The sequence below is a fragment of the Stappia sp. MMSF_3263 genome (assembly GCF_030733745.1).
GTDB lineage: Bacteria > Pseudomonadota > Alphaproteobacteria > Rhizobiales > Stappiaceae > Stappia.
Genome location: NZ_JASHIK010000011.1, coordinates 1 through 57671, shown reverse-complemented (window position 1 = coordinate 57671; position 57671 = coordinate 1). Strand labels below are relative to the sequence as shown.

48 protein-coding genes (1 of these 48 running past the window's edge) are annotated in these 57671 nt (G+C 66.4%); 14 read left to right on the top strand and 34 right to left on the bottom strand.

Features of this window, described 5'->3' with window-relative positions; genetic code table 11:
• The 5 genes from RBB46_RS13380 to RBB46_RS13360 form a co-directional block, all read right to left on the bottom strand.
• On the bottom strand, window positions 1-186 hold the 5' end (the start) of the coding sequence (locus RBB46_RS13380) for a carbohydrate kinase family protein (RefSeq protein WP_306029498.1). It extends 762 nt beyond the left edge of the window; 186 of the gene's 948 nt are visible here — the first part of the coding sequence; its start codon is at window positions 184-186; the stop codon falls past the left edge of the window.
• Window positions 183-1238: an ABC transporter ATP-binding protein gene (locus RBB46_RS13375; protein WP_306029497.1), complete on the bottom strand. Its 1056-nt coding sequence runs from the start codon at window positions 1236-1238 to the stop codon at window positions 183-185. The genes RBB46_RS13380 and RBB46_RS13375 overlap by 4 nt, the downstream gene beginning before the upstream one ends.
• Before the next feature lie 4 nt (window positions 1239-1242).
• Window positions 1243-2085 carry a carbohydrate ABC transporter permease gene (locus RBB46_RS13370; protein ID WP_306029496.1) on the bottom strand — a complete coding sequence of 281 codons (843 nt, stop codon included), beginning with the start codon at window positions 2083-2085 and terminating at the stop codon, window positions 1243-1245.
• Window positions 2086-2088: 3 nt separating this feature from the next.
• Entirely contained in the window at window positions 2089-3030 is a 942-nt protein-coding gene (locus RBB46_RS13365) for a carbohydrate ABC transporter permease (RefSeq protein ID WP_306029495.1), read from the bottom strand.
• Between the two features lie 201 nt (window positions 3031-3231).
• Window positions 3232-4722: an extracellular solute-binding protein gene (locus tag RBB46_RS13360; protein WP_336623164.1), complete on the bottom strand. Its 1491-nt coding sequence runs from the start codon at window positions 4720-4722 to the stop codon at window positions 3232-3234.
• 373 nt (window positions 4723-5095) lie between these two features.
• Between RBB46_RS13360 and RBB46_RS13355 the strand changes: the two genes are divergently transcribed.
• The 11 genes from RBB46_RS13355 to RBB46_RS13305 all read left to right on the top strand — a co-directional run bounded on the left by RBB46_RS13355 (window position 5096) and on the right by RBB46_RS13305 (window position 16670).
• Window positions 5096-6439, top strand: coding sequence for an NAD(P)H-dependent oxidoreductase (locus RBB46_RS13355; RefSeq protein WP_306029493.1), 1344 nt, complete (start codon window positions 5096-5098; stop codon window positions 6437-6439).
• Window positions 6432-7442 carry a thiamine pyrophosphate-dependent dehydrogenase E1 component subunit alpha gene (locus RBB46_RS13350; protein ID WP_306029492.1) on the top strand — a complete coding sequence of 337 codons (1011 nt, stop codon included), beginning with the start codon at window positions 6432-6434 and terminating at the stop codon, window positions 7440-7442. The genes RBB46_RS13355 and RBB46_RS13350 overlap by 8 nt, the downstream gene beginning before the upstream one ends.
• A gap of 2 nt (window positions 7443-7444) precedes the next feature.
• The gene (locus RBB46_RS13345) at window positions 7445-8467 is read left to right on the top strand and encodes an alpha-ketoacid dehydrogenase subunit beta (protein WP_306029605.1); all 1023 of its coding nucleotides are present in this window, start codon (window positions 7445-7447) and stop codon (window positions 8465-8467) included.
• 1 nt (window position 8468) lies between these two features.
• Window positions 8469-9857 (top strand): acetoin dehydrogenase dihydrolipoyllysine-residue acetyltransferase subunit, encoded by a 1389-nt coding sequence (locus RBB46_RS13340; protein ID WP_306029491.1) that lies wholly within the window; start codon window positions 8469-8471, stop codon window positions 9855-9857.
• Window positions 9858-9912: 55 nt separating this feature from the next.
• Window positions 9913-10908, top strand: coding sequence for a sugar-binding transcriptional regulator (locus RBB46_RS13335; protein WP_336623163.1), 996 nt, complete (start codon window positions 9913-9915; stop codon window positions 10906-10908).
• 138 nt (window positions 10909-11046) lie between these two features.
• Window positions 11047-12123 carry a LacI family DNA-binding transcriptional regulator gene (locus RBB46_RS13330; protein WP_306029490.1) on the top strand — a complete coding sequence of 359 codons (1077 nt, stop codon included), beginning with the start codon at window positions 11047-11049 and terminating at the stop codon, window positions 12121-12123.
• Window positions 12124-12157: 34 nt separating this feature from the next.
• Window positions 12158-13153 (top strand): ABC transporter substrate-binding protein, encoded by a 996-nt coding sequence (locus RBB46_RS13325; RefSeq protein ID WP_306029489.1) that lies wholly within the window; start codon window positions 12158-12160, stop codon window positions 13151-13153.
• A gap of 77 nt (window positions 13154-13230) precedes the next feature.
• On the top strand, window positions 13231-14034 hold the full coding sequence (locus tag RBB46_RS13320; protein ID WP_306029488.1) for an ABC transporter permease: 804 nt from the start codon (window positions 13231-13233) through the stop codon (window positions 14032-14034).
• A gap of 4 nt (window positions 14035-14038) precedes the next feature.
• Window positions 14039-14830: an ABC transporter permease gene (locus tag RBB46_RS13315; RefSeq protein ID WP_306029487.1), complete on the top strand. Its 792-nt coding sequence runs from the start codon at window positions 14039-14041 to the stop codon at window positions 14828-14830.
• The gene (locus RBB46_RS13310) at window positions 14827-15864 is read left to right on the top strand and encodes an ABC transporter ATP-binding protein (protein WP_306029486.1); all 1038 of its coding nucleotides are present in this window, start codon (window positions 14827-14829) and stop codon (window positions 15862-15864) included. The genes RBB46_RS13315 and RBB46_RS13310 overlap by 4 nt, the downstream gene beginning before the upstream one ends.
• Window positions 15861-16670: a phosphodiesterase gene (locus tag RBB46_RS13305; RefSeq protein ID WP_306029485.1), complete on the top strand. Its 810-nt coding sequence runs from the start codon at window positions 15861-15863 to the stop codon at window positions 16668-16670. Before RBB46_RS13310 ends, RBB46_RS13305 begins: the two co-directional genes overlap by 4 nt.
• 69 nt (window positions 16671-16739) lie before the next feature.
• Here RBB46_RS13305 and RBB46_RS13300 read toward each other — a convergent pair whose 3' ends face one another.
• The 5 genes from RBB46_RS13300 to RBB46_RS13280 all read right to left on the bottom strand — a co-directional run bounded on the left by RBB46_RS13300 (window position 16740) and on the right by RBB46_RS13280 (window position 23460).
• A complete protein-coding gene (locus tag RBB46_RS13300; protein WP_306029484.1) occupies window positions 16740-17663 on the bottom strand; it encodes a 3-keto-5-aminohexanoate cleavage protein in 924 nt (307 codons plus the stop codon).
• A gap of 11 nt (window positions 17664-17674) precedes the next feature.
• Window positions 17675-18610, bottom strand: a complete 936-nt coding sequence (locus RBB46_RS13295; RefSeq protein ID WP_306029483.1) for a 3-hydroxyacyl-CoA dehydrogenase — start codon at window positions 18608-18610, stop codon at window positions 17675-17677.
• Between the two features lie 136 nt (window positions 18611-18746).
• A complete protein-coding gene (locus RBB46_RS13290; RefSeq protein WP_306029482.1) occupies window positions 18747-21260 on the bottom strand; it encodes an ATP-binding cassette domain-containing protein in 2514 nt (837 codons plus the stop codon).
• A 5-nt stretch (window positions 21261-21265) separates the two neighbouring features.
• Window positions 21266-22135, bottom strand: coding sequence for a branched-chain amino acid ABC transporter permease (locus RBB46_RS13285; RefSeq protein WP_306029481.1), 870 nt, complete (start codon window positions 22133-22135; stop codon window positions 21266-21268).
• Between the two features lie 77 nt (window positions 22136-22212).
• Window positions 22213-23460 carry an ABC transporter substrate-binding protein gene (locus RBB46_RS13280; protein ID WP_306029480.1) on the bottom strand — a complete coding sequence of 416 codons (1248 nt, stop codon included), beginning with the start codon at window positions 23458-23460 and terminating at the stop codon, window positions 22213-22215.
• A 128-nt stretch (window positions 23461-23588) separates the two neighbouring features.
• Here RBB46_RS13280 and RBB46_RS13275 point away from each other — a divergent pair, with 128 nt between their 5' ends.
• Together RBB46_RS13275 and RBB46_RS13270 are read left to right on the top strand one after the other, a co-directional pair.
• Window positions 23589-24284: a GntR family transcriptional regulator gene (locus RBB46_RS13275; protein ID WP_306029479.1), complete on the top strand. Its 696-nt coding sequence runs from the start codon at window positions 23589-23591 to the stop codon at window positions 24282-24284.
• Between the two features lie 18 nt (window positions 24285-24302).
• Window positions 24303-25079 (top strand): SDR family oxidoreductase, encoded by a 777-nt coding sequence (locus tag RBB46_RS13270; protein WP_306029478.1) that lies wholly within the window; start codon window positions 24303-24305, stop codon window positions 25077-25079.
• Window positions 25080-25100: 21 nt separating this feature from the next.
• Here the strand turns inward: RBB46_RS13270 and RBB46_RS13265 are convergent, their stop codons facing one another.
• From RBB46_RS13265 to RBB46_RS13165, 21 genes are all read right to left on the bottom strand, one after another.
• The gene (locus RBB46_RS13265; RefSeq protein WP_306029477.1) at window positions 25101-26993 is read right to left on the bottom strand and encodes a bifunctional sugar phosphate isomerase/epimerase/4-hydroxyphenylpyruvate dioxygenase family protein; all 1893 of its coding nucleotides are present in this window, start codon (window positions 26991-26993) and stop codon (window positions 25101-25103) included.
• Entirely contained in the window at window positions 26990-28069 is a 1080-nt protein-coding gene (locus RBB46_RS13260) for a Gfo/Idh/MocA family protein (RefSeq protein WP_306029476.1), read from the bottom strand. Before RBB46_RS13260 ends, RBB46_RS13265 begins: the two co-directional genes overlap by 4 nt.
• Before the next feature lie 41 nt (window positions 28070-28110).
• Window positions 28111-29637: a tripartite tricarboxylate transporter permease gene (locus RBB46_RS13255; protein WP_306029475.1), complete on the bottom strand. Its 1527-nt coding sequence runs from the start codon at window positions 29635-29637 to the stop codon at window positions 28111-28113.
• 1 nt (window position 29638) lies between these two features.
• Window positions 29639-30121 carry a tripartite tricarboxylate transporter TctB family protein gene (locus tag RBB46_RS13250; RefSeq protein WP_306029474.1) on the bottom strand — a complete coding sequence of 161 codons (483 nt, stop codon included), beginning with the start codon at window positions 30119-30121 and terminating at the stop codon, window positions 29639-29641.
• Between the two features lie 63 nt (window positions 30122-30184).
• Complete coding sequence (locus tag RBB46_RS13245) at window positions 30185-31177, bottom strand: tripartite tricarboxylate transporter substrate binding protein (RefSeq protein ID WP_306029473.1); 993 nt, start codon at window positions 31175-31177, stop codon at window positions 30185-30187.
• A gap of 160 nt (window positions 31178-31337) precedes the next feature.
• Entirely contained in the window at window positions 31338-32264 is a 927-nt protein-coding gene (locus tag RBB46_RS13240) for a LysR family transcriptional regulator (RefSeq protein WP_306029603.1), read from the bottom strand.
• A 58-nt stretch (window positions 32265-32322) separates the two neighbouring features.
• The gene (locus RBB46_RS13235; RefSeq protein WP_306029472.1) at window positions 32323-32799 is read right to left on the bottom strand and encodes an L-2-amino-thiazoline-4-carboxylic acid hydrolase; all 477 of its coding nucleotides are present in this window, start codon (window positions 32797-32799) and stop codon (window positions 32323-32325) included.
• A gap of 45 nt (window positions 32800-32844) precedes the next feature.
• A complete protein-coding gene (locus RBB46_RS13230; protein WP_306029471.1) occupies window positions 32845-33558 on the bottom strand; it encodes an ABC transporter ATP-binding protein in 714 nt (237 codons plus the stop codon).
• Window positions 33555-34310 (bottom strand): ABC transporter ATP-binding protein, encoded by a 756-nt coding sequence (locus tag RBB46_RS13225; RefSeq protein WP_306029470.1) that lies wholly within the window; start codon window positions 34308-34310, stop codon window positions 33555-33557. The genes RBB46_RS13230 and RBB46_RS13225 overlap by 4 nt, the downstream gene beginning before the upstream one ends.
• Complete coding sequence (locus RBB46_RS13220) at window positions 34307-35317, bottom strand: branched-chain amino acid ABC transporter permease (RefSeq protein WP_306029469.1); 1011 nt, start codon at window positions 35315-35317, stop codon at window positions 34307-34309. The genes RBB46_RS13225 and RBB46_RS13220 overlap by 4 nt, the downstream gene beginning before the upstream one ends.
• Complete coding sequence (locus RBB46_RS13215; RefSeq protein WP_306029468.1) at window positions 35310-36224, bottom strand: branched-chain amino acid ABC transporter permease; 915 nt, start codon at window positions 36222-36224, stop codon at window positions 35310-35312. Before RBB46_RS13215 ends, RBB46_RS13220 begins: the two co-directional genes overlap by 8 nt.
• Before the next feature lie 172 nt (window positions 36225-36396).
• Window positions 36397-37521 carry an ABC transporter substrate-binding protein gene (locus tag RBB46_RS13210; RefSeq protein ID WP_306029467.1) on the bottom strand — a complete coding sequence of 375 codons (1125 nt, stop codon included), beginning with the start codon at window positions 37519-37521 and terminating at the stop codon, window positions 36397-36399.
• A 71-nt stretch (window positions 37522-37592) separates the two neighbouring features.
• Window positions 37593-38102, bottom strand: coding sequence for an L-2-amino-thiazoline-4-carboxylic acid hydrolase (locus RBB46_RS13205; RefSeq protein WP_306029466.1), 510 nt, complete (start codon window positions 38100-38102; stop codon window positions 37593-37595).
• 50 nt (window positions 38103-38152) lie between these two features.
• Window positions 38153-39451: an FAD-binding oxidoreductase gene (locus RBB46_RS13200; RefSeq protein WP_306029465.1), complete on the bottom strand. Its 1299-nt coding sequence runs from the start codon at window positions 39449-39451 to the stop codon at window positions 38153-38155.
• A 15-nt stretch (window positions 39452-39466) separates the two neighbouring features.
• The gene (locus tag RBB46_RS13195; RefSeq protein WP_306029464.1) at window positions 39467-41305 is read right to left on the bottom strand and encodes an aminotransferase class V-fold PLP-dependent enzyme; all 1839 of its coding nucleotides are present in this window, start codon (window positions 41303-41305) and stop codon (window positions 39467-39469) included.
• The gene (locus RBB46_RS13190; protein ID WP_306029602.1) at window positions 41226-41696 is read right to left on the bottom strand and encodes an Lrp/AsnC family transcriptional regulator; all 471 of its coding nucleotides are present in this window, start codon (window positions 41694-41696) and stop codon (window positions 41226-41228) included. Before RBB46_RS13190 ends, RBB46_RS13195 begins: the two co-directional genes overlap by 80 nt.
• Before the next feature lie 274 nt (window positions 41697-41970).
• Window positions 41971-42747, bottom strand: coding sequence for a FadR/GntR family transcriptional regulator (locus tag RBB46_RS13185; protein WP_306029463.1), 777 nt, complete (start codon window positions 42745-42747; stop codon window positions 41971-41973).
• Complete coding sequence (locus RBB46_RS13180; RefSeq protein ID WP_306029462.1) at window positions 42734-43732, bottom strand: ABC transporter ATP-binding protein; 999 nt, start codon at window positions 43730-43732, stop codon at window positions 42734-42736. The genes RBB46_RS13185 and RBB46_RS13180 overlap by 14 nt, the downstream gene beginning before the upstream one ends.
• A complete protein-coding gene (locus tag RBB46_RS13175; protein WP_306029461.1) occupies window positions 43725-45671 on the bottom strand; it encodes a dipeptide/oligopeptide/nickel ABC transporter permease/ATP-binding protein in 1947 nt (648 codons plus the stop codon). The genes RBB46_RS13180 and RBB46_RS13175 overlap by 8 nt, the downstream gene beginning before the upstream one ends.
• Window positions 45671-46615 carry an ABC transporter permease gene (locus tag RBB46_RS13170; RefSeq protein WP_306029460.1) on the bottom strand — a complete coding sequence of 315 codons (945 nt, stop codon included), beginning with the start codon at window positions 46613-46615 and terminating at the stop codon, window positions 45671-45673. Before RBB46_RS13170 ends, RBB46_RS13175 begins: the two co-directional genes overlap by 1 nt.
• 108 nt (window positions 46616-46723) lie before the next feature.
• The gene (locus RBB46_RS13165) at window positions 46724-48280 is read right to left on the bottom strand and encodes an ABC transporter substrate-binding protein (RefSeq protein ID WP_306029459.1); all 1557 of its coding nucleotides are present in this window, start codon (window positions 48278-48280) and stop codon (window positions 46724-46726) included.
• Between the two features lie 137 nt (window positions 48281-48417).
• Between RBB46_RS13165 and RBB46_RS13160 the strand changes: the two genes are divergently transcribed.
• Window positions 48418-49665: a Zn-dependent hydrolase gene (locus tag RBB46_RS13160; protein ID WP_306029458.1), complete on the top strand. Its 1248-nt coding sequence runs from the start codon at window positions 48418-48420 to the stop codon at window positions 49663-49665.
• 9 nt (window positions 49666-49674) lie between these two features.
• Here RBB46_RS13160 and RBB46_RS13155 read toward each other — a convergent pair whose 3' ends face one another.
• The 3 genes from RBB46_RS13155 to RBB46_RS13145 form a co-directional block, all read right to left on the bottom strand.
• A complete protein-coding gene (locus tag RBB46_RS13155) occupies window positions 49675-50193 on the bottom strand; it encodes a nucleoside-diphosphate kinase (protein ID WP_306029457.1) in 519 nt (172 codons plus the stop codon).
• 148 nt (window positions 50194-50341) lie between these two features.
• Window positions 50342-50779 carry a nucleoside diphosphate kinase regulator gene (rnk, locus tag RBB46_RS13150; protein ID WP_306029456.1) on the bottom strand — a complete coding sequence of 146 codons (438 nt, stop codon included), beginning with the start codon at window positions 50777-50779 and terminating at the stop codon, window positions 50342-50344.
• Window positions 50780-51065: 286 nt separating this feature from the next.
• A partial coding sequence (locus RBB46_RS13145) for an autotransporter outer membrane beta-barrel domain-containing protein (protein ID WP_306029455.1) occupies window positions 51066-57671 on the bottom strand: 6606 nt, incomplete at its 5' end.

The window sequence follows — 57671 nt, the reverse complement described above, 5'->3', positions numbered from 1 at the left end:
GCCGACCGCCTGGACCTTCAGCCCGTGCTTGGCGGCGACGATCGCGGCACTGCCCGCGGCGCCCGAAACGGCGATCGTGAATTCCTCGACGAAGGACGTGTTTCCGCCGGGCGGGATCTCGTTCACGGGCCGACACAGACAGTCGAACGTGTAGAAGCCCATCGAGGTGTAATCGAATGTGGTCATGCCTGCCGAATGCGTTGTCCGGTTTCACCATCGAAGAAATAGAGCCGATCGCGATCGAATGCGACCGTCTCGGTGACATCGAGTTCCGAGCGGTAGTCGCGATCCGCCTTCACCTCGATATTGACGCCATCCGTGCGGATCGTCAGGTAGGTCATGTCGCCGGTCGGCTCGACGCCAAACACCTGCCCCGACAGATGGGCGCCGTCCGCGCTCACGTGGCAATCCTCCGGCCGCACCCCGAGCACGATGTCCCGCACGCCCTCGATGCCGATACCGGCGATGTCGATTCCCGGTGCCGTGAACCGGCCGCCATCGAGACGCCCGCGAACGAGGTTCATCGGCGGCGAGCCGATGAAGCCGGCAACGAAGGTGTTGGCCGGATCGGAATAGATCTCGTCGGGCGTGCCGATCTGCTGGACGCGCCCCCCTTCCATGATCACGATCCGGTCGGCGAGCGTCATCGCCTCGATCTGGTCATGCGTCACGTAGATCGTGGTGATCTTCAACTGGCGCTGCAGATGCTTGATCTGCACCCGCATCGCCTGCCGCAGCTTGGCATCGAGATTGGACAGGGGTTCGTCCATCAGGAAGACCTGCGGCTGGCGCACGATCGCCCGGGCAAGGGCCGCGCGCTGCCGCTGCCCGCCGGAAAGTGCCCCGGGTTTGCGGTCGAGATAGTCGCCGAGCTCCACCATCTCCGCCGCCTGCCGGACGCGCGCGTCGTGCTCGGCCTTGGGCACGCCGCGCATGCGCAGCGGGAAGCGGATGTTCTCGTAGATCGACATGTTCGGGTAGAGCGCATAGCCCTGGAACACCATGGCAACGTCCCGGTCGCGCGCGTCGACCTCGTTCATCGCCTCGCCGTCCATGCGGATCTCCCCGTCGGAGGGATCTTCCAGCCCGGCGATCATGCGCATTGTCGTGGTCTTGCCGCAGCCGGAAGGGCCCAGGAACACGACGAGTTCCTCGTCGGCGATGTCGAGGTCGACATCGCGCACGCCCCACACGGAGCCCCATTTCTTCTGAATGCCAGTCAGTTCGATACGTGCCATGTCTCTATCCCTTGACCGCGCCCATCGTCAGGCCGCGCGAGAGGTGTTTCTGGATCGCCACGACGACCAGGAAGACCGGAATGAAGGCGAGGAAGGCGACCAGGGCGATCGCGTTGTAGATGACGCCGTCCGATCCGCCGGTGAAGTTCGCCAGCGCCACCGACATGGTGTAGGCGCGCGAGGTCGAGGCGATCAGCAGGGTGAACAGGAACTCGTTGATCGCGAAGATCGCGCCGATGACCCCCGCGGTGATGATGCCGGGCAGGATCGCGGGGATGATGATCTCCCACAGAATGCGCATGTCCGAGGCACCATCCGTGCGCGCGGCGTCTTCCAGCTCCTTCGGAATGTCGAGCATGTAGGAGCGGATGATCCAGGTGACGACGCTCAGGTTGATTGCCGCATAGATCAGCATCAATGCCCAGACCGTGTCGAGCAGACCCATGTTGCGGAACAGGAAGAAGATCGGGATCGCCACGATCGCCGGCGCCATCATCCGTGTCGACAGGATGTAGAAGCCGATATCCTCGCGTCCGCGATAGGTGTAGCGGGCCAGCGAATAGGCCGCCGGGATGGCCAGCACCAGATCGATCAACACCGATCCGATGACGGCCAGCACCGAGTTGCGCAAGTAGGCCGCCATCGGCCAGTCCGACCAGATCATGTGCCAGGCATCGAGCGAGAATGTCGGCCAGTAGATCGGTTGCGGGGTGACGATCTCGGTGCGCGGGCGCAGACCGATCGACAGGAACCACAGGACGGGCGCCAGGCAGAACAGCGCCCATGCCGTGAGGATCAGGTAACGGACGAGCAGGCTTTCGCCCCTGGAACCGCGTTGCGAGGCCATGGGTCAGGTCCTCCCGGAGCGAAAGGCGCGCTTCACCACGAGCTGCGCGACGACGATGGTGATCACCAGCATGATGACCGAGGCGGCGGAGGCATATCCGAAGTTGAAGCTCTTGAAGCCGAGGCGGTAGATGAAATAGCTGATCGTCTCGGTTGCCCCGCCCGGTCCACCCTTGGTGATGATGAAGACATTGGCGAACATGGTGGTGATGTCGATGCCGCGCAGGACGAGAGCGACCGCGATCACCGGCCGCATCAGGGGCAGCGAGATATTCCAGAATATCTGCCACCAGCTTGCCCCGTCGAGGCGCGCGGCCTCCTCCACTTCCTCGTCCTGGCCCTGCAGCGCGGCGACGAAGATGATGAAGAGGAACGGCGTCCACTGCCAGACATCGGCAAGGATCAGCGTAGCCCGCGACAGCCAGATCGAGGACGGTATCGCAAGATTCTCGGAGATCAGCCCGACCCGCATCAGGAGGTCGGAAATGATCCGGCCATCGAGAAAGGCCAGCTTGTAGATGAAGGCGACGGCCGAAGGCATGAACAGCATCGGCACGAGAAAGGCGATGCGCCAGCCCTGCACCCAGGGATCGCGATAGGCGAAATAGGCCAGCATCAGCGCGAAGAAGCATTCCAGCGCCAGCGCCAGAACCCCGATGACCAGCGTGTTCCACAGCGCCGCCCAGAACTCCCGGTCGGCGAACAGGTCCGCATAATTCTCGAACCCGATCGGGGTCCAGGAGTTGAAGCGCACCAGGAAGAAGCTCTGGTACACCGCATAGGCGCCCGGATAGAGGGTGATCATCAGCAGGTAGAGAACCGCCGGAGCCACGAGAAGATAGGGAAAGAGTGTCCGCATGCGCTTGCTGCGGCGCTTTCTTGCGACTGCCACGCGAACCGGGGTGGCAAGAGCCACCCCGGAAGCCGGCAGGGTCGAATCGCTCATGGCGGGAACCTGCATTGCTATAAGTTTGACGGAGCGATCCAGTGTGGTGGATCTGAAATTCGCGACCCTTGCTGCAGCAAGCACGGACGCGAATTCAGATCTGAAGATCACACTGGAAACATTGACTTGCCAGTCATCCTCTTGAGTGTCGGGGTTCGTTCCAGGCCTGTCATGACGTGAAACGAACCCCGATTCGGGTGACTAGAACGGAAGTGCCTTGCCCTCGCCGACATAGAGCCCCGGCGCGACCGCTGCATAGTCGACCGGCGGACGGCTGCCATAGAAACCGTTGCGATCCATGATCTTGCGCACAGCGGCGGCGGCGTTGTCGAGTGCCTCCTTGCCCGCGACCTGGCCGACAAAGGCACGGTTCAGCTCGTTGCCGATCGCCTGCTCCATCTCGAACATGCCCGGCAGACGCGGCGCGCACCAGGCGTAGTCGAGAGACTTGCTCCACACCTCGGCCGGCTGGCTGACCTTCTGCAGGTCCGGGTTGGTCAGGACGGACCGGTAGCCCGGCGCAACGCCGTTCGCGTTGGCCTCGTTCATCGCCATGATCGACGAGGTCGTCAGGAAGGCGAGCATCAGGAAGGCGCCTTCCGGGTTCTGGCTCGATGCCGCGACGCAGGAGGTCGACCCGGCGATGTTGGGCGGCGCGAACCGGCCGCCGGCAATGCGCGGCTCGTAGATGGTGACGAAATCGCCGACGATCTGCGACTGGTCAGGGCGCATCGCCTGGGTGCCGCTGTCCTGCCAGCTGATGTTGGTGGCGACCTGCCCGCCGAGCCAGGCGGCCCGGTTCTCGCCCCAGCCGGCTGCGGCAAAGCCCTCGATGGCATTCTTCGACAGTTCGAGGATCACCTCCAGGCCCTTCTGCCCGGCATCGCCGTTGAAGACCGGCTCCCAGTTCTCGTCGAACAGCATCATGCCGGCCTGAGCGGCGACATGTTCCCAGGTATAGGTCGACCAGAAGCCGCGCGCGCCCAGCAGGCCAACGCCGGAAACGCCCGGCTCCACCTTGTTGAGCTCGCCCGACAGGCGGATCAGTTCGTCATAGGTGGGCACCGAGTTCCAGGTGTCGATCGGCCCGCCGAGGACCTTTTCCACATAGCCCTTACGCAGATGCACCATCTGCACGTCGCAATCGAACGGAATGCCGTACATCTCGCCGTTGAAATAGCCGTAGTTCAGGCGATAGGTGTCATAGAAATCGTCGAGCGGCAGCTTCCACTTGTCGGCATATTCCTGGAGCGGGGCAAGGAAGCCGGGCGCCGCGAAATCGCCGAGCCAGGGCGAGAAGAACTGCAGCGCATCGAAGCTCGCATTTCCGGAAATGAACTCGGCCAGCGCCTTGTCGTAGAAGCTGTCGTCGGGGATGGGCACCAGTTCAACCTTGATGCCGGACAACAGCTCGAAGGGAACAAGCCCCTCGGCGGCGGATTCCTGATCGGCAGCGCCAATCGCGAAACGGACCGTCGTGCCGGCCAGTTCCTTGCGTACCGCCTCCCAGTCGACGGTCCGGATCCAGTCGATCGCCGGATCCCAGAGCGGCGCATCGCCCATCTTGTAGAGCTCGCGATAGTCCGCGCGCACGTATTTGGGCACGGAAATGTCGGCGAGGACCTTTGCGGGATCGGGCAGATCGGACTGCGCGAAGGCCGGCAGGGCAACACCGCCCAGCGACATTCCCATCGCCCCGGCGGCGGCACCGGACTTCAAAAGCGACCGGCGTGAGATCAGTGTCTGTTGCATCACTTGTCTTTCCTCCCATTGGAATTCCCGCGGCCGATCCTGAATCATGTCCGGTTGGCCGACTGTCGACGATGCTCCTCCTCGTGGCAAGATCAGCCACACCCATATGAACATATGAGATTACGACAACACTAATGTTCATTCCTATTCCCCTGTCAAGACTGCACAGAGCCGGGAAACGAGATTTCTGGAGATACAAAATTGCTGCAACGCACCAATATTCGCATGATTGAATCCCTATCTGAACATATATGTTGACCATTGAACGAAAGTTCTGTTTAAACGGGCCATCACAGTTTCGAGGGCATGCGTTATGACAAGCAATGTTGCGCCGACCGGTCTGGCGCGGGATCTCAGGCAGCGCCAGGACGCGGGAAAGCCGGTCCGTATCGGCCTGATCGGCTGCGGCGAGATGGGCACCGACATCGTCACGCGCGCCGCGCTCATGGACGGCATCGACGTGGCCGCCATCGCCGACCTGACCCCGCAAGCCGCACACAGGGCGGTCGAGATCGCCCATGGCGAGGCGGGACACTCGGCCGACTGCAAGTCGACCGACGACCTCAACGCACTGATAGAGCGCGGCCGCACGGCCATTGCCTCCGATGCGGCGCAGATCTTCGAAAGCGGGCTGATCGACGTTGTCATCGATGCGACCGGCGTCCCCTCCGTCGGCGCGGAACTGGGCCTTGCCGCCATGGAGCGCGGCAAGCATCTGGTGATGATGAATGTCGAGGCCGACGTCACCATCGGCGCCTTCCTGAAGGCGGAGGCAGAGCGCCTTGGCGTCGTCTATTCCCTCGGCGCGGGCGACGAGCCCTCCTCCTGCATGGAGCTGATCGAGTTCGTCTCCGCGATGGGCCACACGATCGTGTCCGCCGGCAAGGGCAAGAACAACCCGCTCAACATCGACGCCACCCCGGACGCCTATACCGCCGAGGCGAAGGCCCGCAACATGAACGCGCGCATGCTGGTCGAGTTCGTCGACGGGTCCAAGACGATGGTGGAGATGGCCGCCATCGCCAACGCCACCGGCCTTGTCCCGGACAAACCGGGCATGCACGGCCCCGCTGCCGGACCGAAGGACCTGTCGAAGGTCCTGATCCCGCAGGCCGATGGCGGCTTCCTCTCCGGTCCCGGCCGTGTCGACTACTCCGTCGGCGAGGGTCTCGCCCCCGGCGTCTTCGTCGTTGCCGAGATGCGTCATCCCCGCGTCTGGGAGCGCATGAGCGACCTGAAGATGGGCGAAGGCCCCTACTTCACCTTCATCCGCCCCTACCACCTGACCTCGCTCGAGGTTCCGCTGACCTGCGCCCGCGCCGTTCTCTACGGCAAGGCCGACATGGTTCCGCTCGACCGGCCGACGGCCGAGGTGGCGGCCGTCGCCAAGAAGGACCTCGTCCCCGGCGAGATCCTCGACCAGATCGGCGAGTACTGTTACCGGGCCTGGATCATGGAGGCCGGCGAGGCGCGGACTGCCGGCGCGATCCCTTGCGGCCTGCTGACCGGTGCAAGGGTCACCGCACCGATCCGCAAGGGCGAGCTCATCACCTACGCCAATGCCGAGGTTCCGGCGAACTCCCGCATCGCCGCCCTGCGCGCGCGCCAGGACGAGATGCTGTTCGGGAAAGCCGCCCGGGAGTTCGTCAATGCCTGACCTGCTGCCGGAGAACACCCCCTTCGCCATCGCCCGCTACACGCCTGACGAGTTGAAGGCGGCCTTGCGCAAGATGTATCTGATCCGCAAGTTCGAGGAAGGCGCCGAGGAGAGCTACACGCGCGGCCTCATTCACGGCACCATGCACCTGTCGATCGGCCAGGAGGCAAGTGCCGTCGGCGCCTGCATGGCGCTGGGAGACGCCGACAAGATCACCTCCACCCATCGCGGACACGGGCACTGCGTCGCCAAGGGCGCCGACGTGTCGCGGATGTTCGCCGAGTTCTTCGGCAAGGAAAGCGGCTATTGCCGCGGCCGCGGCGGATCGATGCACATCGCCGACGTGGAAAAGGGCAACCTGGGCGCCAACGGCATTGTCGGCGGCGGCCTGCCGATCGCCGTCGGCGCGGCCCTGTCCGCCAAGCGCCTGGGCACCGGCGCGGTCACCGTCTGCTTCTTCGGCGACGGCGCCAACAACGAGGGTGCATTCCACGAGGCGCTGAACATGGCCGCCATCTGGAAACTGCCCGTCGTCTTCGTCTGCGAGAACAACAAGTACGGCATGTCGACCTCGACGGAGCGCTCGACCGCGGTCAGGCGCATCGCCACCCGCGCCGACGCCTATGCGATGCCCGGCGTGACCGTCGACGGCAACGACTTCTCCGCCGTCAGCGAGGCGATGGACGCGGCCGTCGCCCGTGCCCGGGCCGGCGAGGGTCCGTCGCTGGTGGAATCCATGACCTATCGCTGGCGCGGCCATTCCAAGTCGGACCGCAACCGCTATCGCAGCAAGGAAGAGATCGCCGACTGGATGGCGCGCGACCCGATTACCCGCATGGCGGACATGCTGGTCGAGCACGGCATCGCAACGCGCGAGGAGATCGCCGGGCTCGAGGCCGGCGCAGATCGCGAGATCGCCGAGGCGATCGAGTTCGCCAAGACCGGCGAGAACCCGAAGGTCGCCGAGGTCACGCGCGACGTCTACACGGAAGCAGTGCAATGAACATGGATGCGGGAACCCTTGCCCGGCCCGAGCAGGAAACGCGCGAGCTTTCCTATGCCGAAGCCATTCGCGAGGCGATGGACATCGCGCTGGCCGCCGACGAGCGCGTCGTGCTGATGGGCGAGGACATCGGCGTCTATGGCGGCGCGTTCCAGGTCACCGGCGACCTCGTCCACAAATACGGAACCGACCGGGTCATCGACACGCCGATCTCCGAACTGGGCGGTGCGGGCGTCGCCGTCGGCGCGGCGATGACGGGGCTGCGCCCGATCTTCGAGTTCCAGTTTTCCGACTTCGCCACGCTGGCCATGGAGCAGATCGTCAACCAGGCCGCCAAGGTGCGTTACATGCTCGGCGGCGCCGTTTCCGTGCCGGTGGTGATGCGCATGCCGGCGGGCTCGGGAACGGGAGCCGCCGCCCAGCACAGCCAGAGCCTGGAAGCATGGTTCGCCCATGTCCCGGGATTGAAGGTGGTGCAGCCCTCGACGCCGGAAGACGCCAAGGGACTGCTGCTGGCAGCACTTGAGGACCCCGACCCGGTGCTCATCTTCGAGCACAAGCTCCTCTACAAGATGAAGGGCGAGGTGCCGGCGGGGCATTACCTGACCCCGATCGGCAAGGCCGCGATCCGCCGCAAGGGCACCGACCTGACCATCGTCGCGACCTCCATCATGGTGCACAAGGCGCTGGAAGCAGCGCAAACGCTGGCCGGTGAAGGCATTGAGGCCGAGGTCGTGGACCTGCGGACGATCCGCCCCATCGACCGGGAAACGGTGCTCGGCAGCGTGCGCAAGACATCGCGGCTGCTCTGCGTCTACGAAGGCGTCAAGACGCTCGGCATCGGCGCGGAGATCAGCGCCATGGTCGCCGAGAGCGATGCCTTCGACTATCTCGACGCGCCCATCGTCCGCCTTGGCGGGGCCGAATGCCCGATCCCCTACAACCCCGATCTCGAGCGGGCTGCCGTACCCCAGGTGCCCGACATTCTTCAGGCCGCCCGCGCGCTTGCCGGGGAGCGCGTCTGAGATGCCCGTCGAAGTCATCATGCCGAAGGTCGACATGGACATGGCGAGCGGCCGCATCGCCGTGTGGCATGTCGAGGCCGGCGCCCGGGTGGAGAAATCCGAGGCCCTGTTCGACATCGAGACCGACAAGGCGGCGATGGAAGTTGAAAGCCCCGCCTCCGGAACGCTCCACCATGTGATCGCCGAGGCCGGCTCGGAAGTCGCGATCGGCCAACCCGTCGCCTGGATCTATGCCGATGGCGAGGCCGTCGGTCCGCGCCCCGACGGTACGGCGGGCGGTACCAATGACGACCACGGCCCCCAGGCCTCGGCCAGCGACGACGGAATGTCCGGCAAAGCGCGCCCTCCCGCCCCTTCCTCCCCGGAAGAGCCCGCCAAGCGGACTCCGGAGCCGGCGCCTTCGGGTGTCGGCTCCGCTCTCCCTGCGGCGCTGTCCCACGCGGTCCCTCCCCGGGGAACGCTGCCCCGCGCAACGCCCAAGGCACGCAGGCTCGCGCGGGACAACGGCCTGGAGATAGCGGCGATCGACGGCAACGGTCCGCGCGGCCGCATCCAGGCCGGGGACGTCGCGCGCCATCTGGAGGCGCTGTCCCGGCCTGAAACCGCGTCCGCCGCCCCTCTTCACTGGAGCCCGGAAGCCGGGCCGCTTTCGGTCTTGCGCTCCGGCAAGGGCGACAAGACCCCCATCGTCCTGTTGCACGGCTTTGCCAGCGACGGCGCCAGCTGGGCCCCGCTTCTGGCGAGCCTGCCGACAGGGCACCCGGTCTACCGGATCGAACTCCCCTCCCATGGCCGTTCGCCCCGGCGCCGGATCGCGTCTTTCGCCGAACTGGTGCGCGACATGCGGCAGGCCTTCGACGGGCTTGGCCTTCAGCAGGCGCATCTCGTCGGCCATTCCCTCGGCGGGGCTGTCGCGGCCGCGCTGGCCGACACCCGCGCGCGCCGGATCGCCTCGCTGACGCTTTTCAACCCGGCGGGTCTGGGACCGGAAATCAACGGCCCGGCGCTTGCCGGCATTGCGCGTGCGACACGTGCCGAAAGCCTTGCCCCCTGGCTCAAGCTGCTGCCGGCCGACGAGGAGACGATCACCTCGAACTATGTCCGCTCGGTCATGCTCGCCCGTGCCGATCCCGCCCTGCGCGCGGCCCAGGCCGATCTCGCCGGCCATCTCTTCCCCGACGGGGTGCAGGCGTTCTCCATCGCCGCGGCACTCGATCGGATCGAGCTTCCGACCCGCATCATCTGGGGCAAGCGCGACCGCATCATTCCCTGGTCCCACGCGCTGCGCGCGCCCGGGCGGATATCGCTGAACCTGTTCGAGAATGCAGGGCACCTGCCTCACATCGAGCTTGCCGGGCAGATTGGTATTTTGTTTGCCGACATGAAATGATAGCAGGATTGGCGCGCCGGACCGGCGGGCCGTTCCATCCTTGCGGGAGTTGTGCGTGGCGGAAGTGCTGGGGAAGCGGGACACGCCTGTCGTCGACAGCCCGTTGCAATCGCCGGGCGATCCGAATCTGCAGCTGCGGATCCGCGCTGCCTGGATCTACTACATTGAGGGCCGCACGCAGAACGAGGTCGCCCAGACGCTCGGCGTCAATCGCGTCGCCGTCACGAGGCTGCTGTCGGAGGCGAGGCGACGCGGCGAGGTGGTCATCCGGATCAAGTCCAGCCTCGGCCCGATCGTCGAGTTGCAGCGCAAGCTGGAAAAGGCGTTCGGCTTCGACCGCGCCATTGTCGCCCCCTTCTCCGACCCGGCGGGCGATCCCACGCGCGTGATCGCGGCGACCGCGGGCGAACACGTCTCCTCGATCATGGCCAACAACATGACGGTCGGCGTCGGCTGGGGCCGCACCCTGCACGCGACGCTGTCCCATATCGAGGGCAAGCCGCTCGACAATGTCCGCATCGTCTCCCTGCTTGGCGGCATCGCCCAGGCGAAGCGCTTCAACCCGGCCGAATTCGCCTGGCAGTTCGCCGAACTTTTCGATGCGGAAGGCTTTCTCGTGCCCGCGCCGGCGCTGGTCGACAGCCCGCAGACGCGCCACGCGCTGCTGGAACATTGCGGCCTCGACCAGATCCTGCAAATGGCGGAGGCGAGCGATGTCGCTCTCCTGTCCTGTGGTGGCATCGCCAGCCTGACGACGTCCTACCGGCTGGGGCACCTGTCGGAGGCGGAGCGGCTGTCGCTGGCCGCGGCCGGCGCCGTCGGCGACGTGCTCTACAATTTCATCGACAAGGACGGCCGTCTCGTTGACCACGAGGTCAACCGCCGCACCCTGGCGCTGCCCCTCGACAGGCTGGCCCGCATCCGCAAGAAGGTGCTGATCTCCGGCGGTCCCGAGAAGCACGTGATCATGCGCGCCTGCATCAAGGCGCTGCAGCCCTCCACCCTGATCACCGACGAGCAGACGGCGCTGGCGCTGATCGACGGCCGGTAGGCCTCTCGCTCCTCCTCGCATTTTTATCGATGTGACGGCATCTTTCACACGGGCTTCATTAAACCGACATGCAATGCTAGTATCAAAATTGGAAACGTTTCCAAAGCGGCTCCGATTTTCCAGTCTGGGAGGACTGTCTTGCTTCGTCGACCGACCATCAAGGACGTTGCTCAGCGTGCCGGCTGCGGCATCGCGACCGTCAGCCGGGTCCTGAACGGCCAGGGTTCGTCGAGCGAGCAGACACGCAGCAAGGTGCTGGCTGCCGCCGAAGCGCTCGGCTTCGAGTTCAACGATCTCGGCCGGTCGCTGCAGAGCAACAGCACCAGGACCATCGGCTGCATCGTTCCATCTCTGGCCAATCCGGTCTTCGCCGAGGTTGTCCAGGCCGCCCAGGCCGAGGCCAACCGGGCGGGCTACCAGCTCATCCTCGCCTGCTCCGACTATGACGGGGGCCTGGAAACCAAGGCGATCCGCACGCTTCTGGCAAAACAGGTGGACGGGCTGATCGTCACGGTCGGGGATGCCCGCACAAGCGAGGGGCTGGAGCTGATCCGCGCCAAGCGAACCCCGTGCTGCCTAGTCTACAACACCCCGCCCGACAACGGCCCCGGCGACGGCTTCGCGGCCTGGACCGTCGACAATCGCGGGGCGGCCGATGCGGTTGCCGAGGGCTTCGCGCGGCAGGGCCATTCCTGCACCGGTTTCCTTGCGCTGGAGTTCGGGCGCTCCGACCGCTCGCGCGAGCGCTATGAAGGTTTCGTTGCCGCTTGCGCCCGGCTCGGCATGGCCCATCCGGTGCTCCTTGAGATCGAGGAGCAGGAAGGCCGGCTGCTTCAGCTGCTTGGCGCGATGCTTGCCGAGCACCGTGGCATCACCGGAATATTCGCCTCCAACGACTATCTCGCACTGGCGGCGATGAAGGCGGCGCGGGACCTTGGCATGCAGGTTCCCGCGGATCTTTCGATCGTCGGTTTCGACGGGATCTCGACGGGCCTGATGGTCGAGCCCAACCTGTCGACGGTGGTCACCGACCCCAAGGCCATGGGCCGCGGCGCCGCCCAGACCGTTCTGGCCCGGTTGGCAGGTCTTGAACCGCCCGGTCGGCCCGACCCGGCGCACACTTTCAGTTTCCGGCAAGGCGGCAGTCTCGGGCCTCCGTCCGCCGGGAAGAGTGACGGCGGAGAAGCTGCAACTTCTCCACCGTCGAACCAGTAACCCGAGAACGCATTTTCCCTCAGGAGTCACCGTCATGAAACATACACTTCTGGCTGTAGCCGTGACAATGGCAGCCGTTCTTCCGGCAAAGGCCGAGGACGCCATCTGCTACAATTGCCCGCCGCAATGGGCCGACTGGGCATCGATGCTGAAGGCGATCGACGAGAAGATCGACGTGCAGATGCCGCATGACAACAAGAACTCGGGCCAGACGCTCAGCCAGCTTCTGGCGGAGCGGGCAAGTCCTGTCGCCGATGTCGCCTATTACGGCGTCACCACCGGCATCAAGGCCGGCAACGAAGGCGTCGCCACGGCCTACAAGCCGAAGGGCTTCGACGACATTCCCGCCGGCCTCAAGGATCCGGAAGGCAAGTGGTTCGCCATCCACTACGGCACGCTCGGCTTCTTCGTGAATGTCGACGCGCTTGGCGGCGCCCCGGTGCCGCAATGCTTCGCCGATCTGACCAAACCGGAATATCGCGGCCTCGTCGGCTATCTCGACCCGTCCTCGGCCTTTGTCGGCTATGCCGGCGCCGTCGCGGCCAACCTTGCCTTCGGCGGCGACCTGTCGAATTTCGACCCGGCGATCGAGTTCTTCAACAAGCTGGCCGAGAACGACCCGATCGTCCCCAAGCAGACCTCCTTCGCCCGCGTCGTGTCCGGCGAGATCCCGATCCTGTTCGACTACGACTTCAACGCCTATCGCGGCAAATACGAGGAGGACGGCAATTTCGAGTTCGTCCTGCCCTGCGAGGGCTCGATCCGCGTGCCCTATGTGATGAGCCTCGTGGCCGGAGCCCCGCACGAGGAGACCGGCAAGAAGGTCCTTGACTTCATCCTTTCCGACGAAGGCCAGGCAATCTGGACCAACGCCTATCTGCAGCCGGCCCGACCGGTCGAGCTGCCGGCTGAAGTCGCCGCCAAATTCCTTCCCGCGAAGGACTACGAGCGCGCCGTCGCCGTCGACTACGCGGAGATGGAAAAGGCGCAGGCCCGCTTCGGCGAACGCTACCTGAACGAAGTCAAGTAAGCCGACGCCTGCCCCACGCCGGCCGTGCCACGCGGCGCGACCGGCGTGGGGGACGTCCGGCAACACGACGGTCCATCATGACAAATCGCATCTTCGTTGCCCTGTGCCTGCTGCCGCTGGCCGTCTTCTCGATGGCCTTCCTCGCCCTGCCCATCGTCCGCCTGGTCCAGGCTTCGGGGGAAAGCGCCGAGGGCTGGGGCATCTACCTCCAGATCCTGCAGACGCCGCGCTACTTGCAAACGCTGCTGCAAACCGTGCTGGTCTCCTTCGCCGTCGCCCTGACGGCGCTGGCGATCTCGACCACGGCCGGGCTGTTCCTTGCCAGGAACCGCTTCCCCGGTCGCGGCGCGCTGCTGTCGATCCTGACGCTGCCGCTGGCCTTTCCCGGTGTGGTGATCGGCTTCCTGATCATCCTGCTCGGCGGCCGCCAGGGTCTGTTCAACACCCTGTTGCCCGGCCATGTCGTCTTCGCCTATTCGCTGACGGGACTGTTCCTGGGGTATCTCTACTTTTCCATCCCCCGGGTGCTGCTCACCGTCATGGCGGCGACGGAAAAGCTTGATCCGTCGCTGGAGGAGGCCGCGCGCACGCTCGGCGCCTCGCCCTGGCGCATCGTTGTCGACGTCATCCTGCCGGGCCTTGCCCCCTCGCTCGTCGCCGCCGGCGCCATTGCCTTCGCCACCGCCATGGGAGCCTTCGGCACCGCCTTCACGCTGGCGACCGACATCGATGTGCTGCCGATGGTCATCTACACCGAGTTCACCCTGTCGGCGAACATCGCCATGGCCTCGGCGCTCTCCGTGGTCCTCGGCCTCGCGACCTGGATCCTGCTTCTCGTCGCGCGCAGCTTCGCCGGCACAACCGTCGCAGCGGGAGGTTGATCCGATGCACATGACCATGCCGCGCGTACTGCAACTCGCCGTGACGCTGCTGACCGCCGCCTTCCTCATCGTGCCGGCCATCCAGTCGGTGCTCGCCGGACTGACCGTCAACTATTTTCGCGGCATCTCCTCCGGCCTGACCCTGAAATGGCTCGGGCAGGTATGGGAGCTCTATGCCGGCAGCATCGCGCTGTCCATGTGGCTGGCCGTCACCTGCCTCGCGGTGACGCTGGTGATCGGCGTGCCGGCTGCCTATGCGCTGGCCAAGTCCCCCGGCCGGATGTCACGCGTCCTGGAGGAGTTCATCTCCCTGCCCCTTGCCGTTCCGGGCCTTGCCCTCGCGCTGGCACTGCTGCAGCTCTACGGCTCGATGCAGGGGTTCCGTACGTCCTGGTTGTTCATCCTGGTCGGCCACGTGCTCTACACGCTGCCCTTCATGGTCCGTTCGGTACTCGCCGTCCTCATGGCGATGGATCTCAGGTCGCTGGAGGAGAGCGCCGCGACCCTCGGCGCCTCGTCCTGGACCCGGTTCCGCACCGTCGTCGTGCCCAACGCCATGCCGGGCATTCTCGCCGGTGCATTGACCGTGGTGACGCTGTCGATCGGCGAGTTCAACCTGACCTGGATGCTGCACACCCCCTATCTGAAGACCCTGCCTGTCGGCCTCGCCGACAGCTACGCCTCGATGCGCCTCGAGATCGCCTCCGCCTACACGCTCGTCTTCTTCGTGATGATCGTGCCGCTGCTGATGGCGATGCAATGGGCCACCGACAGAGCGCAAAGGATCACCCGATGACGCTGACAATCACCAATGCCAGCAAGACCTACCCGGACGGCACCCGCGCCCTCCGCCCCACAAGCCTGACGGTCGGGCCGGGAGAAATCCTGTCGCTGCTCGGCCCCTCCGGCTGCGGCAAGACCACCTTGCTGCGGATCATCGCCGGACTGGAGCGTCCCGACCCGGGCAGCGAGGTCCGCTTCGGCGACGAGGACGTCACCCGCCTGGCGGTGGAGCGGCGCAATGTCGGCATGGTGTTCCAGTCCTATGCGCTGTTCCCCAACATGTCGGTGTGCGCCAATATCGGCTACGGGCTGAAGGTCCGCAAAGTGCCGGCGGCGGAGCTGACGCGGCGGGTCGACGAGGTGCTTGCCCTGTGCCGGCTCGAGGACCACGCCGAGCGCCCGGTCACCGCCCTGTCCGGCGGCCAGCGCCAGCGCGTCGCCCTTGCCCGGGCCGTTGCCCCGCGGCCGCGCATCCTGCTGCTCGACGAGCCGCTCTCCGCACTCGATGCGGCGCTGCGCGACAGCCTGCGCGACGAGTTGGCTGCCATGCTGCGCCAGTTCGACATCACCGCCGTCTTCGTCACCCACGACCAGAGCGAGGCATTGGCGATCGCCGACCGGATCGCGGTCATGTCGGACGGCGTGATGCAACAGATCGGCAAGCCGGAGGAGCTCTACCGCTCCCCGGCCTCGGCCTTCGTCGCGCGCTTCATCGGCAACGCGATGCCGCTGCCCGGCCGGATGGAACCGGGACGGCTCGTCCTCAAGGGCGGCGTCCTTCCCGTGCCGGAAGCGGCCGGCCGCTCCGACGTCTATGTCCGCGCCGAGGACATTCATCTGGATGAGGACGGGCCGCTGCAGGGAACGCTTGAAACCGTCTCCTTCTCCGGCGGCCACTATCGTCTCGGCATCCGCGATGTCGTCGAGGATACGCTGTTCGCCACTCATCCCGGGCGACAGGCGCCCGCACCCGGCGACAGGGTGCGGCTGCGCATCTCTCCCGACGACCTCGTCTTCCTCCCCCAATCAGGTCACATGCCCGAATGACGAAGATCCTGCAGATTTCAGACACCCATATCGTTCCCGCCGGAACCCTTGCCTACGACAAGGTCGATACGGCCGCGGCTCTTTCCGACACCGTCGCCACGATCAACCGGCTTTTGCCGCAGATCGGGCCGGTCGGTCTGGTCATCGTCACCGGCGACCTGACCGAGCATGGCACGGACGAGGAATATGCAAGGTTCCAGGATATTCTCGGCGATCTGGCGGTCCCCTATTGCGCCGTTCCGGGAAACCACGACCGGCGCGAACCGATGCGCCGGGCCTTCGCCGCAGCGGACTGGATGCCCGTTTCAGGTCCCCTCGACTGGATGACCGAGTTTCCCGACATGGCGGTGATCTGTGTGGACACTCTGGTCGAGGGGGCCGCACATGGAGCGCTGGCGCAGGCCTCGACCCGCTTTCTGCGCGAGAGCCTTGCCCGCCTCGGCGGCAAGCCGGTGCTGCTCGGCCTGCACCACCCGCCCTACGCCTCCGGTATCGCGGCGATGGATGCGCAGAACCTCATCGACCCCGCGCCGCTGCGCAAGGCGCTTGCCGGTTATCCCGGCGAGGTGCGGATCGTCTGCGGCCACCTGCACCGCTCGATCACGGGCCTGTTTGACGGCCGCATCTGCCAGGTCTGCCCGGGCACATCGCACGCGGTGACCCTCGACCAGAGGAGGGAGGCCGGCAACAGCCTGACAGTGGAACCTGGCGGCATGCTCCTTCACGAGATCCGCGAAGGCGCGCTCCTGTCGCACTGGATCCCGGTCGGCCGGTTCGACGGGCCGCATCCCTTCCTCGGCGTCTAGGATCGCGCTCTTCGTTGCGCAAGACGGGGCAGCCGAAGACGGCCGCCCCGGATCGGTGAATGGCAGGGCCTAGAACGCGACCTGGCCGCCGCCCTTGAGATGCAGGATCTCGCGCGCCTCGTCGGGCGTTGCCACCTCAAGGCCGAGGCCGTGGACGATCTGCTTGGCCTTCTCCACCTGCTCGGCATTCGACTTCGCGAACTTGCCCGGACCGGACCACAGCGAATCCTCGAGGCCGACGCGGATATTGCCGCCCATCGCCGCCGCCGTCGCCGCGATCGGAAGCTGGTTGCGCCCGGCACCCAGCACCGACCACACATACTGGTCGCCGAACAGACGGTCGGCGGTGCGCTTCATGTGCATGACATCCTCGGGATGCGCGCCGATGCCGCCGAGCAGGCCGAAGACGGTCTGCACCAGCAGCGGCGTCTTCACCTTTCCCTTATCGAGGAAGTGGGCAAGGTTGTAGAGGTGCGAAGTGTCGTAGCATTCGAACTCGAAGCGGGTACCGGCCTCGCTCAAGGTGTCCAGCACGAACGCGATATCCTGGAAGCTGTTGCGGAAGACGATATCGCGGTTGCCCAGATGCTCCTTCTCCCAGTCGTGCTTGAAGTCCTTGAAGCGGTCGAGCATGCCGAACAGGCCGAAATTCATCGAGCCCATGTTCAGCGAGGCAACCTCCGGCCGGTACTTGCGGGCCGGCTCCACCCGCTCGGCCACCTTCATGTAGGGCGCCCCGCCCGTGGTCAGGTTCAGGACCGCGTTGGTGCCCTGCTTGATGGTCGGCAGGAAAGTCGCGAACCCTTCCGGGCTCTGGTCCGGCTTGCCGGTCTCGGGGTCGCGCGCATGCAGATGGATGATCGCCGCGCCTGCCTCCGCCGCGCCCAGCGCCGCGTCAATGATCTCCTGCGGCGTCACCGGCAGCGCCGGCGACATGGACGGGGTGTGGATGGCGCCGGTCACCGCGCAGGTGATGATGACTTTCTTCTTCATTCTCGAACTCCTCAACCGGCCTTTGGGGCCTCGGCAAGATGCGCCGCGAGCGCGGCGAGACGGGTGTTGCGCCAGGCGGCTCGGGCGGCGAGACGCTCCGGCTCGGCCGCATGCGGCCAGCTCTCGAGCAGCCGCGCGACCTGCGCCTCCTCATAGACTTCAGGTCCGGCCGGGCTGGCGGCAAGGCGCTTGTAGAAGCCCGTGTAGCGGGCGCAGTAATCGGGAATGCCGCCCGGCGCGTTCAGCTCGATCGTCGCCAGCGGCCCGATGAAGGACCAGCGCCGGGCAAGGCCGTCCGTCAGCGTCAGGTCGAGATCCTCGGCGCTGACGACGCCCTCCTCGACCAGGCGGAAGGCCTCGGCCAGCAGCGCGCCCTGCAACCTGTTGAGGACGAAGCCTTCCATCTCCTTGTGGGCCGTGATGGGCGACTGGCCGACCGCGCGATAGATCTCGACCGCCCGTTCCACGACAGCCGGATCCGTCCACGGCGCCCCGCAGACCTCGACAAGGGGAATGAGATGCGGCGGATTGACCGGATGGCCGACGAGGCAGCGTCCCCGGCCGGCGAGGCCCTCGGTGAACAGCGAGGCAACGATGGCCGAGGTGGAGGAGGCAAGGATCGCCTCCGGCGGCGCGAGCGCGTCGAGGTCGCGGAAGAGCGCGGTCTTGACCTCGACCTTCTCCGGTCCGTTCTCCTGGACGAAGGCCGTCCCGGCCAGGCAGTCGCCCAGCGTTTCGGCCACCGTGATCCTGGCGACAATGGCCTTGCCGTCCGCGACCAGCTCGGCGCGCTCCAGCACCGCGACATCCGCGGAAACGGCAGCCGCGAACCCGGCGCGGGTAGCCGCGTCCGGATCAAAGACGGACACCTCCCAGCCGGCCCGGGCGAAGACCACGGCCCAGGCCCGGCCGATCAGCCCGGCGCCGACGATCGATGCTTTTGTCATTCGTCAAACTCCCGCATCACCATGGCCCGGCCGCGAATCGGGCGGAGCCGCATGTCATCGAGTCTAATAGGCCAAAGAAGCATGCGGGCGGAAAACCCGTCCCCGTCCCCGTCCCCGTCCCCGTTCTCGTCCACGCCTACAGCCACAGCACCTTTCGCCGCAGGTCGAAATCGTCCCTGAGAGCCGCAGACGGCCCCTGATGTATGACGCGCCCCCGCTCAAGGGCGACCGTGCGGTCCGAAAGCGCCAGCGCCAGATCGAGATTGTGGTCGACGATAATGATCGAGACCTCCTTGCGCAGCCGGTCGAAACTTTCGAAAAGCTGCTCGACCACGGCCGGGGCAAGGCCCTCGAACGGCTCGTCGAGCAGCAGCAGCTTCGTGTCGCCCGACAGGGCCCGGGCAACCGCGACCATCTGCTGCTCGCCGCCGGACAGCATATCGGCCGGCGTCTCCAGCCGCTCGCGGATACGGGGGAAGAACTCGAAGATCTTCTCCTCCTCCCAGTGGCTGCCCGCGCCCGTGCGCCGCTTCAGCCGTCCCAGTTCCAGGTTGTGCCGCACCGACATGCCGGCAAAGAGTCCCCGGCCCTGCGGCACGTAGCCGATCCCGGCGCGCGCCTTCTCCGAGGCGGACCAAGGGGCGATGTCGGTGCCGCCCAGCGTGATCGAACCGGAGGAAACCGGCGCGATGCCGATCAGGGACTTCAGCATGGTCGACTTGCCCGCGCCGTTGCGGCCGAGCAGCGCCATGATCTCGTGATTGTGCAGCTCGAAGCTCACATCCCCCAGGATATGGCTCTTGCCGTAATGGGTGTTGAGCCCCTCCACCTTGAGCAGCATCTCCGCCGACACGGCGCTTTCCCTCGGCCGCGCGGCGATGGCGGCGTTGCCCGCCCCGATATAGACCTCCTGCACCACCGGCGAGGTGCTGGCGCTTTGCGCATCCCCGTCGAGCAGCACCCGGCCCTCGTTCATCACCGTCACCGCATCTGCGAGCTGGAACACCCGGTCGATGTCGTGTTCGACGAGAAGGACGGGCATCTCGCGCGAGATCGTCTTGATCAGGTCGCCGACGCGGACGCGCTCGGCCGCCGCGAGACCGGCCAGCGGTTCGTCGAGCAGCAGGATCCGGGGTTTGGCGGCGAGCGCCAGCCCGAGATCGAGAAGCCGCTGGCCGCCATAGGACAGCGAACCGGCCTGCGCCTTTTCCATGCCGCGAAGACCGAGCCAGTCGATCAGTTCGCGCGCCTCGGCCAGGATCTGCGGATGATCGCCCGTCGGCCGCCATGCGTTGAAGCTCCCCGGGTTGCGCGCCTGGACGGCGAGGCGGATGTTCTCCTCCACGCTGAGATCGGGGAAGAGGTTGGTGATCTGGAAGGATCGCCCGATGCCCAGCTCCGCTGCCGCCTCCGGGCTGCCGCTCGCCACCGGCCGGCCCATCACGGAAACGCGGCCCGTGTCCGGCGCGATCATGCCCGACATCAGGTTGAACGCCGTGGTCTTGCCCGCCCCGTTCGGTCCGATCAAAGCATGCAGCGAACGGTCCGCGACCTTCAGGTTCACCCCGTCCACCGCCTGCAATGCGCCGAACGCCTTGGAGATGCCGTGCGCCTCCAGCGCGGGACCTTCCACCAGCGTGCCGGGGCGCAAATGAACTGGCAGGGGCCGCTCCTCGATCTTGCGGCCGGCCATCGCCGCCTCGACCTCGGGCGCGGGACGGATCATCCGCCAGACCCTTTGCCACACGCCCGTCAGCCCGTCCGGCGAGAACACCACGAAGCCGACGAAGAGTAGGCCGAACCAGAACAGCCAGTTCGGCGTGTAGATCGACAGGAACTCGCGGAACAGCACGTAGAACAGCGCGCCGATCATCGGCCCGACAAAGCTGCGCATGCCGCCGATCACGACCATGGCCAGAAGTTCGCCGGAGAAGATCACGCTGATCGGCTCGGCCGAGGTCATCCGGTTCTTGTAGAGCAGCAGGATGCCGGCAAGCCCGGTGATGCTCGCCGATGTGACGAACGCCGCCAGCTTGTAGCGATTGGTGCGGTAGCCGAGAAAACGGGCCCGCTGCTCGTTCTCGCGGATCGCAACCAGCACGGACCCGAGCGGGGAATGATAGAGCCGCCAGAGCAGGTAGACGATGGCGAAACCGATGCAGGCGACAAGCAGGTAGTAGTTCTCCGGCGCCTCGAAATCCATGCCGGCGAAGGCCGGCCGGGTGATGCCGCCCAGCCCGTTCTCCCCGCCCGTGACCTCCGTCCAGCGGAAGGCGATGACATAGAGCATCGCCGACAGCGCCAGTGTCAGGAGCGAGAAATAGACGCCGCGCCGGCGCAGGATCAGGAAGCCGAACACGGTCGCGACGACGGCCGTTGCCCCCACGCCGATCAGTGCCGGCCCCCAGAAGCTTTCGGGGAACAGCGACCGCTGGGCGATACCTGCGGCATACGCGGCGAAGCCGAACCAGGCGCCATGGCCGAAGGAGACGAGGCCGGTATGTCCGGTGAGGACGTTCAGCGCCATGCAGGCGATGGCGAAGATCACCACTTCGGCCGCCGATGTCATCGTCAGGCCGATCGACAAAAGCAGGAACGGCATGACGACGAGGCCGGCCGCGGCGGCGACAAGAGGCATGTATCTCTGCATGGGGGTCACTCGAAGCGGGTGATGCGCTCGCCGAACAGTCCGCGCGGACGCAGGAGCAGGATCGCGAGCATCAGGAAGTAGATCGCGGCGGTGGAGAAGGCGGAAAAGCCCAGTCCGACCATCGCGCCCTTGACGAGGCCGACCAGCAGCGCGGCAAGCACCACGCCCCAGAACGAGCCCAGGCCGCCGATCACCACCACGACGAAGGCCGGGGTCAGGATCTCCGCGCCCATCGCCGGATGGATCGTGTAGATCGGCGCGAGCAGCACGCCGGCAAGGCCGGCAAGCCCGATGCCGATGCCGGCAACGGCCGCCATGTAGGGGCGCAGCGAGATGCCGAGCGCCCCGACCATGTCGGGATCCTGCACGCCGGCGCGCACCACCCGGCCGAAGGCGGATTTTTCAAGCAGCAGCCAGAGCCCGCCGACGCAGGCGGCGGCGATCACGATCAGGAACACCCGGTAGCGCGAATAGATGAAGTCGCCGATGAAGACCTGTCCCCGCAGGAAATCCGGGATCGAGTAGGACAGCGGCGCCGCTCCGAAGATCATGCGCAGCGCCTGCTCGGCGACCATGGCAAGGCCGAATGTCAGAAGCAGCGAATAGAGCGGATCGAGCCGGTAGTAGCGGGTGAAGAGGAACCGCTCCACCAGCATGCCCAGCATCGCGACGAGCACCGGCGAGACGACCAGCGCACCGCCGAAGCCGAGCCTTGGCGCAAGCACCAGCGTCAGATAGGCACCGATTGCATAGAACGCGCCATGCGCCAGGTTGATGATGCCGCCGAGCGAGAAGATCAGCGACAGGCCGAGCGCGATCAGAAGATAGTAGACGCCGTCGAGAAGGCCGTTCAGCAGCTGCATGACAAAGAGCATGGGAAAGCGCGCTCCGGTAGGAAACCCGTTGCGCCGGCCGCCCGGGGGCAGACGGCCGGCGCGGGGGGGGAGGAAGATCAGCCCGGGAAGGTGCAGGCGTTCTCGTCGCCGGTGGCGGCGATCAGCTCCAGGCTCTCGTCCTTGCCAGGCACCGCCTCGGACGAGGTGAAGATGTCCCACTGGTTCTTGACCTGATCGGCCGGCAGCGCGGTGATGCCGTACATCTCGTTCATGAACTGGTGGTCGCTTGCCCGGAAATAGCCTTCCCGCGTCTTCAGCACATCGAAGGTCGCGCCGCTTTCCAGATGCCTGACGATGTCGGCACTGTCGGTGGAGCCGGTCTCCTGCATCGACTGGGCGATGATCTTGATGGCGTTGTAGTCGCCCCAGGCCTGGTTCTCCGGCGGCTTGCCGTGTCGCTCGGTGAAGGCGCTGACGAACTGGCGGCTGCTGTCCGTGTCGACCAGATGGTGCCAGACCGACGGCCACGAACCGACGAAGTTGCCCTTGCCGGCGGCCCAGGCAAGCGCCATGTCGAACCCGAACCCGCCGAGCGGGAAGTCGAGACCGAACTCGGCATACTGCTTGAAGAAGTTGGTGGTCTGCTGTCCGGCGAGATTGAGGATGACAAGGTCGGGCTTTGCAGCGCGGATCTCCAGCAGATAGGCCGAAAAGTCGGTCGCATCCGTCGGCACCAGGGCGGAGCCGGCGAAACTGCCGCCATTGGATTCCATGAAGCGCTTGGCGACCTTCAGCAGATCGTGACCGAAGGCGTAGTCGGCGGTCATCGAGTACCACGACTTGCCGTTGACGAGCCCTTCGCGGACGTAATACTGGCCGATCGATTTCACATACATCGAGTTTTGCGCCTCGATGTGGAACATGAACTTCTGACAGTCCGAGCCGCGCAGGGCATCGGAGTTGCAACCGGTATTCATGAACAAGGTGCCGGTGCGCTGCGCGACCTGGCCGATGGCGAGCCCCGAGGCGGACGAGATTTCACCGACAATGCACGCGACCTTGTCTCGCTCGATCATGCGCTCCGCCTTGGTCGAGGCGGTTTGCGGGTTCACCGAATCTTCCTGCAGCAGCTCGATCGGCCGGCCCAGCACGCCACCGGCGGCGTTGATCTCGTCGACGGCCAGCTTCGAGGCCATCGCGGCATATTCGCCAAGCGGTCCGAGAAAGCCGGTGCGCGGCGTCAGATGCCCGAAACGCAGCACGTCCTGCGCACGCAGGATCGGCGGGGCCGCCAGCGTGAATGCGGCCGCGCCTGCGCCGGCCTGCAGCAGCCGCCGGCGTGAAATGGTCGATACCTTGGTCATTCGCTCCTCCACATGGATCCGATCAGGGCCTGGTCACGATCTTTGTCGCGTTATGTGATCTGTAATCTGTGATCACAGTTTATCTTGTGCTATAAACCATCACCTGTCGAGAGATTTCTAGGGAACCCATGCCCGACGCACTCGTGAACGAAACACCGCTGCTTGTCCCGCCTACCCTTGGCGACCAGACCTTCAGGCAACTCAGCGGCCTCTTGATATCCGGCCAGATCGCGCCGGGGGAGCGCCTGTCGATTCGCGAGATCGCCGAAGCCTTCGGCGTCTCGATGACGCCGGTGCGCGAGGCGGTGAGCCGGCTGGCGGCAACCGGCGCGCTCGAGGTTTCCCGAAACCGCGCGGCCACGGTGCCGGTGATGAACGTCCAGAAGTTCCGGGACATCACAAGGGTCCGGATCGAAATCGAAGGCTTCGCCGCGGCCCTTGCCGCGGAGAACCGCACGGCCGAGGACCTGAAGGCGATCGAGGCGGCGGAGCGCGCCTTCCGCGACCTCAGCAGCGACAGGCCGCAAGATGTCTCCAACGCCGTCCAGCGGAACCAGCAGCTGCATTTCGAGATCTACGCGGCGGCCCACTCGCCAACCCTGCTGGAGATCGTTCAGGCGCTCTGGCTGCGCGTCGGCCCGGTGCTCAACCTCGACCTGCGCGAAAACCCCGACCGGCTCGAATCGGGCATCGCCACCATCTGCCACGCGGAGGCATTGGACGCCATCCGCAACCGCGACCCGGACGCCGCCCGCGCGGCCATCGCCCGCGACATCGACGCCGCCGCCCGTTTCATAGAACGCCAGAACAAGCTGCCGTCCTGATCCAGGAGAAAACCGACAATGGACCTCAAACTTCAAGACCGGCGTGTGATCGTCACCGCCGGGGCTGCCGGCATCGGCCTGGAAATCGCCCGCGCCTTTGTCGAGGAGGGCGCCAGGGTCTGGGTCTGCGATGTCGACGAGACGGCACTCGCCGCCCTTTCGTCGAGCGACCCGGCGCTCTCCGCGCGCCATTGCGACGTCTCCGATCGGGACAGCGTCGCGCGCTTTTTCGAGGAGGCGACAGCCGCGCTTGGCGGGCTCGATGTGCTGGTCAACAATGCCGGCATCGCCGGACCGACCGCGCGCATCGACGACGTTGCGCCCGAGGACTGGGACCGCTGCCTTGCCGTCTGCCTGACCGGGCAGTTCAATTTCGCCCGTCTCGCAGCTCCCCTGCTGCGGCAGAGCGACAGCGCCTCGATGATCAACCTGTCCTCGCTTGCCGGCCGGCTGGGCTTTGCCATGCGCACCCCTTACGCGGCGGCGAAATGGGGCGTGATCGGGCTGACCAAGTCGCTCGCCATAGAGCTCGGCCCGGACGGCGTGCGCGTCAATGCCGTGTTGCCGGGGCTGGTTGCCGGCGACCGGCAACGGCGCGTGCTGGAGGCCAAGGCCCAGCGGCGCGGACAGTCCTTCTCCGAGGTCGAGGCGGAAGCCTTCTCCTACACATCCATCCGCGAATATGTCACGCCGCGCCAGATCGCCGGCCAGGTCCTCTTCCTGGCGAGCGAGCACGGCCGGACGATTTCGGGCCAGGCGATTTCCGTCTGCGGCGACACGAGGATGCTGGCCTGAGAAGGCCGGCCGGGGCCGGGTTCAGCGCCGCGGGAGCGTGTCGGAGCGCAGCTGCCGCTTCTGCGCGGCAATGCGGAACTGGGCGTTGGCCGCGCCGTAGCCCTTGTATCCGCCACGCCGCTCGACCACCTCGAAGAAGAACCCTTCCCCGTAATTGGGGCTGTAGAGCTGGAAGTACTCTCCCTCTCCGTCCCGGTCGTAGAGAATGTTCCGTGCCCTGAGGCGTTCGGCGAAGTCGGGATCGAGGCCGAACCGCGCTTCCAGGTCGTCATAGTAGTTGCGCGAAATCTCCAGCGCCCTGAACCCCTTCGCCTCGAGCGCGGCGGCGCTGGCGAAAATGTCATCGGTGGCAAAGGCGATATGCTGCACGGCCGAGCCGAAGCTTTCGGCGATGAAGCGGCCGGCAAGCGTGCGCCGGTTCTCCGCCCCGTTGAGCGTGATGCGCAGGTTGCCGTCCGCCGTCTCGATCGCCTGGCTTCGCACCAGCCCCGCCGGGTCGACCACATCGACCATGGGCGTCTTCCGCGTGGCGAAGATCGACGTGTAGAAGAGCATCCAGGTCAGCATCTCCTCGTAGTTCATCGTCTGCGCCAGATGGTCGATGCGGGTAAGGCCGGCGGAGGCCCCCTCCTGCGCCGCCGCCAGCGGCCGGAACTCGGTCTCCCAGACCCTGGCCAGTTCCGCCGTGTCGTCGATGAAATGCATCACGCCGCCGCCGACGCCGCGGATCGCCGGGATTTTCAGCTCCCCCGGACCGGCCGGCTGCTCGAACGTGTCGGCCCCCAGCGCCCGTGCCCGGGCCACGGTGGCGGCGGCATCGGCGACCTTCAGCCCGATGTCGCAGACCGATGTGCCGTGGACGAGATAGGAAGAATGCGAGAAGCCTTCCCGCTCCGTGTTGATGACAAGGTTGATGCCGCCCTGGCGCCAGAGGGTGACGTCCTTGGAGACGTGCCGCCCGATGCGCGAGAAACCGAGCGCCTCGAACATGCCGGACAGCACCTCGGCCTCCGCCTCGTCGGCGGCAAACTCGACGAACTCGATGCCCTCGACCTCGATGCGGTCGGGCATTTCGGTCACCTCGATGCGAATGTCCGGCTCCAGCCGCCTCACCTGGTCCATCAGGTAGACCAGCGACCGGTGCCCGTCGACGGCGATGGATTTCGGCGACCCGCCCCGGAACTGGTCGTTGAAGATCTCCAGCGACAGCGCGCCGTCATAGCCGGTCGCGGCCACCGCCCGCATGAAGTCGGTGACGGCAAGGTCCCCTTCGCCCGGCATGTTGCGGAAATGCCGGCTCCAGTAGAGCAGGTCCATGTCGATCAGGGGCGCGTCGGCGAGTTGCACGAGAAAAATGCGGTCGCCCGGGATCGAGCGGATCGTGTTCACGTCGGTCTTGCGCGCCAGCGTATGGAAGCTGTCGAGAATGAGTCCGACGCTGTCGTGACCGGCCCTTCGCACGATCTCCCAGGCATCGCGGTGGTCGTTCACATGCCGTCCCCAGGCCAGCGCCTCGTAGCCGACGCGCAAGCCCCGCGCCGCGGCGCGCGCGCCCAGTTCGGCAAAATCCTCGGCCGCCCGGTCGATGCCGCCAAGCGCCACGCTCGACACGTTGGAACACACTAGCATCAGCTCGGTGCCCAGTTCCTGCATCAGGTCGAACTTGCGTTCCGCACGGTCGAACGCGCGCGTGCGGTGCGGTTCCGGCATGCCTTCGAAATCGCGGAACGGCTGAAACAGCGTGATCTCCAGCCCTGCGTCCCTGACCATCTCGCCGACATCGCCGGGACGTCCGTCGAAGGCAAGGAAATCGTTCTCGAAAATCTCGAGCCCGTCGAAACCTGCGGCCGAGATTGCCGCCAGTTTCTCCCGGAAGTCGCCGCTGATCGAAACGGTTGCGATGGACGTTTTCATGATGCACGGGCCTCGCTGTGCGGGAGATCGGGATCGCTGCCAATGGAAAGAAGGCTCACCTGGCGGCCGCTTTCGGCCGCCTGCCGGATGGCATCCAGCACCTCCAGCGTTGCCAGTCCTTCCTCGCCGGGGACCAGGGGGTCTGCCCTGCCCAGCGCCACCTGGCAAAAATGGCGCATCTGCAGGCCCAGCGGATCGCCGCCTTGGCAGGTCAGCGCCTTGCGCGAGATCGGTTGCCCCCAGTCCGCCTCACCCTCGTAGTGCCAGAGCCCGAGGTCGGGCAGCGACAGGGACCCGGTGGTTCCTCCGATCGTGTAGCAGGCGGCGGAGATTCTCGGATATTCGGGGTTCTCGCCCGCCGTCAGCTCCCAGCTCCACGGTGCGACAACCGCATCGGAGACGGTCATTGTCGCCAGCGCACCGCTGCGAAAGCGCAGGATGACCGCCGCCGTGTCCTCGACCGCATGGCCGCGGGCGATCGAGGCCTGTTGCGCCTGCACTGCCGCGACGTCGCCGCACAGGTGGCGCATCAGGTCGATGTCGTGGATCAGGTTGGTCAGCATCGGCCCGGCGCCCGGCTGGGTGCGCCAGGGAATGTCGAAGTAGCTGTCCGGCTTGCGAAACCAGCACTGGGCGCTGACGGCGACCAGCCGGCCGATCGCACCGGCCTTGATCTGCGCCCGCGCCGCCGCGATCAGCGGATTGTAGCGCCGGTGATGGCCGACAAGCAGCGGCACGCGCGCCTCGCGCGCCGCGCGCACCAGGTCGCGCGCGGCGGCCGGCGTGTCGGCGAGCGGCTTTTCCACCAGAACCGGAACCCCGGCGGCGACGCATTCAAGCGCCTGCGGCACGTGCAAGCGGTTCGGCGTTGCCACCACCACCCCGTCGGGGCGCATTTCGGACAGCATCTCGCCCAGAGAGGAGAACCACGGCGCCTCCAGCGTCGCGGCGGCGTCGCGGGTTTCGGGCGAAGGGTCGACCACGCCCGCCAGTTCGCCTTCCTTCATGGCCTGCGCCATGTGGACAAGGCCGATCTTGCCGGCTCCGACAACCGCTATGCGGGCTCTTTGCTTCATAAGGTCCCGTCCCGGGCATCGACGAGAGCGGCGGCGGTGACTTAACCCGCCTCGCCGCCGGTCGCCTGTCTGCGTTGCAGCAAGGTCCGTATCCAGCCGCCCACCGGCGTCTGCGACAAAAGCAGCGCCAGGAAGGCGATCAGCAGGACAAGCGAGATCGGGTGCGAGACGAAATCCCAAGCGAAGGTGCCAAGGTCGTTGCGCGCTCCGATCATCGCCCGCCGGTAATTGGCATCCATCATCGGGCCGAGAATGACCCCCAGGATGACCGGTCCCACCTGAAAGCCGTAGATTTTCAGGAAGTAACCGAACACGCCGAAAAGCAGCATCCAGTAGATGTCGACCGGATTGTTCTGGATGGCGTAGGAGCCCACCGCCGAAAGAATGACGATCAGCGGAATCAGCACAGCCTTGGGGCACTCGACGATCTTCGTGAAGATGCGGATGCCGGTCAGGCCGAAGATCAGCAGGAAGATGTTGGCCAGCGCCAGGTTCCCGACCGTGAACCAGAACAGGTGCGGCGTCTCCACCAGCAACAGCGGTCCCGGCTTCAGTCCGTGGATAAACAGCGCGCCGATGATCACGGCGGTGACCGCGTCGCCCGGGATGCCGAGCGTCAGCATCGGCACGAAGGCGCCGCCGACGGCGGCGTTGTTGGCCGCTTCCGGGGCGATCAGTCCCTCCTTCGCGCCTTCGCCGAAAGGCACGTCCGGATCCTTCGTCACCCGCTTGGCATCGTCATAGGCAAGCAGCGCGGCAATGTCGCCGCCGGTGCCTGGCAGCGCACCGATCACCGTGCCGATGCCGGAGGCCCGCAGCGCCAGCTTGAAATAGCGACGGATGTCGGAAATGCGCGGGATGACCCGGTCGATCTTCTGCTTCACCGCCGGCAGGTCGAGATTGTGCAGCTGGACGAAAGCCTCGGCGACGCCGAAGAAGCCGATCATGGCGACGACATAGGGGATGCCGCCCATCAGCGTGATCGTGTCGAAGGTGAAGCGCCCTTCCGCCGTCATCGGATCGAGGCCGACCATGCCGATGAGCACGCCCAGCGCTCCGGCGAACACACCCTTGGCGAAACTCTCGCCCGACAGCGTGCCGACCAGCAGGATGCCGATCATCGCCAGCAGCAGGTAGTCGCGCGAGGTGAACTTCAGCGCGAAGTCGGAGAGCAGCGGGGCAAAAAGCGCCAGCGCAAGGATGCCCACGAAGCCGCCGAACACGGACATGATGGTGGTCAGGCCGATCGCTTCCCCCGCCTCGCCGCGCTGCGCCATCGGATAGCCGTCGAGCGCGGTGGCGATCGCGCTGGGTGCGCCGGGAATGTTGAGCAGGATCGCGGTGCGCGAGCCGCCATAGACGCCGCCGATATAAACGCCGGCGATCAGCGCCAGGGCGTCGTTGACGTTCCACTTGAAAGTGAAGGAGATCAGGATCGACGCCGCCATGGTGACCGACAGGCCGGGGATCGCGCCCACATAGATGCCGGCCAGCGTGCCCGCCGCCGTCAGCATCAGGAGCCAGGGGTCGAACCAGGAAATGGTCAGGAATCCGAGCGCCTCGATCATCTCACAGCAACCCCGGCAGCAGCGTGCCCTTGGGCAGGACAACCTGGAAGATAACCCGGAAGAGCAGATAGATCGCGCCCAGCGACACGGCGGTGATCGCCGCCGTCAGCGCGACGTGCCTGCGCCAGAGGAACTGGATGGCGAGGAAGAGAAACAGGCCGGAGGCGAGAACGAAGCCGAGCCAGGGCATCGTCGCCACATAGGCGCCGACCAGCGCCAGCATCACCACCTGGCGCAGCGGCGTGACCTCCGCCAGGAAGCGGCGCAAGCCCCCGTCGGCGGCGCGCCTGCCGGCCGCCTTGCGCAGGATCGCCAGCGCCGACACGACCATCAGGCCGCTTGCCAGCATTGGAAAGACGCCCGGCGTCGAGAGGCCCGAGAAGCCCGAAATCCTGGTGGCTTGCCAGAACAGCCAGAGGCTGAAGGCGAGCATGAGGACGGCGAAGGCGAGTTCTCCCGGCCGCCGCGAAGCCTGCGTGGACATGGTTTCTCTCCCGGACAGGATGGAACCGCGGCCGGGCGCGTGGGAACCCGGCCGCGGGCAGGCTCAGGGGCGCGGAATGCCGAGGGTTTCAGGGCTGACCTTGGCGCCGCCCGTGTCCTGCAGGGCCCAGGCCGTGACCTGCTGCCACTTCACGAGGAAGGTCTCTGCCTCCTCACCGGAGATGTTCATCATCACGTTGCCGCGATTGGCCATCAGCGTCTGGAACTCGGCGCTTTCCGCCGCCGTGGCGAAGGCCGAGACCAGCTTCGCCTTGACGTCGTCCGGCGTGTCCTTCTTGACGAACACACCGTAGAACGGCCCCCACGGCAGGTAGCTTGCCATGCCGGGAAGGGTCTCGGTAACCGCCGGCACGCCCGGCAAAGTGTCCACGGGAGCGTTGTTGACCACCGCCAGCGCGCGCATCTTGCCCGCCTTGATCTGCTCGGCTGCCGCCGAAAGACCGGCCGGCATGAAGTCGACCTCGCCGCCCAGCATCGCGGTCAGGCCGGGGCCCTCGCCGTCGAAGGGAATGGCGATGACATCGAAGGGCGCGGAGTTGGAGATCAAGGCGCTGACCGTCGAAGGCAGGCCGCCGGGACCGGTCGAGCCCATCTTGACGCTGCCCGGGTTGGCCTTGATGTCATCCATCAGCTCGCCGAACGTCTTGTACTTGGAGCCTTCCGGCACCACCACGACGGCGACGCCGCGCCCCAGGATGTTGACCGGATAGAAGTTCGAATAATCGAGCTTGCCGACGCCCATCACCGGATGCAGCTGCGGGTTCTCGGCACCGTACAGGAATGTATAGCCGTCACCCGGCGCGGCGTTCACATACGCGGTCGAGATGGCGCCGGCGCCGCCCGACTTGTTGAGCACCACGATCGGCTTGCCGAGCGCGGCCTCGGCGGCCGGGTTGATGGCGCGCGCGACCGTGTCGGTGGCCCCGCCCGCGCCCCACATCACGACGCCCAGAAGCTCGCGCTCCGGAAATTCGGCGGCGGCAACGCCTGCGGAAAGGGCAAGAGCCGCAAGGGCTCCGGCAAAAGTGCGGATCATGGTGTCCTCCCAGACTTGTTTTTTTGCGCCCCGCAAGGTCCTCCCAGACCTGACGACTGACGGGCCGCCTCTACACCGCGATGGGGTGTGCACGGCAAAAGATTTGCACGTCGAATGACTTAACGCAAATACCAATAATTACGATATCCATAACCTTGTGTTATGAAAGTCCGCGCCGGGTGACCGCGTCCATTTCCCCGCGCAGCAACTCGATGAACGCCTCCGCGAAACCCGATATCTCGAGATCGGAACGGCGTGCGACATAGGTTCTGAACGGCGTCCTCTCGACAATCGGAACGAGGCGGATGTCGCGGTCCGGGCCGTGCATTTCGGCGACAGTGAAATTGTCGAGCACCGCAACGCCGAGGTTCTGGCGCACGAGACCAAGCACCGTCGTGCCGAACCGGGCCCTGATCTCGATGCGGAAATCGAGGCCCTGCCTGGAGAAGATATCGGCAAGGATGGCCCCGTAAGGGTCCGCCGGGTCGATGCCGATCAGCGGAAAGGCGGCGATGTCCGCGGCACTGACCTGCTCCAGCCGGGCAAGCGGATGATCGCGATGTGCGACACAGACGAGGTTCCCGATCGCCAGGTGCTCGAACACGATCGAGGGATGGTCGAAGCGATGGCTCATGCACACGAACTGCCCCTTGCCAAGGAGCAGGAAGTCGATCGCCTCCTCGATCTTGAGGATCTCGATATTCATCCGGATGTCGGGATAGCGCGCCTTCAGCCCGGCCGCCGCCCGGGGCACCATCACGTTGGCGATGCTCGGCACCGAGGCCAGCGATATCTCGACATCGTGGCCGCGTTCCATCTGCCCGATCGAGACCTGCAGGTGGAGGAGCTTCTTGTGAACTTCCTGCAGCTGCAGGAAGACCTGCTGCGATTCCGGCGTGGGAACATACCGGCCGCCGCTGCGGGTGAAGAGCTTGATGCCGAGCGAGGCTTCCAGGTGCTTCATCGTCCGGCTGATGCCGGGTTGCGCGACGTTCAGGATGCGGGCCGCACCGGCGATCGAGCCCGCCACCATGACGGCGCGCAGGACCTCGATCTGTCGGAGCGTGAGGGACTTCTCGTTGGCCATCGCGGCCAAGGCTACAGTCCTGCCCTGGCGTTGGAAAGCCGGCAGGCGGTCCCTTCGTTCAGGACTGTTCTCCGCCGCGATGCAGCCGGTAGCGGAAGTCGCAGTGACCCGCCCCCTTCATGATGGTCTGGGTGCGCGTCAGCTCCATCTTCGGATTGTATCCGATGCAGAAGTCGCCATCCCGATTGCAGGAGAGAAGGTGGCCGATATCGCCGAGCCCCATCTCCTTGTACATCTCCGAATAACGGCAGCGAGTGATGTTGAAGTCGAGCCTGTCCGGCCCTTCCTCGATCACGTCCATCTCCAGCGCCCCGTCCATCTTCCAAAGCGGCAGCAGGTCGGCGAAGTCCTTGAGGTCCGGCTCGTGGTCCTCCTTGTCGCGGAATTCCTTGCCCTGCGCGATGGCGGAGTTGGAGACGGCATCGCCGATCACCTTCTCCGCTTCCTCGCGTCCGTGGCGCTCCACCAGCACATCGAAGACGTGCTTGAGGACCGCGGCCTCGATGCGGCGTTTCTCGATCATCGGAAGCGTCATGGCAGTGTCCTTTCGCGTCTTTGTGGCGCCGGTGCGGGTGGGACGCTAGGCCTGCGCACCCACATGCCCTCCCAGATAGGCATCGGCGACACGGCTGTCATTGGCAAGCTCGCTCGCCGCGCCCTCCATGACGATCCGGCCGCCCTCGATCACCGCAGCCCGGTCGGCAATCCGGAGCGCCGCCTTGGCGTTCTGCTCGACGATCAGGATCGCGTATCCTTCCGCCCGGATCTCCTCCACGAGGTCGAAGATGAAACGCACCAGCATCGGGGCAAGACCGAGAGACGGCTCATCCAGCAGCAGCACCTTGGGCTTGCGCATCAGGGCCCGCCCGATGCACAGCATCTGCTGCTCGCCGCCCGAAAGCGACCCCGCCCCCTGTTTCAGCCGTTCCTTGAGCTTGGGGAACAGCTTCAGCACGTGATCGAGTTCCTGCGTGCCGAGAGGACCGCCGCCGATGGTCAGGTTCTCCAGCACGCTCATGTTGGAGAAGATCTGGCGTCCCTCGGGAGCCTGCAGGATGCCCTTCTCCACGATCTGGTGGCTCTTCAAACCGGCAATGTTCTCGCCGTCGTAGCGGATCTCGCCCGCTGTCGGCTGGTAAATGCCGGAGATGCAGCGCATCAGGCTGGTCTTGCCGACGCCATTGGCGCCCAGGATCGCGAGAATGCCCTTGTCCGCAAGGCCCAGCGTGATCTCGTGCAGGATGTCCTGGACACCGATCCGCAGCGACAGCTTTTCGATTTCGAGAACGTTCACTCGTCCACCCCCAGATACGCTTCGAGAACCTCCCGCGTCTGCCGGACGACGGCAGGCTCGGCATCGGCAATCTTCCGGCCGGAGGCCAGCACGACGATGCGCTCGCAAATGCTCATCACAAGCCCCATGTCGTGCTCGACGAGCATCACGGTCAGCCCGCCCGCGTGCAGCTCCTTGATGAAGGCGGCAAGCTCGGCCGTCTCGGAATCGTTGAGCCCGGCCGCCGGCTCGTCCAGCACAAGCAGGTCCGGCTTCATGGCCAGCGCCCGCCCGATCTCCAGGTACTTGCGCTTGCCATAGGCAAGGTTGGCGGCAAGCTCGTTGGCATACCGGGTCAGCTGGACCTTCTCCAGCGCCTCCCAGCTTCGTTCCGAAATCTCCTTCGCCCGCTTCGAGCCGGAGCGGATCGCCTGCCAGGGACTCTGGCCGATCGCACCGACCGCACCGACCGAGACATTGTCGAACACGGTCATGTTGGGGAAGACGCGCAGGTTCTGGAACGTGCGCGAGATGCCCCGGCTGGCGATGACCGAGGGCTTGAGCCCGCTGATCTTCTCGCCGCGATAACGGATCTCGCCCGACGACACCGGCGTAAAGCCGGAAATCAGGTTGAACAGCGTCGTCTTGCCGGCGCCGTTCGGCCCGATCAGGCCGACCAGTTCACCCTCGCCGACGCTGGTGGTGACGCCATCGACGGCCATCAGCCCGCCAAAGCGCCGGGAGACATCGGCAACCTCCAGCATGGCGCTCATTTCCAGCCCACCTTCTGCTTGTCGGGATTGTCCTGCCAGGCCGCGCCCATCTGGCGACGGATGAAGTTGAGCGCCGGCACCTCGCCGAACAGCCCCTTGGGCAGGAACAGGATCGAGAAGAAGAGCACGAAGCCGACGATGATGTTGCGCATGTCGCCCACCCCGCGCAGGGCCTCGGGCAGCAGGATCAGCAGCAGGGCGCCGATGATGGCACCGGGAATGCTTCCCAGCCCGCCAACCACGACCATGGCGAGGATCAGGATCGATTCGGCGAAGTCGAAGTCCACCGGCGAGATGTAGCCCGTGGTGTAGGCCCACAGGGCGCCCGCGATGCCGGCGAAGAACGACGAGATCATGAAGGACTCGATCTTCAGCCGCACCGTGTTGATGCCCATCGCATCGGCGCACTGGTCGTCCTCGCGCAGGCTGCGCAGGGCATTGCCGTAGTAGGAATGGCTCAGCCGGTGGATGACCCAGATCGAGATGCAGACGATGGTCGCCACCACGAAGTAGATGCCCAGCTCGCTGTCGACGGTGTAGCCGAACAGGTCGATACCGGAGAACAGGCTGACGCCGTTCGGTCCCTTCGTCACCTCGACCCAGTTTTGCAGAACGAGGAAGATCATCTGGCCGATGCCGAGCGTGGCGACGGCGAAGTAGATGCTGACGAGACGCATGGTCGGCAGGGCGACGACGAAGGCGATGGCCGCCGCGCCGAGGCCCGCCAGCGGCAGGCCGAGGGTGAAGCCGATGCCGTAGTCGGCCCCGGCCAGCGCCGCGATATAGGCGCCGACGCCGTAGAAGGCGGCATGGCCCAGATGCAGCAGGCCGGCAATGCCCGTCACCAGTTGCAGCGACACGGCCAGCAGCGAGAAGATCAGGGCCAGCATGACCACCTGGTAGATGTAGCCCTTGTCCAGGGACACCAGGAGGAGCGGAAGGGCGACGAAGAGCACCGCCAGGATGACGAGCTTCAGGCCCGCCGATTGAATGAAATCCTTAGACACGTTCCCTCCTCGCTCCGAAGAGCCCCTGCGGGAAGAACACGAGGGTGACGATCAGGAACAGATACGCGACCATGTCGGCCCAGACCGACGACACGAACGTGGTCGACATGCTTTCCGCCACGCCCAGCACCAGCGCCGCGATGACGGCACCCGGAATGGAACTCAAGCCCCCCATGACCATGGCGACGAACGCCTTGACGCCCGGGATGAAGCCCATTGAGGGGAACACCGCACCATAGTAGAGGCCGACGAGAATGCCGGCGAGCGCGCCCATCATCGAGCCGATGACGAAGGTCAGCACGATGGTGCGGTCGGTGTTGATGCCGACATATTTCGCGCCCAGGGGATTGTTCGAGACTGCGCGGATCGACAGGCCGATGGAGCTGTATTTCAGCAGCCACTGCAGCCCGCCCAGCATCAGCACCGAGACCACGAAGATGATGATGTCGCCATTGACGATCGTGACCGGGCCGAGCTCGATCGGCTTGTTGATCAGGTAGCTGATGTCGATGGTCTGGAACTCGGAGCCGAACAGCAGCTCCATCGCCTCGCGGGCGATGATCGACATGGCCAGCGAGGACATCAGCGTCGCCTCGCGCATGGCCCGCGATTTCAGCGAAGCTTCGTCCGAAAATCTTCGGAACGGCCTGAAGGCGAGCCTTTCAAGGCCGAAGCCCGCCAGCGCACCGACTGCCAGCACGATGAAGACGATGACGAGGAACGGCGGGCCGAAGGCGGCGATCGCCATGATGCCGGCGAAGGCGCCGATCGTGTAGACCTCGCCATGGGCGAAGTTGACGACGTTGAGAACGCCGAAGATCAGCGTGAAACCGATGGCCATCAGGGCATAGACCATGCCCAGGGATATGCCGATCGTCAGCTGTTGCAGGTAATAGGGATCGATCACGGGTGTCTGTCCTGGCGAGCTAGGAACACTGGAACCAGGCGTAACGGCAGCGCTCCCCACCCCCCGGGTCCGGGTCAGGGCGGCGGCAGCTCCCCGATACGCTCAGGCCCCGCGGAGCCCCGTTGCGTCTTCCCTCCCCGGACGACAGGCCCGGGGAGGGAAAAGCGCGACGTTACTTGAGCGGGACGAACTGACCGTCGGTCACCGTCGCCTTCGTGAGCTGCTTCAGGGCCTCGCCGTTCTCGTCGAAGGACGTGACGCCGGTGACGCCCGGGAAGTCCTTCGTCTTGGCCAGCTCGTCGCGGACATTCTGGCGCGAGACATCCGGATAGGCACGGGCGACAGCCTCGAGCATGATGTTCACGGCGTCGTAGGCCTGGGCCGGGAACTGGCCTGGCTCGGCGCCGTCGCGGGCGGCCTTCCACTCGTCGACGAAGGTAGTGACGTGGTCGCTCTCGCTGTTGGGCAGGAAGGTGACCGTCAGGAACAGGCCTTCGGCGGCCGGACCGGCGAGCTCGACGAGCTTCTGGTTGTAGGCGGCGGAGGTCGAATAGACCGGGGTCTCGACGCTCAGCTGCTTCATCTGCTTGAGGAACTGGGCGCCGTCCTCATAGAAGAAACCCGTGTAGATCGCGTCCGGCTTGGCGCGCTCGATCTTGGTGATGATCGAACGGAAATCCGGCAGGCCGCGGTTGAAGAACTCGGTGAAGACCACCTCGCCGCCATTGGCTTTCACCTTCTCGGCGAAGTCCTTGACCACCGACTGGCCCCAGTCGGTCTGCTCGGCGATCACCGCGATCTTCTTCAGGCCCTGCTCGTTCATCCAGTCGGCGTTGTAGACGCCTTCCTGGGCCTGCGTGGTGATGTTGCGGAACTGCCACTCGGAGATCTTGGCGAAGTCCGGATGCGAGGCGGTCTGGCTCAGCTGGGCCATCTCGGCACGCTTGTAGACCTGGGCAGCGGCCATCGAGACGGTGGAGGTGAAGTCGCCGAGCGCGGCGACGATGCGGTCGTCATCGACGAACTTGCGGGCGATCGCGACGCCTTCCTTGGCGTCGGAGCGGGAGTCCTCGAAAATGATCTCGACCGGCACTTTCAGCTTGCCGGAGGCGTTGAAGTTCTTGAGCGCGATCTCCGCCGCCGTCTTGAAGTCCTGGCCATACTGGGCCGTGTTGCCGGTGAGCGGCAGCTGGTAGCCCAGATAGACCGGCCCTTCGGCAGCAGCGCTGATGGGGAGGGCAAGCAGCCCGACAGTTCCAAGGAACAGTCCGAGAGAATTCCTGCGAGAGATTTCCATAGTGACCTTCTCCGTTTTCTGGAAGAAATTGTGAATTCTTTTTGTTCCCCGTTTTCACAACGAGGTTTCTGTTACCCGGCCTGCGGCCCCGGCTCCACTTTCAGAAGGCAGCAGCCGGTCTTTCCTTTCGTCCAGGTTTCCCCTTTGAACGTAAAGCCCGCTTCTGTAAAGAGGCCGCCGTCAATGGCGCCTGCCGCCTTGCACAGCAGTTCCAGGTCCTCCTCGTTGCGCCCCTGCTCCACCCAGGTGTCCTTGAGAGGGCAGCGGTGAAACTGGATTTCCAGCCCTTCCGCGTCGCATTTCCTGATCTCCGGGGCGAACATCTGCGCCGAGCAGGGAATGCCGGCGATGAACGCCTCCTTCAGTCCCGGCAGGTCGTCCGGGCCCAGATGCGCGAATTTCGTGCCCATGTCCTTGCCGAGCCGGCGGGTGGATTCGCCGATCAGCTCGACCGCCCTGTCGGCGCCGAACGCCTCGCGCAGGACGTCGAACATATGCGCATAGGCCTTGGCGCGCATGGCAAAGGCGGCTTTCAGCATGTCGAGAGTGACAACGGGCTCGCTGGAAGTGTCTTGGGTCATCCGGGGTTCCTTCTTGCTTGTCGTTGCGGCTTGCTTGTCGTTGCTGCGATCTAGTCGCGCCCGTCCCGCCACCGGTAGAGCGGCAGCATAAACGGGGGTGCCAGGGTCTTGACGAGGCCGTGCAGCGGGATCGGCCTGGGGTCGGACAGCGGCAGCGCCAGTTCCTCCACCGGCGTCCCGGCGATGGCCGCGGCGAGTTCCCGCCCGAGCGAGACCGAAAGTCCGACGCCGCGCCCGTTGCACCCCGCCCAGCACCAGAAATCCGGGCCGAGCTGGCAGATATAGGGGAAGCGGTCCTCGGTCATGCCGATATAGCCGTTCCAGACGAAGTCGAATTCCGGCATGCCGAGCACCGGAAAGGCCTCCCGCAGCCGCCGCCCGACCAGCGCCTTCAGCCTCTCCGGTCCATTGTGGCCGACCGCCAGCGCGCCGCCCGTCACCAGCCGGTTGCGCTTGTCGAAACGGAAGAAATGCAGATCGCCATGGGTGTCGGAGACCGCCTCGCGCCCCGGCACCACCACCGCGCGCTGCGCCTCGTCCAGAGGTGTCGTCGCCATCTGCCAGGAAAGGACCGGAACCACGGAGCGCGCCACCTTCGGGGCGAGACCGGCTTCCTGGAACCCGGTATAGGCGTTGCTCGCCAGCATCACGGCGCGGGCGACAAGCTCGCCCTCGCGCGTCTTCAGGTGCCATTTGCCGTCGCGCCGCTCGACCGCCTCGACCGGGCTCGCCTCGTGGATCGCAACGCCCTTTTTCTCGCAGGCGCTGGCAAGGCCGCGGGCAAGCGCCAGAGGATTGATATGCCCCCCGGTCGGATTGTACATGCCGCCGAACCAGCGGTCGGAACCGATGACGCGGGACGCTTCCGCCCGGTCGAGGAGCCGTGCCGGCGCGCCGCGCTTGGCCCAGGCGTTGACCCGGGCCTGGGAGAGCTTCATCCGGCTTTCCCGGTGCGCCGGCTGGAACCAGCCCGTCTGCTCACCCTCGCAATCGACGCCCTCGGCGCGTGCCGTGTCGAACAGGTAGGAGGCGCTGTCGCGCACCAGCGCGACGAAACGCTCGCCCGCCGCGCCGAACCTTTCCTCGATCGCATCCGGCTCGGCCGCCGTCATCGTCGGGATGACCTGGCCGTTGTTGCGCCCCGAACCGCCATATCCGACGCTTCTCCCCTCCAGCAGGGTGACCGAGTGGCCGGCCCGCGCCAGGTGAAGCGCCGTCGAAAGTCCCGAGAAGCCGCCGCCGATGACGGCGACATCCGTCTCGGCACGGCCCGTCAACGCAGGCGCCGCGTTCCGGGCCGGAGAGACATCCACCCAAAGGGAATCCGATATCTGCTGGCTGGAGAACATCGGCATGGTCCGTGATCAGGATGTCCGTGGGAAGGCGGACGGCAGGCCCGTGGGGGACGGGCGGGAGGAAGGTTCGTGGATAGAAGTTTCGGCGGCCTCAATCAACTGTCTGTTCAGTTCGGCGATCTCGTCCCGGGTCCAGAACCAGGAAAGACAATCGGTTACGGGTCCCGCCTCGGGAAGCGCGGCATTGACGCCAAGACCGGAGAGCTGCGAGGCGGCCAGCTCCCGCGCCTTCGCCATGCACTCGGCGAAATCGGGAACCGCATCGCCCGCGCCCGTCGGCACATCGCTTTCGCAAAGTGCGTCGAGCAGGCTCTCGGGGCGTGCCGTCGCCCTGGAGGCGAAACGGGGGACGCTCCACACGCCGGTCTGCGGATCGACCTCGTAGAGCGACATGAACGCCGCGCCATGCGCCGCCACGAACCGGACCGCCTCGATCAGATACTGCGTGGTCCTGTCATCGAAGAAATAGTTGAACCCGAGCCGGACCCAGCCCGGACGGAGAAGCCCCTGCCCGTCGCCGACCTTCTCCTCGTGCCGGGCCGCATCGGCCTCGTCGATGCCGAGCAGCGCATGGCCATAGGGGCCGGCGCAGGAGCACCCGCCACGCGCCTGGATGCCGAACAGGTCGTTGAGCAGCGCAACCACGAAACCGTAGTGAAGCTTCTTGGCGCCGCAGCGGATGTTGAAGGCGAACACCCCGATCCGATCCGCCTCGGCAGGGCCGAGGATCTCGATATTCGGATCGCCCGCCCAACTGCGCATGGCGCGCTCGACCATGGCCGCCTCGCGCCGTTCGATCTCGCGCGCCCCGACCCGGTCCTTCAGTTCCAGGACGAGACCCGCCTTGATGTCACCGACGATGTTCGGCGTTCCCGCTTCCTCGCGCCGCTCGACGCTGGCGACATAGCGGTGGCCGGTCGCGGTGACATAGCTCACCGTGCCGCCCCCGGTCATCGTCGGCTCGATCCCCTCGAACAGCGACCTGTCGCAGACCAGAAGGCCCGAGGCCCCCGGGCCGCCGATGAACTTGTGCGGGGACAGGAACAGCGCGTCGGGCTGATCGCGGCGCCCGGCGGCGCTCTCCGCGATCGAGACCGGCATGTAGGGAGCACCGGCCGCGAAGTCGCAGAAGAACAGCCCGTCATGGGCATGCAGGAGCCGCGCGATCGCCCGGATGTCGCTCTTGATGCCGGTCACGTTCGAGGCTGCGGAAAAAACGCCGATCCTGGCGACACCGGCGGATGCCGCCTCCAGCTCGCGCTCCAGGGTCCGCAGGCAGATGCGCCCGTCCCCGTCCAGCGGGATCCTGCAGATGCGCGCGCCGCTTTCCCGCCAGGGCAGATCGTTGGAGTGATGCTCGTAGGGCCCGACAAACACGACTGGCTTTTCGGCCTCCGCCAGCCCGGCGAGTTCGGAGCGCCGCGGCAGCGTGCCTTTCAGCTGCAACGCCCGCACGAGCTTGTTGACGGCCGAGGTCGCCCCCGAACCGGTGAAGATCACGGCATGGCCGGAACCGGCGCCAACCGACTTGCGGACCGTCTCCCGGGCGATCTCGCGCAGCCGCGTCGTCCTGCGCCCGGTATGGGAGGTTTCGGTATGGGTGTTGCCATAGTTCGGCAGCAGTTGCGAGCGGATGAGGTCTTCGACGAAGGACAGACCGCGCCCCGAAGCCACGTAATCCGCATAAACGAGCGGGCGGACACCGAACGGTGTGGCGATCGCCTGCCCCTCGCCGATGACGCCGGCGCGAATGGCGTCGATCAGGGCCTCAGGTCCCGCCTCCGACAGTGTCGAGCGGAAGCCGCGTGCTTCGCTTGATTTGTTCCATTGAGAAACAGGATGTGACATCATTCAACTCGATTAGATTGATGAACTTCTTGTAGAACGCGTCATATGACGAGTTGCTCCGAGTGATCACTTTCAACAGATAGTCGTATTCGCCGGCCAGCCTGTTTACTTCGACAATTTCCGGGAAAAGCCCCACCACCTTGTTGAACTTCTCCAGCCACTCCGTGTTGTGATGGCTGGTTCGTATCATCACGAAAACCGTCAGATCGAGGCCGATTTTGCTTTGATTCAAAAGCGTTACGCGGCCGTCGATATATCCTTCGCGCTCAAGCTTCTGAAGCCGTCGCCAACATGGCGTGGTTGAAAGACCTACGCGGTCTGAAATCTGAGCTACGGATAAACTAGCATCATCTTGAATAGCGGATAGTATCTTTCTATCAAACTCGTCAATTTGCATATTTCATTCCACCATATGACAATTTGTTAGGTGGATCATACTAATCCACCTGTAATTTCTGTCCATTGGAGAATGAGCTTCCTAAATACCGGACGCGTGGCGGCCATGGCGGGCGGGACAAAACAAAAGCGGAAAGAGAGACCCGCACGAGCGTGCAAGCATGACGTGCGTCCAGGCACGATAGCCAAGGCGGCGGGACCGAATCCCGGATCGGGCGGTGAACACGCGGCATTGCAGCCGGGACGGCAAGCCCCCGCGGAGCGGCCGGTTATCCGCGTACGAACTCGGCGCGTTCCAGCATGTAGGCCTCTGCGGCGATCATGTGTTCGCGCATGATGCGGCGGGCGCGCTCCGCGTCCCCGGCTTTGATGGCGCGCAACAGGCGTATCTGGTAGTCCAGCCCGGTTTCGCGAAGGGAGGGGTTGGCTTCCCGGTAGATCGCCCGGCACGCGGTCATGTCGCGCAGCAGGCTGACCAGGAAGATGCAGATGAAGCCGAGCAGCGCATTGTCCGTGCGGCGCGCCAGTTCGAGGTGAAAATCCAGCTCGGCGAGGCGCTGCTTGTATTCCTCTTCCGCCGTCTGCGGCTCGCTTTCGTAAAGACGGATGGTCTCGTGCAGCGCGGCGAAGGCCTCCTCGGAGAGCTTGCCGGCGACGCTTGCGGCCAGCAGCGGTTCGAGCTCCTTGCGGATTGCATAGATGTCGGCGATCGACGGCGGCTGGAACAGGAACAGGTTGTCGAGCAGGCGGATCGCCTGGCCGGCGCCGACACTGGACACGAACACACCGCCCCCCGGTCCCGTCTTGCTGGTCGTCAGCCCCTGGAACTCGAGGACCTTCAGCGCTTCCCGCAATGTCCCGCGCGAGGCGCCGTGCGTTTCCGGCAACAGCCAGTCATGCGGCACGCGGTCTCCGGGGGCGAGCCCCTGCGCCACGATCATCTCCCGGATCTTGTCGGCGATGATGTCCGGACGCTTGGGCCGGCGCAGAACAGCGGAGAGCTGCGAGAGCATCGGCGCTGGCGCCGTCGGATCAAGCTCGGACATGTCCCCCCTCGTCCACCGGATGGTGGCAGGCCGCCTCGTGCGCCGCCGCGCCGCTCACGCGTTCAAGCGCGGGATGCTTCGCCAGGCAAATGTCCGTACCACGCGGACAGCGCGCATGGAAAGCGCAGCCGGGCGGTGGATTGTAGGGATCCGGCAACTCGGTGTTGGCATCCTCGGGAATGAGCGAGCGCTTGCCCGGCACCGGCGCCGATTTCAGCAGCAGATGCGTGTAGGGGTGGCGGGGCGCCGCGAAGATCTCGCGCGCGGGACCGATCTCGGCGACACGCCCGAAATACATCACCGCCACGCGGTCGCTGACGCTCTCCACCACGGACAGGTCGTGGCTGATGAACACATAGGTCAGGCCGAAACGGGTCTTGAGGCCGTCGAGGATGTTGAGCACCTGCGCCTGCACCGACACGTCGAGCGCCGACACCGGTTCGTCGAGCACGATCAGCTCCGGATCGGCGGCCAGCGCCCGGGCAATGCCTATTCTCTGCGCCTGCCCGCCGGAGAATTCATGCGGGTAGCGGTCGAGGAATTCCGGCGCGAGGTTGACCGCCTCCATCAACTCGCCGAGCCGCGCCTCGCGCCCGCTCCTGTCCAGACCCAGCAGATGGCGCAGCGGTGCCTCCAGGATCGCGCGAATGGTCTTGCGCGGATTGAGCGAGGCGACCGGGTCCTGGAACACATACTGCACGCGCCGGGCCAGCGCCCTCGGATCGCGCCGCGCATCGGCGACGAGATCGCGGCCGTCGAAGGTGATCCTGCCGGCGGTCGGCCGGTCCAGCCCGACGATCAGGCGGGCAAGCGTCGATTTTCCGCAACCGGATTCCCCGACCACGCCCAGCGTCTCGCCCTTGCGCACGTCGAGGGAGACGCCCTGCACCGCGTGAACCGCCGGCAAGGCCCGGCCGAACAGGGTGCGTCCGCCGCCGAAGACGCGTTCGGCATTGTCGATCTCCAGAAGCGCTGTCTCAGGCATCGGCGGCCTCCCCTTTCAGCGGGTGCAGGCAGCGCACGGCGCGGCCCTCGCCAAACGCCGCCAGCGGGATGTCGCCCTCCCGGCAATCGGCCTCGGCCCGCTCGCAGCGCGCCGCGAATGCACAGCCCGCCGGCAGGTTGTTGACGACCGGCGGCCGTCCCTCGATGGCGTCCAGCCGCCGCCCCGGCTGGCCGAGCACCGGCACGCAGTCGATCAGCTTGCCCGTATAGGGATGGGCCGGGCGCGCCAGCACCACCTCGGTCTCACCGGTCTCCACGATACGCCCCGCATACATCACCGCGACCCTGTCGCAGACTGCGGAGACCACGCCGAAATCATGGGTGATGAAGAGGATCGCCGCGTTGCTCTCGCGTCGCAGCGCATCCAGCAGCGACAGGATCTGCGCCTGCACAGTGACATCCAGCGCCGTCGTCGGCTCGTCGGCGATGATCACCTTGGCATCGTTCGCCAGCGCCATGGCGATGCATACGCGCTGGCGCATGCCGCCGGACAGCTCGTGCGGATAGACCTTCAGCCGCTCGGCCGGATTGGTGATGCGCACCAGCCGCAGCAGCTCCTCGGCCTTTTCATCGGCCTGAGACCGGCGCATCGGCCGGTGCGCCATGATCGCCTCGGTGAGCTGGTCGCCTATGGTGAACAGCGGATGCAGCGTCGACAGCGGATCCTGGAAGACGTGGCTGACATCGGCCCCGCGCAATTGCCTGATGCGCTCGTCATCGACGGAGAAGAGATCCTCCTCCTCCAGCCACGCGGACCCTGCGGTGATGCGGCCCGGCGGCGTGGGCACAAGTCCCATCAGCGACATGGCGGTCACCGACTTGCCGGACCCGGATTCGCCGACAATCCCCAGGCACTCGCCGGGCTTCAGGTGCAGGTCGACGCCGCCGACCGCCCGGTAGATGTCTCCCCCGATATGGAACTGCGTGTTGAGCCCGACGACATCGAGCACGCTGCCCGAATGCCTGCGCGGTTCCGCCTCGCGCTCTTGCGCGACCGCCGTGCGCGCAACGGGGCGCGTCAGCGCGCCCGACTTGAGCCTTGGATCGAGAACGTCGCGCACGCCGTCGCCGAACAGGTTGATGCTCATCACGAGCGCGAAGATCATCAGGCCGGGAATGATCGACACATGCGGCGCGGTGAAAAGGATCTTGCGTCCGTCGCCGAGCATCGATCCGAGATCCGCCTGCGGCGGTTGCGCGCCCAGCCCCAGGAACGAGAGCCCCGCCGTTTCCAGGATCATCCAGCCGATCGTGGTCGACATGGTGATGATGATCACCGGCAGCACGTTGGGCAGCACCTCGCCGAACAGGATCGCCGCGCTCGACTTGCCCGACAGGCGCGCCGCATCGACGAATTCGCGTCGCGACAGGCCGATCGTGATGCCCCGGATATTGCGGGCGAAAAAGGGAATGTTGATCACCGCAATCGCATAGAGCGCGTTGATGAGGCCGGGTCCGAGCGCGGCGACGATCGCCAGCGCCAGCAGGATGTAGGGAAAGGCCATGACCATGTCGACGCCGCGCATCAGGAACGTGTCGACGCGCCCGCCCGCATATCCCGCCACAAGCCCGATCAGCGAGCCGAAAAACGCCGCGATCAGCGTCGCCGAAAGCCCGACCGCGAGGCTGACCCGCGTTCCCCAGATCAGCCGGGACAGGATATCGCGGCCAAGCGCATCCGTGCCCAGGAGGTGCCCCTCGGCCAGCGGCCTGAGCAATCGGTCGGCCGGCGCGGTGACATCGGGATCCGGCAAGGGCAGCAGCGGCGCGGCGAGTGCCGCAAGCACGATCGCGACAAGCACGGCAAGCCCGGTCGTTGCCAGCGTGTTGTTGAAAAGCAGCCGCAACGTGCTCGGCCGGCCGCGCTTTCGGGGCTTGTGCATCCTGCCTGCGGAACCGGCAGCGGCGGTGTCACTCATCAGCGCAACCTCGGATCGAGCAGGGTCTGGACGACGTCGGCCGCCAGGTTGAACAGCACGTAGGCGGCCGCGACGACGACCACGCCGCCCTGCACCAGCAGCAGGTCGCGTGTCGAGATGGCGTTGACGAGCATCGAACCGATCCCCGGCCACTGGAACACGGTCTCGATATAGACCGCGCCGCCGAGCACGAAGCCCGCCTGGATGCCGATGACGGGAATGACGCTGACCAGCGCCGCCTTGAAGGCATGGCGATAGATCACCCGGCGCTCGGTGAGGCCCTTGGCCCGGGCGGTGCGGATATAGTCCTGCCGCAGCACCTCCAGCATCGCCGTGCGGGTCAGCCGGGCGATCACGCCGGTGGCCACGACCGCGAGCGTCAGAGCCGGCAGGAACAGGTGATGCAAGAGGTCCGGCAGGTCGCCGCCGCCATAGATGGCGTACATGCCGCTTGCCGGGAACAGCCTGATCTTGACGGCGAACACCAGGATCAGCAGCAGCCCGAGCCAGAAGGACGGCGTCGAGATGCCGACAAGGACAAGCACCGTGATCGCCTTGTCGGCGAGACCGTACTGGCGCACGGCCGAGACGACGCCGGCCAGAAGGCCGAGGATGGAACAAAGGACAAGCGCCGTGCCGGCAAGGATGAGTGTGGCGGAGAACCGTTCCAGCACCTCGTCCAGCACCGGCCGGTTAAGCGCGTAGGAGCGACCGAAATCGCCCTGCAGGATATTGCCGAGCCAGATCAGGTATTGCTGCGGCAAGGACTTGTCGAGGCCCAGATCCGCATTGAGCTTGGCGACGTTTTCCGGCGTCGCGTAGGACCCCAGGATCGCCGTTGCCGGATCGCCCGGGATCATCGCCATGATCAGGAAAACGATGATCGACAGTCCGAACAGGACCGGGATCGCGGCAAGCAGGCGCTTGGCTATATAGGCTGCCATGGCTGTAGCCTTTTCGCGTCTCGTTGGGCGCGCGCCGCGCCTCCCTTGTCGGGGCCGCCCCCTACCGGTTGCAGCGGCAGCGGGCGGCCGGGTGCCGTGTCGCCTGCCTCAGGGCTTGGCGACATCCTGCAGCATCAGGAAGAACGACGGCTGCAGCTTGAAGTTCTCGACATTGGCGCCGGTGACCGCGTTCTGCTTCCAGTTGGCGACGAAGACCCAGGGCGCGTCCTCATGGACGATCTCCTGCATCCGCTTGTAGAGCTTCGCCCGCTCGCCCTGGTCGGTGACCGCCCGTGCCTTGTTGAGCAGCTCGTCCACCTTCTCGTTGGCATAGTAACCGGAGTTGAACCCGCCCTTGTCCGGCATGGCCTGCGAGCGCAGGGCAAGGAACGGCAGCGTGTCCGGATCGTTGGTCATCCAGGCCATCTCCGCCATGTCGGCCTTTCCCTCGAGCCCCGGGTTCACCTTGCCCAGGAACGTGTTCCACTCGTAGGTCTCGATCTTGACCTTCATGCCGACGGCCTGCAGGTCGGCCTGGATCGCCGTGCCCATGGCGATCGGATCGAGCATGCCCGAGCCGCCTTCGGTGACGTAGAAGGTCAGTTCCTCGCCGTCATAGCCGGCCTCGGCCAAGAGCTGCTTCGCCTTGTCCGGATCATGGGGATAGGGCTGCAGCTCCTCGTTATAGGCCCAGGCGAAGGCCGGCGGCGTCGGACCTGCGGCAATCGCGGCCGTGCCCTGCAGGATGTTCTCGGTGAGCGCCTTCTTGTCGATGGCATAGTTGGCGGCCTGGCGGATGGCCTTCTTGGCGAAGGGTCCTTCCTTGGTGTTCAGGATCAGGAACCAGACATGAGGCCCGGCCTGCTCGTGAACGGTGAAGGCGGCATCGTCCCGCAACTGCGCCAGATTGTCCGGCGGCACCTCGACCATGACATCGAGACCGCCCGACAGCATCTCCGCGATCCGCGTGTTGGCATCGGTGATCGGCCGGTAGATGACGGCCTCCAGCGGCGGCGGGCCGTCCCAGTAGTCCTCGTTGCGGGTCACAACCAGCTTGGCGTTGGCGTCCCACTCGGCAAACCTGAAGGCTCCGGTCCCGACCGGGTTGCGGCCGAAGTCCTTGCCGCTTTCTTCCACCGCTGTCGGAGAGACGATCAGCCCGGTCGGATAGGCAAGATTGGAGAGGAAGGGCGCAAAAGGCTCCTTGAGCCGGAACTCGACAGTTGTCTCGTCGACGGCAATCACCTCGTCGACGGCGGAGAAGAAGAAGGCGAGCGGGAACGGCCCGGTGTCGTGGAACGGGTGGTCCTCGTTCAGCATCCGGTCGAAATTGAACTTCACCGCCTCCGCGTTGAAAGGCGTCCCGTCGTGAAAGACGACGCCCTGGCGAAGCTTGAACGTGTAGGTCTTCCCGTCGTCCGAGATCGTCCAGCTTTCGGCAAGCGAGGGCTCCACCTCGAGCGTTCCGTCCTTGTAGCGGGTCAACCCGTCATAGACGTTCACCAGGATGCGGAAATCGTTGACCGCCGTCACGGCGTGCGGGTCCATGGATTTCGGCTCGGCGATCTGGCCGACGACCAGAACATTGGGTGGTGTCTGGGAAAGCGCCGGTGATGCCAGCAACACCCCCGCGGCAGTGATGGCGGCTGCCAGAAGCTTTTTCATCGCGTGTCCTCCGTTCGCGCCCGATAATTAATTCTGATAATCTGACCTTGCGCAAGCTTTTATCATAATAAATTATCGGCCAAGCTGCGCGCACGCATCGCCCCTCCCGGCAAGCACCTGAAAAAGAGGCAAAAGACATGTCCGAGCAAACCCCGCGCATCAACTCCTCGCGCCTGCGGGCCCTGCTCGACGGCGTCAACGCGTTCGGCAAAAACCCGCGAACCGGCGGCTTCAACCGCACCGGCTACTCCGAACCCGACATGGCGGTGCGAACCTGGTTCATGGAGGAGATGCGCCGGGACGGGCTGGCGGTGAGCCGGGACGGCGTCGCCAACCTGTTCGGCCGTTTCGGCCCCCAGGCCGGCCCCTCGATCCTGGTCGGCTCCCACCTCGATACGGTGCCCGAGGGCGGAGCCTTCGACGGCGCACTGGGCGCCTGCGTCGCGCTGGAATGCGTGCGCGCGATGCGCGATGCCGGGATCGTGCCGGCCGTCGCCGTCGAGGTGGTGGCAACGGCGGAGGAGGAGGGGCGCTTCGGCGGCATGCTCGGGTCCCAGGCGATTACCGGAACGGTGACGGCGGAGCAGCTGGACGCCGCCATCGATGCCGACGGCACGCGGCTAGCCGACGCGATGCGGGCATGCGGCCTCGATGCCCGGGATGCGCTGACGGCGGCACGCGCGCCCGGCTCCGTCGCGGCCTTCCTGGAACTGCATATCGAGCAGGGACCGGTGCTTGAGGAACGCCGCATTCCCGTCGGCATCGCCCACACGGTCGCCGGCCTCGTCAACCTTGCGGTCCGTCTTGAGGGCAGAGCCAACCATTCCGGTACCACGCCGATGCATTTGCGCGCCGACGCGCTCGCCGGCATGGCGAGCATCGCGCATGCCATTCCCGACATTCTGGCCGCGCATGGTGGCGACAACAGCCGCATCACCATCGGCAAGCTCGATATCCAGCCGAACTTCATGCACACGGTGCCCGGCCGTGCCGATTTCGTCGTCAACATCCGCGATACCGACCCGGCGAGGATCGCCGCGCTCTGCGATGCGATGCAGGAGCGTATCGCCACGGCGGCCGGGGCAAACGGGCTCGACTTCACGGTGGAAGAGCACAGCCGGATGGAGCCGGTGGCGCTCGATCCGGGCCTGACGGGGGTCTTGCGCGAGGAAGCCGCGCGGCTCGGGCTCGCCGCGCTCGACATGCCCTCGGGCGCCGGCCACGATGCACAGACGATGCAGGCCTTGTGCCCCGCCGCCCTCGTCTTCGTTCCAAGCCGCGGCGGCGTCAGCCACTCCCCGGAGGAATTCACGGACTGGCCCGACATCGAACAGGGGGCGGCCTTGATGCTGGCCGTCCTGACAAGATTGGCTGCCGGCCGCTGACCGCCGGGATCAGCCGGCGGCCTCTCCGCCGCGATCCTTGGGAGTACAGTGAACGAGTGTCAGCGAGGGCGTGCCTCGTGACGTGCGAACCTGCTCTGCGGGATGGCGTACCATGCCGCCATCCGGCGTCCTGCCGCGTCGTGCCGCTTCCGGCTGGTATTCCACGGTGTCCAGCACGACGCGTTCTTCCATGCCGCGCCAGGCAATGCGGTATTCCTGCCCTTCGGCAAGACCCAGCAGGGCCAGCCCGCGCGGCGTCGTGATCGGCTGGAACACACCCACAAGCAGGTTCATTCGCTCATGCGAGATCACCCGTGTTTCGGCACACGCGCCGCTGGCCCGGAACGTCACGCGGCTGTTCAGCGTCGCGACATTGGCGGGGATATCGTCGTGCAGGACCATCCGCGCGGTCTTCAGCTTTCGCGCCAGGATCGGCGCCAGCGGGTCGCGCGGATCGGCGTGGCGCTCGCGCATCGCCTCGAGAATGGTGAAGTCCTTGGTGGTCAGGATGCAGGTTTCGTTCAACATCGCAGGTCTCCATCGCTCCGCTGCGGGGAGCGGTTGTCGTGACACGAAATGGAGGGGTCCCCTGGCCGCGCCATGCGGCACAGGGGCTACGATCCTGCGATGAGACAACCTCCGCTCAGCGAGAGGTCGCGCGGAGAGTGAAGATGGGTCACGATGCCGGTCGCGGCTCGCCGGCCGCCATCTCGGCGGGTGCCTCGACGCTTTCCACGGTCAGGCGGTGAGTGCGCCCGTCGCGCCCGGTCCAGTCGATGGACTGACCGGCCGAAAGGCCGATCAGGGCCACCCCGATCGGGGTCAGCACGGAGACCTTTCCCTCGGCAATGTCGGCATCGCCGGGGAAGACCAGCGACACGCGGCGGTCCTCTCCCGCATCCGTGGTGAACCGCAGCCGCGAACCCATGCGCACGACATCCTCCGCAATCCGCCCGTCGGCGACGATGCGCGCGCGGTCGAGTTCGGCAAGGAGTTCCTCGGCAACGGCCGGGTTCCTGGCGAGGAAGTTCTCGGCCAGCCCCGACAGCTTCTCGTGGTCCGAGCGGATCATCCGGATGGCGGGCTTACGGTGCTTCTTCGTCTGGGAAGCCATGCTTGGCTCTCCTTGCAGAGTGGCGAACCGCTGGCGCATCTCATGCGCTGTCGGGCTCGGTTTGGATATCGTTGGATGAAGTGTCGCGCGTCCGGCTTCTTGTCGTCCCGCAAGGCGGGGACGCCAGCCTATGCCCCGCGGCCGGGGCGCGACGCGACCGGGCCGGGGGTCAGTGTCCCGCGATGGGGCACACCCTGTGAAGGTTCGAAGAAGGAGACCCGGACTTGAACATGCACCGAGAGTTGGGGGATCGCGGCGGCAAAGTCAAGCCGGCCGCCCCGCTCCCTCAGAAATGCAGGCCGAACTTGAAACTCGCCGCATGGGAACGGCTCTCCCTGCCAAAGCTGCCGTCATAGCGCAGCTTCGCCTCGAAGCGCTCGGCCTGCAGCACGCTCAGCCCGGCGGCAACCGTTCCGCGCACCCTGTCGCGATCCGTGGTGACGGAGAACCGGGTACCGGCCAGCGCTCCCGCCGTGAAGGACTGGGTCATCCGGTGCTCGTCATCGAGCGCGATGGCGACACCGGCCTCCAGATAGGGGCGGACGACGACATCGTCGCCGAAGCGGATATCGGTACCCAAGCGCAATTGCGGATGCAGGTCGGCCAGGAACATGTCGTGCGCATCGACGGCCAGCCCGAAGCTGCCCGCGCCCCGTTCCGTGTAGCCGAAATCGTGGATCCAGGACATGTCGAGATCGAGGGTTGGGATCGCGAAGACCCCGCCGAAATCGAACTGATGCGCCATGCGCAGGCGCGCGGAGATACCGGCGGCCTTCTGCTCCGACTGCGCGGTCGCGCCGGAGGCCGGGACGAAGCGGCTGGAATCCCCCCATGTGTAGGAGCCGGTCACGGCCGCCGTCGCCAGCCAGGCGTCGCGCGTGTACTTGAGAACGCCGCCGGCATGGATGCCATGGCCATCGCTGGAAACGCCCGCGCCGCTGCTGGCGCTCAGGTTGAAGCCGGCGCCAACGCCAAGCCGCCAGTTCTCGGCGATGGCCGCCTGTCGGCCGATGGAGAAGCCGGAGACGCGCACCGTGTTTCCGGCAGCGAAATTGTCGGTGATCCGATGCGTTGCCCTGGCCCAGGTGCACTCGTCCTCGCGCAACGCCGCCCAGGGTCCGTACTGGGTTCCGCAACTGTGCAGGTTGTCGATATGCGAGATCGCTGCAACGTGCTGGTTTACGGCGACATCGTAGTCCTTCGACGCGTCGAGATGATCCGCGAGGGTGCCCGACAATGCGCCGGCGCTCGTCGCGTTGGCCGCCGCGAGCAGGAAGGCATGCAGGTTCTCGTCTCCCGGATTGACGCTCTCCCCGTTCATCCAGCGCTGCACCAGCGGATCCACGGCCCGCGCCACGGTCCCCGCATTGCCGGACAGCCCGGCGCCGGCGAAGCTGGCGGTCACGCCGGTCACGGAAACGCTGTCGGCGCTGCTTGTCGTATGGAACGTCAGCACCGGTGTGTTGGCCACATGTCCGGCAACCACGCTCGCGCCGAAACCGTCGACGATCTCGACGGCATGCGCCAGATGCCCGAAGGATGACAGGTAGGGGTTGAGCGTGCCGCCATTGTTGTCGAGGGCAAGCGCGGAGATATAGGCAGCCGTTCCCGCCGCCGGATCGATCTCGAGGAAATGGCGGCCGCCACTGCCCAGCGTGTAGAGGCCGGCATTGATCACCGACCCGTCGATGACACCGTTGTTGGTCACCGACACCGTGCCCAGATTGACCTCGATCGTCCCCTCGACACCGCCGCTGGCGCCGATCTCGATCGCCCCGTCGCCATTGGCTCGGATCGCGGTCTGCCGGCCCCCATAGCTGCTGATCCGGCTGCCATCCGCCCCGACCGCGGCGACCGTTCCGTCGATGTCGAGCGCGAACCGCCCCAGTCCTTCGTCGATCTGGATGGCGCTGGTCGTGGTGGCGGCGTCTCGGGCCAGCACAAAGGCCCCCTCGCGCACATTGACACGGGTGGTGAGCGTCGCATTGCCGCCATGCGCATGGGACCCGGCCGTGCCGTTGACCGCGCGAATGGCGGCTCCCCCCTCGCCCGAGGCACTGACCCTGCCGCCGATATCGAGCGAAATGGCGGTGCCGTCGGACCTGCGCGCCAGCGCCGAGATCGCAGAAGCCTGCTCCCCGCTCACCGAGACGGTGCCACGCTGGTTCACCGTCACCTGCCCCGATTGCGTTCCGGTCCCGTGGCCGACGATCATCCGCCCGCCGTCATCGCTTTCAACCACCAGCGCTCCGCCGCTGGCCGAATAGGCGAAGATGCCGTCCGAATGGTCTCCGCTCGTGCGGATATCGCCATGCGAGGTCACCGTGACCGCCCCGCCGCCGGCCGACGCCGCCGCCGGGGTCGTCGGTCCGGACGGGATCCCGATGGGCGTGCCGTCGATCAGCGCAAGCCCGCCGCCGCTTCCCGCCGACTGGGCAAAGATGCCATGCGCATGGGCGCCCGAGGTCGTGATCGAACTCACCGCGTCCAGCGACACGTCGACGCTGCCGCCCGCGCCGCCGCCGCCCGTGCGCAATGTCAGGTCGAGGACGGTCGCGCTGGAACCGGCATCGACCGAAAGCAGCCCGCCGCCGCCGCCAATCGACTGCGCCAGCACGCCAAAGGCAAAGTCTCCGGCTGTCACGACATGCCCGTCGGTCAGGTCGACCGTCGCAAGGCCCCCGTGCCCGCCCGTGGCCATCGTGCGGCCGAACATGGCGTTGAGGTGAAGCGTGCCGACCCCGCCCGCATTGACCGTCGCAACCCCGCCGCCGCCGCCGACCGACTGCGCCACGATCCCGTGCGACAGCCGGCCATGGGTTACAACCGTGCCGGCGAGCGTCGCTTTCGCCTCGCCGGCGCTCGCGTATCCGGCGTCTTCCGTGCCGAAGTCGAGTTGCAGGGTCGCCGAGGTCCCTTGTGCCAGGTCGGCGAAGAATTCACCGCCGCCGCTGCCGATCGACTGGCTGAGAATGCCGAAGGAGTTGACGCCCGCCGTGGTGATGCTCCCGTTCGCGACAACGCTGGCGAGCCCGCCGGCACCCTCCGCCGCGCCGCGCCCGCCAAGGCGCGCCATGATCCGCTGGTCGGCAACGGAGAGCGTATCGGAGATGACCACGCCGGCGCTGCCGCCGCCCGAGGCGACGGACTGCGCCACAAGGGCATGCGACAGGTCCGCGGCGGTGACGACGCGTGCCGCCTGCCCGCTCCCCGCGTGGCCGAACGTCACCGTCGCCGTGCCGCTTCGCGCCGGATGACCGCTGTGCCCCTGTTCGCCGCCGAGGGTGACATCGAACGTGGCCGTCGGCACGTCGCCCGCGACATGGGTGCTGTCGAGCACCGTGGCGAAGGTGCCGCCGCCGCCGGCGACCGACTGGGCCAGCACGCCGCGGGACCCGATACCGGAGGTCGTCGCCACGGCCCCGGCGGCCAGCGTCGCGCTGCTGTCGCCCGATGAACTGGTCCGCGAATGATCCGAGGAGCCGAGCCTGACGGTGAAGTCGTAGGTGGAGCTCGCCGTGCCCGCGCTCTCGCTCGCCGGGGCCGTTTCTCCTGCCGCAAGGCTCAACGCCTCGACATGGCCGATATCGCCGCCGCCGCCGCCCAGCGACTGGGCCAGGATCGCATGCGAGATCGCGCCGAAGGTCGACACCGCGCCGCCGGCGGCCATGGAGATGTCGACGGTGCCCCCGTTCCCCTCGGTGCCCGTGTCCGAGCCGCCGAAGATCGCCCGCGTCACCTCCCGCGTCACCACCGCCCGCACGTTTGGCGGCGAGGGCGCCGTGTCACCGCTTTCGCTGTCGCTCGCCTGCCTGAGGTCATACGTGTCGACCAGGCCATGCATGCCCCCGCCGCCGCCGATGGACTGGCCGACAAGCCCGTGCGAGTTGGCGCCATGGGTCAGAACAGCTCCGCTATTGGCGATGACAACCGCCAGGCCGTTGCCCCCGTTGCCCCCCGCCCCGCCAACCGTCGTGGTCGTCGTTCCGCTGGTGACCGAGCGCGTGCCATGATCGGTGTTGTTTGCGCCAAGACTGGCCGTGCGGGTCACCACGTCGCCGCCCGCGCCGCCGCCGCCGCCGATCGACTGGACAACCACCGCCGCCGAGCGATGGCCGAACGTGGCGACGGTGCCGGTATTCGTGAAACTCTGCTTCGACGAGCCGCCGCTGCCGCCGTTGCCCGCGGATCCGCCTGCGCCGCCGACGACCGCGTTCAGGTTCTTGACCTTCGACCCCGCCCCGGCCGCGAGCCGCGTGGCATTGCCGCCGAAGCCGCCGCCGCCGCCAACGGACTGCACCAGGACGCCGAAGGAATTGTTGCCACGGGTAAGGATGGTGCCGTGGTTCTGCGCCGAAATATCGCCGCCGTCGCCGCCGGCCCCACCCTTGCCGCCGATATCGACGCCGATGCTGGTGACGGACTTGCCCGCCGCGCCGGAGAGCGAGGCGACATTGCCGCCGGTACCGCCGCCGCCGCCGACCGACTGGACCAGCATCCCGGCCGAATGGTTGCCGCTTGTATGGATGCTCGCCGTGTTTCCGGCGCTGACGGTGCCGCCGTGATTGCCGGACCCGCCCTTGCCGCCGATCGCCGTTTCCAGGTTGACCGCGTTGTTCTTCGTCTCCAGGTCGGACGGCGCCGAAAGGGTGAAGGTGATCGTCGAGGCCGAACCGCCATTGCCTCCGCCCCCGCCGATCGACTGCGCCACGATCCCGTGGGACAGGTCCCCGCCGGTCGTGATCGCACCGGCATTGGCAAGCGAGATCGTTCCGCCCTTGTGTCCGCTTCCGCCATCGCCGCCAACGGCGGCACCGCCCCCCAGGGATCCGCGCGCCTCGCTGGAAATCGTGACATTCGCTGTGATCGCCGCGCCGCCATTGCCCCCGCCCCCGGCGATCGACTGGGCGATCAGTCCGCTCGACGTATCGCCGGTCGTGACAATCGTCGTCGCCGACTTGATCGTGATTTCCCCGGCGGTTCCCCCGGGTCCGCCCTTGCCGCCGACGGAGACGGGGGTCGTGATGCTCTTGGCGTTCGGGCCGTCCGTGATGCTGGCATTGACGCTCATCGCCGTACCGGCATTGCCTCCGCCCCCGCCGATCGACTGGATCAGCATCCCGGCCGAATTTGCCCCGGATGTGGTCACATGACCGCCCGTGGTGGTCAGCCGCACCGCGCCGCCATTGCCGCCCCCGCCCGCGTTGCCGCCAACGGAAACAGGTGCGGAAAACGAGCCCTCGGCCGAGGCCGACAGCGTCACCGCCGACGCATTGCCGCCATTGCCGCCTCCGCCGCCCACGGACTGGGCGATGACGCCCGCCGAATTGTGCCCGGATGTCGCGATGCTGCCGACGCCGTTGACGGTGACGGTTTCCGCATGGCCGCCACTGCCGCCATGCCCTCCGACCGATGCCCCCAGCGTCACCGATTGCTGCGTCGAGGCGGACACGCTCACGGTCGTGGCCGAGCCGCCATTGCCCCCGCCCCCGCCGATGGACTGGGCCAGCACGCCGGTCGAGTTCGACCCGAGCGTCGTCACGCTGCCGGAACCGGCGAAGGTCACCGCGCGGCCGAGCCCGCCCGTGCCGCCCGAGCCGCCAATGGCAACCGATGCGCTCAGGCTCGGCCCGATGCTGACAGCCGCGCTGAAGGCGAGCGCCGAACCGCCATTGCCCCCGCCCCCGCCGATGGACTGCAGCACGATGCCGTCGGAATTCTCGCCTTCCGTCCGGATTGCTCCGGCGCTGATGAGCGACACCGCCCCGCCATTGCCGCCGTGTCCGCCGGCACCGCCAATGGCGACGTCGGCCGAAATGCTGTCGGTATCGCTGCCCACGGACAGGCTGAAGGCATGTGCGCCGCCGCCATTGCCTCCGCCCCCGCCGATCGACTGCAGCACGATGGCATCCGAATTGGCGTCATGGGTGGTCACCCCGCCATTGGCCGTGCCGGAAACGCGGCCGCCATCGCCGCCCGTTCCGCCCCTGCCGCCGATGGCGACCGCCGCCGCGAAGGAGACGCCGTCGGCATAGGACACCGACGACGAGCCGGCCGAGCCGCCATTGCCCCCGCCCCCGCCGATCGACTGGGCCAGCACGCCGACGGAATGGGTTCCCGCGCCGTCGACCAGGTTGGCGTTCGTCGCGTTTTCGGTGCCGGTCGTGACCGAGGAGCCCGCGTCAAGCCGGATATCGATGGCACCGCCATCGCCGCCCGACGCGCCATTGCCGCCCATGGAAACCGATGTCGCCAGGATCGGCGCCGAGGAAGAGGCATGCGCCTGGCCGCCCGAGCCGCCGCCGCCGCCGATGGACTGCGCGATGATCGCCGACGCATGGTGGCCGCGCGTGGCGATGCTTGCCTGGTTGCCGAGCGCAACGTTCAGCGCGCCTCCATTGCCCCCGGTGCCGCCACTGCCGCCGACCGCCACGGACGAGAAATAGGCCTGCGCCCGCGCGCTGCCGCCCGATCCCCCGCCGCCGCCGATTGACTGGATGATGATCGCGTTGGCGAGATCCCCCTCCGTCAGGATGCTCGCGGACCGGTTGAGGTTCACCGTCACGGTGCCGCCATCGCCGGCCGCGCCGCCGGAGCCGCCGATCGCCACCGCCGAGAACACGCCGGTCGCCACCGCGTTGCCGCCGCGCCCGCCGCCGCCGCCAACGGAAATCAGGTGAACGCCGTTGGCAAAGGCACCGGACGTGTGGACGTTGTGCTGCCCCGCGGCAAGGCTCGTGCCGGTCATGTCGAGCGTGACGTTGCCGCCCCGCCCGCCGGCCCCGCCATCGCCGCCGACCGCGATCCGGCCCTCGCTGGCCCCGCCATCCTGCCCGCCGCCGGCCACGCTGATGCCGTAGATCGCCGTGGAGAAATAGCCTTCGGTTGTGAT

What these genes read in the sequence shown, in the direction of transcription:
- RBB46_RS13375 (WP_306029497.1), bottom strand. Translation starts at nt 1,238, where the DNA reads ATGGCACGTATCGAACTGACTGGCATTCAGAAGAAATGGGGCTCCGTG.
- RBB46_RS13370 (WP_306029496.1), bottom strand. Translation starts at nt 2,085, where the DNA reads ATGGCCTCGCAACGCGGTTCCAGGGGCGAAAGCCTGCTCGTCCGTTAC.
- RBB46_RS13365 (WP_306029495.1), bottom strand. Translation starts at nt 3,030, where the DNA reads ATGAGCGATTCGACCCTGCCGGCTTCCGGGGTGGCTCTTGCCACCCCG.
- RBB46_RS13360 (WP_336623164.1), bottom strand. Translation starts at nt 4,722, where the DNA reads ATGGGAATGTCGCTGGGCGGTGTTGCCCTGCCGGCCTTCGCGCAGTCC.
- RBB46_RS13355 (WP_306029493.1), top strand. Translation starts at nt 5,096, where the DNA reads ATGACAAGCAATGTTGCGCCGACCGGTCTGGCGCGGGATCTCAGGCAG.
- RBB46_RS13350 (WP_306029492.1), top strand. Translation starts at nt 6,432, where the DNA reads ATGCCTGACCTGCTGCCGGAGAACACCCCCTTCGCCATCGCCCGCTAC.
- RBB46_RS13345 (WP_306029605.1), top strand. Translation starts at nt 7,445, where the DNA reads ATGGATGCGGGAACCCTTGCCCGGCCCGAGCAGGAAACGCGCGAGCTT.
- RBB46_RS13340 (WP_306029491.1), top strand. Translation starts at nt 8,469, where the DNA reads ATGCCCGTCGAAGTCATCATGCCGAAGGTCGACATGGACATGGCGAGC.
- RBB46_RS13325 (WP_306029489.1), top strand. Translation starts at nt 12,158, where the DNA reads ATGAAACATACACTTCTGGCTGTAGCCGTGACAATGGCAGCCGTTCTT.
- RBB46_RS13320 (WP_306029488.1), top strand. Translation starts at nt 13,231, where the DNA reads ATGACAAATCGCATCTTCGTTGCCCTGTGCCTGCTGCCGCTGGCCGTC.
- RBB46_RS13315 (WP_306029487.1), top strand. Translation starts at nt 14,039, where the DNA reads ATGCACATGACCATGCCGCGCGTACTGCAACTCGCCGTGACGCTGCTG.
- RBB46_RS13310 (WP_306029486.1), top strand. Translation starts at nt 14,827, where the DNA reads ATGACGCTGACAATCACCAATGCCAGCAAGACCTACCCGGACGGCACC.
- RBB46_RS13305 (WP_306029485.1), top strand. Translation starts at nt 15,861, where the DNA reads ATGACGAAGATCCTGCAGATTTCAGACACCCATATCGTTCCCGCCGGA.
- RBB46_RS13300 (WP_306029484.1), bottom strand. Translation starts at nt 17,663, where the DNA reads ATGAAGAAGAAAGTCATCATCACCTGCGCGGTGACCGGCGCCATCCAC.
- RBB46_RS13295 (WP_306029483.1), bottom strand. Translation starts at nt 18,610, where the DNA reads ATGACAAAAGCATCGATCGTCGGCGCCGGGCTGATCGGCCGGGCCTGG.
- RBB46_RS13290 (WP_306029482.1), bottom strand. Translation starts at nt 21,260, where the DNA reads ATGCAGAGATACATGCCTCTTGTCGCCGCCGCGGCCGGCCTCGTCGTC.
- RBB46_RS13285 (WP_306029481.1), bottom strand. Translation starts at nt 22,135, where the DNA reads ATGCTCTTTGTCATGCAGCTGCTGAACGGCCTTCTCGACGGCGTCTAC.
- RBB46_RS13280 (WP_306029480.1), bottom strand. Translation starts at nt 23,460, where the DNA reads ATGACCAAGGTATCGACCATTTCACGCCGGCGGCTGCTGCAGGCCGGC.
- RBB46_RS13275 (WP_306029479.1), top strand. Translation starts at nt 23,589, where the DNA reads ATGCCCGACGCACTCGTGAACGAAACACCGCTGCTTGTCCCGCCTACC.
- RBB46_RS13270 (WP_306029478.1), top strand. Translation starts at nt 24,303, where the DNA reads ATGGACCTCAAACTTCAAGACCGGCGTGTGATCGTCACCGCCGGGGCT.
- RBB46_RS13265 (WP_306029477.1), bottom strand. Translation starts at nt 26,993, where the DNA reads ATGAAAACGTCCATCGCAACCGTTTCGATCAGCGGCGACTTCCGGGAG.
- RBB46_RS13260 (WP_306029476.1), bottom strand. Translation starts at nt 28,069, where the DNA reads ATGAAGCAAAGAGCCCGCATAGCGGTTGTCGGAGCCGGCAAGATCGGC.
- RBB46_RS13255 (WP_306029475.1), bottom strand. Translation starts at nt 29,637, where the DNA reads ATGATCGAGGCGCTCGGATTCCTGACCATTTCCTGGTTCGACCCCTGG.
- RBB46_RS13250 (WP_306029474.1), bottom strand. Translation starts at nt 30,121, where the DNA reads ATGTCCACGCAGGCTTCGCGGCGGCCGGGAGAACTCGCCTTCGCCGTC.
- RBB46_RS13245 (WP_306029473.1), bottom strand. Translation starts at nt 31,177, where the DNA reads ATGATCCGCACTTTTGCCGGAGCCCTTGCGGCTCTTGCCCTTTCCGCA.
- RBB46_RS13240 (WP_306029603.1), bottom strand. Translation starts at nt 32,264, where the DNA reads ATGGCCAACGAGAAGTCCCTCACGCTCCGACAGATCGAGGTCCTGCGC.
- RBB46_RS13235 (WP_306029472.1), bottom strand. Translation starts at nt 32,799, where the DNA reads ATGACGCTTCCGATGATCGAGAAACGCCGCATCGAGGCCGCGGTCCTC.
- RBB46_RS13225 (WP_306029470.1), bottom strand. Translation starts at nt 34,310, where the DNA reads ATGAGCGCCATGCTGGAGGTTGCCGATGTCTCCCGGCGCTTTGGCGGG.
- RBB46_RS13210 (WP_306029467.1), bottom strand. Translation starts at nt 37,521, where the DNA reads ATGGAAATCTCTCGCAGGAATTCTCTCGGACTGTTCCTTGGAACTGTC.
- RBB46_RS13205 (WP_306029466.1), bottom strand. Translation starts at nt 38,102, where the DNA reads ATGACCCAAGACACTTCCAGCGAGCCCGTTGTCACTCTCGACATGCTG.
- RBB46_RS13200 (WP_306029465.1), bottom strand. Translation starts at nt 39,451, where the DNA reads ATGTTCTCCAGCCAGCAGATATCGGATTCCCTTTGGGTGGATGTCTCT.
- RBB46_RS13195 (WP_306029464.1), bottom strand. Translation starts at nt 41,305, where the DNA reads ATGTCACATCCTGTTTCTCAATGGAACAAATCAAGCGAAGCACGCGGC.
- RBB46_RS13185 (WP_306029463.1), bottom strand. Translation starts at nt 42,747, where the DNA reads ATGTCCGAGCTTGATCCGACGGCGCCAGCGCCGATGCTCTCGCAGCTC.
- RBB46_RS13180 (WP_306029462.1), bottom strand. Translation starts at nt 43,732, where the DNA reads ATGCCTGAGACAGCGCTTCTGGAGATCGACAATGCCGAACGCGTCTTC.
- RBB46_RS13175 (WP_306029461.1), bottom strand. Translation starts at nt 45,671, where the DNA reads ATGAGTGACACCGCCGCTGCCGGTTCCGCAGGCAGGATGCACAAGCCC.
- RBB46_RS13170 (WP_306029460.1), bottom strand. Translation starts at nt 46,615, where the DNA reads ATGGCAGCCTATATAGCCAAGCGCCTGCTTGCCGCGATCCCGGTCCTG.
- RBB46_RS13165 (WP_306029459.1), bottom strand. Translation starts at nt 48,280, where the DNA reads ATGAAAAAGCTTCTGGCAGCCGCCATCACTGCCGCGGGGGTGTTGCTG.
- RBB46_RS13160 (WP_306029458.1), top strand. Translation starts at nt 48,418, where the DNA reads ATGTCCGAGCAAACCCCGCGCATCAACTCCTCGCGCCTGCGGGCCCTG.
- RBB46_RS13155 (WP_306029457.1), bottom strand. Translation starts at nt 50,193, where the DNA reads ATGTTGAACGAAACCTGCATCCTGACCACCAAGGACTTCACCATTCTC.
- rnk (WP_306029456.1), bottom strand. Translation starts at nt 50,779, where the DNA reads ATGGCTTCCCAGACGAAGAAGCACCGTAAGCCCGCCATCCGGATGATC.